At 70.3% G+C, this 55,587-nt stretch carries 55 protein-coding genes and 3 pseudogenes (1 of these 58 only partly in view); 29 read left to right on the top strand and 29 right to left on the bottom strand.

Translation table 11 applies throughout. The annotated features are described in order from the left end of the window. Positions 1 to 58 precede the first annotated feature (58 nt). The 3 genes from OG214_RS05835 to OG214_RS05825 form a co-directional block, all read right to left on the bottom strand. A complete protein-coding gene (locus tag OG214_RS05835; RefSeq protein WP_405984019.1) occupies positions 59 to 310 on the bottom strand; it encodes a CDGSH iron-sulfur domain-containing protein in 252 nt (83 codons plus the stop codon). Continuing rightward, positions 294 to 977, bottom strand: coding sequence for a HemK2/MTQ2 family protein methyltransferase (locus tag OG214_RS05830; RefSeq protein WP_363082676.1), 684 nt, complete (start codon positions 975 to 977; stop codon positions 294 to 296). Before OG214_RS05830 ends, OG214_RS05835 begins: the two co-directional genes overlap by 17 nt. 309 nt (positions 978 to 1,286) lie before the next feature. Beyond that, on the bottom strand, positions 1,287 to 2,243 hold the full coding sequence (locus OG214_RS05825; RefSeq protein WP_405984018.1) for an NADP-dependent oxidoreductase: 957 nt from the start codon (positions 2,241 to 2,243) through the stop codon (positions 1,287 to 1,289). Between the two features lie 60 nt (positions 2,244 to 2,303). On the opposite strand from OG214_RS05825, the gene OG214_RS05820 reads away from it, so the two are divergent. From OG214_RS05820 to OG214_RS05805, 4 genes are all read left to right on the top strand, one after another. After that, positions 2,304 to 2,915, top strand: a complete 612-nt coding sequence (locus OG214_RS05820; RefSeq protein ID WP_363082678.1) for a helix-turn-helix domain-containing protein — start codon at positions 2,304 to 2,306, stop codon at positions 2,913 to 2,915. A 162-nt stretch (positions 2,916 to 3,077) separates the two neighbouring features. Further along, a complete protein-coding gene (locus OG214_RS05815) occupies positions 3,078 to 3,509 on the top strand; it encodes a PPOX class F420-dependent oxidoreductase (protein WP_405984017.1) in 432 nt (143 codons plus the stop codon). A gap of 366 nt (positions 3,510 to 3,875) precedes the next feature. Then, positions 3,876 to 5,963: a SpoIIE family protein phosphatase gene (locus OG214_RS05810; protein WP_405984016.1), complete on the top strand. Its 2,088-nt coding sequence runs from the start codon at positions 3,876 to 3,878 to the stop codon at positions 5,961 to 5,963. A gap of 86 nt (positions 5,964 to 6,049) precedes the next feature. Next, on the top strand, positions 6,050 to 6,790 hold the full coding sequence (locus tag OG214_RS05805; protein ID WP_405984015.1) for a Clp protease N-terminal domain-containing protein: 741 nt from the start codon (positions 6,050 to 6,052) through the stop codon (positions 6,788 to 6,790). Between the two features lie 67 nt (positions 6,791 to 6,857). Here OG214_RS05805 and OG214_RS05800 read toward each other — a convergent pair whose 3' ends face one another. Then, a complete protein-coding gene (locus OG214_RS05800; RefSeq protein WP_405984014.1) occupies positions 6,858 to 7,514 on the bottom strand; it encodes a TetR/AcrR family transcriptional regulator in 657 nt (218 codons plus the stop codon). 216 nt (positions 7,515 to 7,730) lie between these two features. Between OG214_RS05800 and OG214_RS05795 the strand changes: the two genes are divergently transcribed. Next, complete coding sequence (locus OG214_RS05795; protein WP_405984013.1) at positions 7,731 to 8,762, top strand: hypothetical protein; 1,032 nt, start codon at positions 7,731 to 7,733, stop codon at positions 8,760 to 8,762. Positions 8,763 to 8,960: 198 nt separating this feature from the next. Then, complete coding sequence (locus OG214_RS05790) at positions 8,961 to 10,451, top strand: substrate-binding domain-containing protein (RefSeq protein ID WP_405984012.1); 1,491 nt, start codon at positions 8,961 to 8,963, stop codon at positions 10,449 to 10,451. Positions 10,452 to 10,522: 71 nt separating this feature from the next. Here OG214_RS05790 and OG214_RS05785 read toward each other — a convergent pair whose 3' ends face one another. Next, positions 10,523 to 11,206, bottom strand: a complete 684-nt coding sequence (locus tag OG214_RS05785; RefSeq protein WP_363082688.1) for a response regulator transcription factor — start codon at positions 11,204 to 11,206, stop codon at positions 10,523 to 10,525. Positions 11,207 to 11,576: 370 nt separating this feature from the next. On the opposite strand from OG214_RS05785, the gene OG214_RS05780 reads away from it, so the two are divergent. After that, positions 11,577 to 12,026, top strand: coding sequence for a cupin domain-containing protein (locus OG214_RS05780; RefSeq protein ID WP_405984011.1), 450 nt, complete (start codon positions 11,577 to 11,579; stop codon positions 12,024 to 12,026). 50 nt (positions 12,027 to 12,076) lie between these two features. Then, on the top strand, positions 12,077 to 13,213 hold the full coding sequence (locus OG214_RS05775) for a branched-chain amino acid ABC transporter substrate-binding protein (RefSeq protein ID WP_405984010.1): 1,137 nt from the start codon (positions 12,077 to 12,079) through the stop codon (positions 13,211 to 13,213). Positions 13,214 to 13,302: 89 nt separating this feature from the next. On the opposite strand, the gene OG214_RS05770 is transcribed toward OG214_RS05775, so the two are convergent. Further along, complete coding sequence (locus OG214_RS05770; protein ID WP_405984009.1) at positions 13,303 to 13,920, bottom strand: TetR/AcrR family transcriptional regulator; 618 nt, start codon at positions 13,918 to 13,920, stop codon at positions 13,303 to 13,305. Positions 13,921 to 14,086: 166 nt separating this feature from the next. Between OG214_RS05770 and OG214_RS05765 the strand changes: the two genes are divergently transcribed. Beyond that, a complete protein-coding gene (locus tag OG214_RS05765; protein ID WP_405987435.1) occupies positions 14,087 to 14,734 on the top strand; it encodes a TetR/AcrR family transcriptional regulator in 648 nt (215 codons plus the stop codon). A 237-nt stretch (positions 14,735 to 14,971) separates the two neighbouring features. Continuing rightward, positions 14,972 to 15,391: pseudogene (locus OG214_RS05760) on the top strand (S1 family peptidase); the annotation flags it as partial. A gap of 84 nt (positions 15,392 to 15,475) precedes the next feature. On the opposite strand, the gene OG214_RS05755 reads toward OG214_RS05760, so the two are convergent. Beyond that, the gene (locus OG214_RS05755; RefSeq protein ID WP_405984008.1) at positions 15,476 to 16,390 is read right to left on the bottom strand and encodes a LysR family transcriptional regulator; all 915 of its coding nucleotides are present in this window, start codon (positions 16,388 to 16,390) and stop codon (positions 15,476 to 15,478) included. Between the two features lie 102 nt (positions 16,391 to 16,492). Between OG214_RS05755 and OG214_RS05750 the strand changes: the two genes are divergently transcribed. Further along, a complete protein-coding gene (locus OG214_RS05750) occupies positions 16,493 to 17,518 on the top strand; it encodes a zinc-binding dehydrogenase (RefSeq protein ID WP_405984007.1) in 1,026 nt (341 codons plus the stop codon). A gap of 316 nt (positions 17,519 to 17,834) precedes the next feature. Further along, complete coding sequence (rph, locus tag OG214_RS05745) at positions 17,835 to 20,495, top strand: rifamycin-inactivating phosphotransferase (RefSeq protein WP_405984006.1); 2,661 nt, start codon at positions 17,835 to 17,837, stop codon at positions 20,493 to 20,495. Between the two features lie 211 nt (positions 20,496 to 20,706). Here rph and OG214_RS05740 read toward each other — a convergent pair whose 3' ends face one another. From OG214_RS05740 to OG214_RS05720, 5 genes are all read right to left on the bottom strand, one after another. Continuing rightward, positions 20,707 to 22,047, bottom strand: coding sequence for a hypothetical protein (locus OG214_RS05740; RefSeq protein ID WP_405984005.1), 1,341 nt, complete (start codon positions 22,045 to 22,047; stop codon positions 20,707 to 20,709). Between the two features lie 139 nt (positions 22,048 to 22,186). After that, positions 22,187 to 22,816 (bottom strand): hypothetical protein, encoded by a 630-nt coding sequence (locus tag OG214_RS05735; protein ID WP_405984004.1) that lies wholly within the window; start codon positions 22,814 to 22,816, stop codon positions 22,187 to 22,189. A gap of 74 nt (positions 22,817 to 22,890) precedes the next feature. After that, complete coding sequence (locus OG214_RS05730) at positions 22,891 to 23,052, bottom strand: hypothetical protein (RefSeq protein ID WP_405984003.1); 162 nt, start codon at positions 23,050 to 23,052, stop codon at positions 22,891 to 22,893. A gap of 27 nt (positions 23,053 to 23,079) precedes the next feature. Continuing rightward, entirely contained in the window at positions 23,080 to 23,688 is a 609-nt protein-coding gene (locus OG214_RS05725) for an amidohydrolase family protein (protein WP_405984002.1), read from the bottom strand. A gap of 163 nt (positions 23,689 to 23,851) precedes the next feature. Beyond that, complete coding sequence (locus tag OG214_RS05720; RefSeq protein ID WP_382857290.1) at positions 23,852 to 24,757, bottom strand: AraC family transcriptional regulator N-terminal domain-containing protein; 906 nt, start codon at positions 24,755 to 24,757, stop codon at positions 23,852 to 23,854. A 194-nt stretch (positions 24,758 to 24,951) separates the two neighbouring features. Between OG214_RS05720 and OG214_RS05715 the strand changes: the two genes are divergently transcribed. The 3 genes from OG214_RS05715 to OG214_RS05705 all read left to right on the top strand — a co-directional run bounded on the left by OG214_RS05715 (position 24,952) and on the right by OG214_RS05705 (position 27,220). Next, on the top strand, positions 24,952 to 25,269 hold the full coding sequence (locus OG214_RS05715; protein ID WP_363085160.1) for an antibiotic biosynthesis monooxygenase: 318 nt from the start codon (positions 24,952 to 24,954) through the stop codon (positions 25,267 to 25,269). 101 nt (positions 25,270 to 25,370) lie between these two features. Continuing rightward, positions 25,371 to 26,387 carry an alpha/beta hydrolase gene (locus OG214_RS05710; protein WP_405984001.1) on the top strand — a complete coding sequence of 339 codons (1,017 nt, stop codon included), beginning with the start codon at positions 25,371 to 25,373 and terminating at the stop codon, positions 26,385 to 26,387. A gap of 140 nt (positions 26,388 to 26,527) precedes the next feature. Then, entirely contained in the window at positions 26,528 to 27,220 is a 693-nt protein-coding gene (locus tag OG214_RS05705) for an endonuclease/exonuclease/phosphatase family protein (protein WP_405984000.1), read from the top strand. Between the two features lie 27 nt (positions 27,221 to 27,247). On the opposite strand, the gene OG214_RS05700 is transcribed toward OG214_RS05705, so the two are convergent. Beyond that, on the bottom strand, positions 27,248 to 28,162 hold the full coding sequence (locus OG214_RS05700) for an alpha/beta hydrolase (RefSeq protein ID WP_405983999.1): 915 nt from the start codon (positions 28,160 to 28,162) through the stop codon (positions 27,248 to 27,250). A gap of 114 nt (positions 28,163 to 28,276) precedes the next feature. On the opposite strand from OG214_RS05700, the gene OG214_RS05695 reads away from it, so the two are divergent. Continuing rightward, positions 28,277 to 28,693: a MarR family winged helix-turn-helix transcriptional regulator gene (locus OG214_RS05695; RefSeq protein ID WP_405987434.1), complete on the top strand. Its 417-nt coding sequence runs from the start codon at positions 28,277 to 28,279 to the stop codon at positions 28,691 to 28,693. Between the two features lie 80 nt (positions 28,694 to 28,773). On the opposite strand, the pseudogene OG214_RS05690 reads toward OG214_RS05695, so the two are convergent. Next, positions 28,774 to 28,953, bottom strand: a pseudogene (locus tag OG214_RS05690) (IS630 family transposase); the annotation flags it as partial. Between the two features lie 200 nt (positions 28,954 to 29,153). On the opposite strand from OG214_RS05690, the gene OG214_RS05685 reads away from it, so the two are divergent. Both OG214_RS05685 and OG214_RS05680 read left to right on the top strand, forming a co-directional pair. Further along, positions 29,154 to 31,670, top strand: coding sequence for an MMPL family transporter (locus OG214_RS05685; RefSeq protein WP_405983998.1), 2,517 nt, complete (start codon positions 29,154 to 29,156; stop codon positions 31,668 to 31,670). 349 nt (positions 31,671 to 32,019) lie between these two features. Beyond that, the gene (locus tag OG214_RS05680) at positions 32,020 to 32,526 is read left to right on the top strand and encodes a DUF3558 family protein (RefSeq protein WP_405983997.1); all 507 of its coding nucleotides are present in this window, start codon (positions 32,020 to 32,022) and stop codon (positions 32,524 to 32,526) included. 192 nt (positions 32,527 to 32,718) lie between these two features. On the opposite strand, the gene OG214_RS05675 is transcribed toward OG214_RS05680, so the two are convergent. After that, positions 32,719 to 33,186 (bottom strand): hypothetical protein, encoded by a 468-nt coding sequence (locus OG214_RS05675; protein WP_405983996.1) that lies wholly within the window; start codon positions 33,184 to 33,186, stop codon positions 32,719 to 32,721. A gap of 301 nt (positions 33,187 to 33,487) precedes the next feature. After that, positions 33,488 to 34,348, bottom strand: a complete 861-nt coding sequence (locus tag OG214_RS05670) for an enoyl-CoA hydratase/isomerase family protein (RefSeq protein WP_405983995.1) — start codon at positions 34,346 to 34,348, stop codon at positions 33,488 to 33,490. A gap of 154 nt (positions 34,349 to 34,502) precedes the next feature. On the opposite strand from OG214_RS05670, the gene OG214_RS05665 reads away from it, so the two are divergent. The 3 genes from OG214_RS05665 to OG214_RS05655 all read left to right on the top strand — a co-directional run bounded on the left by OG214_RS05665 (position 34,503) and on the right by OG214_RS05655 (position 37,335). Beyond that, on the top strand, positions 34,503 to 35,120 hold the full coding sequence (locus OG214_RS05665; protein WP_405983994.1) for a TetR/AcrR family transcriptional regulator: 618 nt from the start codon (positions 34,503 to 34,505) through the stop codon (positions 35,118 to 35,120). Positions 35,121 to 35,244: 124 nt separating this feature from the next. After that, positions 35,245 to 35,769 carry an ATP-binding protein gene (locus tag OG214_RS05660; protein ID WP_405983993.1) on the top strand — a complete coding sequence of 175 codons (525 nt, stop codon included), beginning with the start codon at positions 35,245 to 35,247 and terminating at the stop codon, positions 35,767 to 35,769. A 144-nt stretch (positions 35,770 to 35,913) separates the two neighbouring features. Continuing rightward, positions 35,914 to 37,335, top strand: coding sequence for a HEAT repeat domain-containing protein (locus tag OG214_RS05655; RefSeq protein WP_405983992.1), 1,422 nt, complete (start codon positions 35,914 to 35,916; stop codon positions 37,333 to 37,335). Between the two features lie 129 nt (positions 37,336 to 37,464). Here OG214_RS05655 and OG214_RS05650 read toward each other — a convergent pair whose 3' ends face one another. Continuing rightward, complete coding sequence (locus tag OG214_RS05650; protein WP_405983991.1) at positions 37,465 to 38,859, bottom strand: MFS transporter; 1,395 nt, start codon at positions 38,857 to 38,859, stop codon at positions 37,465 to 37,467. 148 nt (positions 38,860 to 39,007) lie between these two features. Here OG214_RS05650 and OG214_RS05645 point away from each other — a divergent pair, with 148 nt between their 5' ends. Further along, positions 39,008 to 39,199 carry a hypothetical protein gene (locus tag OG214_RS05645; protein WP_363083153.1) on the top strand — a complete coding sequence of 64 codons (192 nt, stop codon included), beginning with the start codon at positions 39,008 to 39,010 and terminating at the stop codon, positions 39,197 to 39,199. A 97-nt stretch (positions 39,200 to 39,296) separates the two neighbouring features. Further along, complete coding sequence (locus OG214_RS05640) at positions 39,297 to 40,868, top strand: aKG-HExxH-type peptide beta-hydroxylase (protein WP_405983990.1); 1,572 nt, start codon at positions 39,297 to 39,299, stop codon at positions 40,866 to 40,868. A 119-nt stretch (positions 40,869 to 40,987) separates the two neighbouring features. Here OG214_RS05640 and OG214_RS05635 read toward each other — a convergent pair whose 3' ends face one another. The 3 genes from OG214_RS05635 to OG214_RS05625 form a co-directional block, all read right to left on the bottom strand. Beyond that, the gene (locus OG214_RS05635; protein WP_405983989.1) at positions 40,988 to 41,734 is read right to left on the bottom strand and encodes a LuxR C-terminal-related transcriptional regulator; all 747 of its coding nucleotides are present in this window, start codon (positions 41,732 to 41,734) and stop codon (positions 40,988 to 40,990) included. 66 nt (positions 41,735 to 41,800) lie between these two features. Continuing rightward, on the bottom strand, positions 41,801 to 42,169 hold the full coding sequence (locus tag OG214_RS05630) for a hypothetical protein (protein WP_405987716.1): 369 nt from the start codon (positions 42,167 to 42,169) through the stop codon (positions 41,801 to 41,803). Beyond that, entirely contained in the window at positions 42,081 to 42,413 is a 333-nt protein-coding gene (locus tag OG214_RS05625; protein ID WP_405983988.1) for an HGxxPAAW family protein, read from the bottom strand. The genes OG214_RS05630 and OG214_RS05625 overlap by 89 nt, the downstream gene beginning before the upstream one ends. A 78-nt stretch (positions 42,414 to 42,491) precedes the next feature. Here OG214_RS05625 and OG214_RS05620 point away from each other — a divergent pair, with 78 nt between their 5' ends. After that, positions 42,492 to 42,959, top strand: a complete 468-nt coding sequence (locus OG214_RS05620; RefSeq protein WP_405983987.1) for a MarR family winged helix-turn-helix transcriptional regulator — start codon at positions 42,492 to 42,494, stop codon at positions 42,957 to 42,959. Positions 42,960 to 43,209: 250 nt separating this feature from the next. Here the strand turns inward: OG214_RS05620 and OG214_RS05615 are convergent, their stop codons facing one another. The 3 genes and pseudogenes from OG214_RS05615 to OG214_RS05605 all read right to left on the bottom strand — a co-directional run bounded on the left by OG214_RS05615 (position 43,210) and on the right by OG214_RS05605 (position 45,074). Beyond that, the gene (locus OG214_RS05615; protein WP_405983986.1) at positions 43,210 to 43,716 is read right to left on the bottom strand and encodes a DUF6624 domain-containing protein; all 507 of its coding nucleotides are present in this window, start codon (positions 43,714 to 43,716) and stop codon (positions 43,210 to 43,212) included. 70 nt (positions 43,717 to 43,786) lie between these two features. Beyond that, a pseudogene (locus OG214_RS05610) lies at positions 43,787 to 44,107 on the bottom strand (hypothetical protein); the annotation flags it as partial. 265 nt (positions 44,108 to 44,372) lie between these two features. Next, positions 44,373 to 45,074: a TetR/AcrR family transcriptional regulator gene (locus OG214_RS05605; protein WP_405983985.1), complete on the bottom strand. Its 702-nt coding sequence runs from the start codon at positions 45,072 to 45,074 to the stop codon at positions 44,373 to 44,375. 87 nt (positions 45,075 to 45,161) lie between these two features. On the opposite strand from OG214_RS05605, the gene OG214_RS05600 reads away from it, so the two are divergent. Continuing rightward, a complete protein-coding gene (locus OG214_RS05600) occupies positions 45,162 to 46,064 on the top strand; it encodes an aldo/keto reductase (protein ID WP_405983984.1) in 903 nt (300 codons plus the stop codon). A 93-nt stretch (positions 46,065 to 46,157) separates the two neighbouring features. Here the strand turns inward: OG214_RS05600 and OG214_RS05595 are convergent, their stop codons facing one another. From OG214_RS05595 to OG214_RS05580, 4 genes are all read right to left on the bottom strand, one after another. Further along, positions 46,158 to 46,340, bottom strand: coding sequence for a hypothetical protein (locus OG214_RS05595; protein ID WP_405983983.1), 183 nt, complete (start codon positions 46,338 to 46,340; stop codon positions 46,158 to 46,160). 40 nt (positions 46,341 to 46,380) lie between these two features. Next, positions 46,381 to 46,641, bottom strand: a complete 261-nt coding sequence (locus OG214_RS05590) for a hypothetical protein (RefSeq protein ID WP_405983982.1) — start codon at positions 46,639 to 46,641, stop codon at positions 46,381 to 46,383. Positions 46,642 to 46,835: 194 nt separating this feature from the next. Beyond that, positions 46,836 to 47,759, bottom strand: coding sequence for an NADP-dependent oxidoreductase (locus OG214_RS05585; RefSeq protein ID WP_405983981.1), 924 nt, complete (start codon positions 47,757 to 47,759; stop codon positions 46,836 to 46,838). A 3-nt stretch (positions 47,760 to 47,762) separates the two neighbouring features. Continuing rightward, entirely contained in the window at positions 47,763 to 48,251 is a 489-nt protein-coding gene (locus OG214_RS05580) for a nuclear transport factor 2 family protein (RefSeq protein WP_405983980.1), read from the bottom strand. 161 nt (positions 48,252 to 48,412) lie between these two features. Between OG214_RS05580 and OG214_RS05575 the strand changes: the two genes are divergently transcribed. Then, the gene (locus tag OG214_RS05575; protein ID WP_405983979.1) at positions 48,413 to 49,243 is read left to right on the top strand and encodes a LysR family transcriptional regulator; all 831 of its coding nucleotides are present in this window, start codon (positions 48,413 to 48,415) and stop codon (positions 49,241 to 49,243) included. Positions 49,244 to 49,363: 120 nt separating this feature from the next. Here the strand turns inward: OG214_RS05575 and OG214_RS05570 are convergent, their stop codons facing one another. Beyond that, positions 49,364 to 50,509 (bottom strand): magnesium and cobalt transport protein CorA, encoded by a 1,146-nt coding sequence (locus OG214_RS05570; protein WP_405983978.1) that lies wholly within the window; start codon positions 50,507 to 50,509, stop codon positions 49,364 to 49,366. Between the two features lie 620 nt (positions 50,510 to 51,129). Between OG214_RS05570 and OG214_RS05565 the strand changes: the two genes are divergently transcribed. The 3 genes from OG214_RS05565 to OG214_RS05555 all read left to right on the top strand — a co-directional run bounded on the left by OG214_RS05565 (position 51,130) and on the right by OG214_RS05555 (position 54,590). Continuing rightward, positions 51,130 to 52,284 carry a site-2 protease family protein gene (locus tag OG214_RS05565; protein ID WP_405983977.1) on the top strand — a complete coding sequence of 385 codons (1,155 nt, stop codon included), beginning with the start codon at positions 51,130 to 51,132 and terminating at the stop codon, positions 52,282 to 52,284. 219 nt (positions 52,285 to 52,503) lie between these two features. Next, entirely contained in the window at positions 52,504 to 52,965 is a 462-nt protein-coding gene (locus OG214_RS05560; RefSeq protein ID WP_363085453.1) for an SRPBCC family protein, read from the top strand. Then, positions 52,962 to 54,590 carry an NAD(P)/FAD-dependent oxidoreductase gene (locus OG214_RS05555; RefSeq protein ID WP_363085454.1) on the top strand — a complete coding sequence of 543 codons (1,629 nt, stop codon included), beginning with the start codon at positions 52,962 to 52,964 and terminating at the stop codon, positions 54,588 to 54,590. Before OG214_RS05560 ends, OG214_RS05555 begins: the two co-directional genes overlap by 4 nt. A gap of 108 nt (positions 54,591 to 54,698) precedes the next feature. On the opposite strand, the gene OG214_RS05550 is transcribed toward OG214_RS05555, so the two are convergent. Beyond that, positions 54,699 to 55,587, bottom strand: the 3' portion of a protein-coding gene (locus OG214_RS05550) for a PucR family transcriptional regulator (protein WP_405983976.1). 392 nt of this gene lie beyond the right edge of the window; only the last 889 of its 1,281 coding nucleotides appear in the window; its start codon lies beyond the right edge, outside the window; the stop codon is at positions 54,699 to 54,701.

Genomic DNA, 55,587 nt, shown 5'->3' with positions numbered 1-55,587 from the left:
GCGGTCACCACCGGATCCCCTTCCCGCTGTCTGTCCGTGCCGCGCCCGGTCCCGCGCGTCATGCCGTGTCCGGTCCCGCGCGCGGCGGCCGACCGTCGTCGTTCCGCACCACTCGCGCGCGCAGCCGATGGCTGGTGTCACACCACGGATAGGTGCCACTGCGGCGGCATGTGCAGATCGCGACGGTGAATCGTTCCGATGACACGACGGTGCCGTCCTCCAGGACCACGTCCACCGGGCCTTCCATCAGCAGGGGGCCGGGGCCGTCGGCGCTCACGGTGACCCGGCGGTGCTCAGGGTTTCTCGGCACGGATGACCACCAGCTCTTCCTCGTTCTCGTAGGGACCCAGCAGGCCGCGCTGACGCAGCCAGGCCAGTCGCCCCCGTATGACCGGGCCGAAGGGGACGTACGTACGGTCGCTCACCGTGGCGCGCAGCCCGGCTCCGAAGAGGCGCAGCAGGGTCTGTGCGGGATCGCAGAGCCGGGAGTGGACCATGAGCAGCACACCGCGTGACCGGAGCAGACCGGGAGCGGTGTCGCAGATGCGGTCCACGAGCGCACGGCCGTCCTGGCCGGCGTCCCACGCCCGTGCCGCTCCACCGCACGGCGGAAGCCGCCCGGGTGCCGGCACATAGGGCGGGTTGCTGATCACGACGTCGAAGGAACGGCCCGGCAGCGAGGCCGCGAGGTCACTGCGTCGCACCGTCACGTGCTGATGCGCGAGCAAGGCGTTCAGGCGTGTGGTCAGCACCGCGCGTCTGCCGATGTCGACAGCCGTCACACGCGCTCCCATGCGCGCGGCGTAGACGGCCAGCGCGCCACTGCCGGTACCGACGTCGAGCAGTTCCATCCCCGGACGCACCCCCTCCCGGCGCACCGCGCAGGCCAGCAGAAGACTGTCCGACTGCGGCGCGTAGACACCCGGGAGGGTGAGAACCTTGCCGAGCGCCGACTGCGTGGGGGACAAACCCGTCATAGGCACCTCCGGCCTTCGGCGGCGATCGCGCCGCTCCGGAACGTGTCGGCTCCTTCCTTCAGGCTCCGCCTCATGGGACCGGGGCACCACTTCGCCGGTGACGGCAGGTGAGGGCCGGCTGCCCGGCCGCGACGCGCGCCTGCTCGGGGCCCTGCGACAGTCACGGCGGGAGCGGTCACTCGGAGCGAGTGCGGGCAGCGCCGAGGCCCCGGCCCGCCGAGCGGCACCGGGACCGCGAGGAAACGCCCGTGACCGGTCGTCATGACCGGCTCCGGGCGCCGGTCCTCATGACCAGCCGCAGGCTTCCGATCAGCTGACCAGCACGATCTTTCCGCGGGCGTGGCGGCTTTCGCTCAGTTCGTGCGCCGCCACGGCCTCGGTGAGCGGGAACGCCGCCGCGACCGGCACCCGCAGCCGGCCCTCGTCGGCGAGCGTGACCGCGATCGCGAGGCCGTGCAACGCCAGCGGGTCGGCGGAGGCTCCCATGGCCGTGCCGTTGCCGGTGTCGTCGGCCGGCACTCCGTGCGACATGTGTACGCCGTGGGCCGCCGCGGTGACATCGGCGATCGTCACCACGCGCGCGGTGTCACCGGCGATGGCGACGAGGTCCGGCAGCGCACCTCCGGCGCAGTCGAACACCGCGTCCACTCCGTCCGGTGCCAGCGCGCGGATCCGTTCGACGAGCCCCGTCCCGTATGTCGTCGGCACCGCGCCGAGGGAGCGCAGGAAGTCGTGGTTGCGCTCGCTCGCCGTACCGATGACGGTGGCACCGCGGGCGACCGCGAGCTGGACGGCGACCGTGCCCACCCCGCCGGCCGCTCCCTGTACGAGCACGGTGTGTCCGGCGCCGACCGCGAGCCGGTCGAGGACCCGGGTGGCCGTCTCGGCGCTGCCCGCGGCGCCGCCCGCCTCCTCCCAGCTCCACGCGGCCGGTTTGGGCGCCCAGGCGGCCAGCACCGCGAAGTCGGCGTTGGCACCGCGCGCGGCCGAGTCGGTCATGCCGAACACCTCGTCGCCGATGTTCACGCCCGTGACGCCGTCGCCGACCTCGTCCACCACGCCCGCGGCGTCGAATCCGGTCCGGTACGGGAACGTCAGGGGCACCACGTCACGCATCTCCCCGGAACGGATGCGTATCTCCCCGGGGGAGATCCCGGAGGCCCTTACGGTGACGCGGATCTCGCCCGGTCCCGCGTGCGGCGCCGCCACCTCGGCGACATGCACAACACTGGGCGGGCCGTACTCACTGAACTGAATCGCTCTCATGCCCGGACCGTAACGGAGCACCCCGTCCGTTTGACTAAAGTGAGAGAGGTGACGGCCCAAGTGATAACGAAGCTCCGCTCGGACGCCCGCGACAATCGCGAGCGCATCCTCGTGGTCGCTCGCGCGGCCTTCGCCGCAGAGGGTCTCGACGTGCCGATCCGGGAGATCGCCCGGCGCGCCGAGGTCGGTGTCGCGACCGTCTACCGGCACTTCCAGACCAAGGAAGCGCTGCTGACCGAGGCCTTCGCCGAGCAACTGGCCTCGTGCTCGGCGATCGTGGAGGAGGGCCTGGCGGCGGACGACCCGTGGAGCGGGTTCCGCCTGGTGATCGAGCGGCTCATGGAGGTGCACGCCCTCGACCGGGGCTTCGCCCGCGCCTTCACCTCGCAGCTTCCCCAGGCGGTCGACTTCGCCGCGGACCGCGACCGCACACTGCGTCTGCTGCTCGAACTGGTGCGGCGCGCGAAGGAGGCGGGTCCCTTGCGGGGGGATTTCGTGCTGGAGGACATCAGCCTGGCGCTGATGGCGAACGAAGGCATCCGCGCCGAGTCACCCGAGATGCGGGTGGCGGCGTCGCGCCGCTTCGCGGCCCTGATGATCCAGTCGTTCCAGGCGAACCCCGTCCCGGCGCCGCTCCCTCCCGCCGTCCGGCTGCCTCTCTCCAGACGGTAGGGATACGGATACGGCGCGAAGCGTCGTCACCTCCGCCGTCGGTCTCACTCCCTCGTATCCGAAGACCCCGGATTTCCGAAGGCCCCGGATGACAGATCAGACCCCGGATCACAGATCCGAAGACCCGGAATAGGCGGCATCCGGTTACGGGTTGGGGTCGTCATGGCAGACACTCTTTTCGACCCGCACGCGCTGCTCGCGCGGAGTCGACTCGGCGTGCTCGCGACGATCAAGTCCGACGGCCGTCCCCAGCTCTCTCCCGTCACGCCGGCATACGACCGGACCGCCGGCGTCATCCGGGTGTCGACGACCGAAGGGACCGCCAAGATCGCCAACCTGCGCAGGGACCCACGAGCCGCGCTGGAGGTGACCGGCCCGGACGGCCGGGCATGGGCCACCGCCGAGGGCACGGTCACACTCACCGGGCCGGGAACCGACCCGCACGGTCCCGAGGTCGAGGCACTGGTGGACTACTACCGCGCCGCCGCCGGCGAGCACCCGGACTGGGACGAGTACCGGTCGGCCATGGTGTCCGACCGAAGAGTGCTGATCACGCTGACGGTCGACAACGTGTACGGCACCAAGCTCGGTTGACGGACGGAAGGAAGGGCGGAGGAACAGGCAGGAGACGTCGTCGGCCGCCGCTGACCAGGTCCTGTCCGGGCGTCCAGATGTCACTGCTCCGTTCGAGGGCTATCGTCCACATATGTGCGATGTTCGATGTGGCCGGACCGCTGTCCCCCTGGGGGAACCGGACGGTGGCCCGCGGCGCCGCGCGTCGGCCCGCACATGGTCGGAATCGCGGTCGAAGTCACGATCGGAACCGCGGTCGGCACCGAGGGTGCCGGGGGCCCGGCGCGACCGTACGGCCGCCGGACAGCGCATCCGCCGACGACGGCGCTCCCTTCCTTCCGTCCCTTGCGTGTCACCCGGTGTGGCGTAGGCGTGGGGGAGTACGGAATGCGCACCGCGGCAGAGGTGGATCACGTCCTGGCGGAGTTGGTACGGGCCACCGGCGCGCACATCGGTGCCGTGTATCTGCTGGTGCCGGAGGACGAGGTACTGCGCATGGTCGCGGTGACCGGTGTGTCCCGGAAGGTGGCCGCGCCATGGTCCCGGGTGGCACTGGCCGCGCCGGTCCCGGTGGCCGAGGTGGCGCGCGAGCGCCGACCGGTGTGGGTGGCCGGCCATTCGGAGCTGGCCCGCCGCTTTCCGCGTACGGCTCTCGCGTTGCCCTACCAGGTGGCCATGAGCGTCGTGCCCCTGACGTCCGGGACCACCTGCTGGGGCGCCGTGCTCCAGCTGTGGCCCGGTACGCACGCTCCCGGGCTCTCCAGCCGGGAAGCGCGGGCGATCGACGAGGGCCGCCGCCGAATCAGCCGCCTTCTGCGGCTGGCCGCGGATGAGGGGCGTCCGATGCGGCCCACGGAGCTGCGCACCGTGGATCCACCGCCCACCCGGCACGAACAGCCCGGAGCCGAGCTGACGGAGCGCTTCCCGGAAGGTACGTGCGCCCTGGACCTCGACGGCCACATCACGTTCCTCAACGGCAAGGCCGCCGAATTGCTGGGTGACGACGACCTGCTGGGGGCCCGGCCCTGGGAAGCCCTGCCCTGGCTGAACGACCCGATCTACGAGAATTCCTATCTGGCGGCGCTGTTCAGCCGTCTCCCCACGTCCTTCGTCGCCCTGCGGCCCTCCGACCACTGGCTGGCCTTCACCCTCTACCCCGACGCCACCGGCATCAGCGTACGTATCACGCCCACCGAGGCACCCACGGAGGACCGCGAGCCCTTCCTGACCCCGCCGCCCACGGCGCAGGCCCGGCCGGGCGCCCTCTTCCATCTGCTTCATCTGTCCTCGGCCCTCACCGAGGCCGTCGGGGTCAAGGACGTGGCCGAGGCGGTCAGCAACCAGATCATGCCCGTCATCAACGTCCAGGGCCTGGCGGTGCTCACCGCCGACGAGGGAAGACTCCAGGTCATCGGCTCCCGTGGCTTTCCGCAGCGGGTCGCGGACAGCTTCGACGGCCTTCCTCTGACCGCGAAGGCCGCCAGCGTGCGGGCCATCGAGACCGGGGTTCCCGCGTTCCACGCGAACGCCGAGGAACTCCGCCGTACCTATCCGCACATCGAGCTGTACACGGATATGGCCGCTTTCGCCTATCTGCCGCTGTTCGCGTCCGGACGTACGATCGGCTGCTGCGTCCTGGGCTACGACCAGCCGCACCCCTTCTCGCCGGACGAGCGCGCCGGTCTCACCTCGCTGGCGGGAGTGATCGCGCAGGCGCTGGAGCGGGCCCGTCTCTACGACACCGAGAACCAGGTCGCGCGGGGCCTCCAGGCCGCTCTGCTGCCGCACGACCTGCCGCGTATCCCCGGTCTGGAGGTCGCCGCCCGCTATCTCCCCGCGACCCGCGGCATGGACATAGGCGGCGACTTCTACGACCTCATCCGCCTCGACGACACCTCGGCCGCCGCCGTCATCGGTGACGTACAGGGCCACAATGTGAATGCCGCCGCGCTCATGGGGCAGGTCCGCACCGCCGTCCATACCCACGCCACCGCGGGCGCCCCTCCGGACGAGGTACTCGCGCGCACCAACCGCCTGCTGATCGACCTGAGTTCCAGTCTCTTCACGAGCTGTCTCTACGTCCACCTCGACCTGCTGCACCACCGGGCACGTCTCGCGGCCGCCGGCCATCTGCCCCCCGTGCTGTGCCATCCCGGCGGCCGTACGGAGATTCTGGACGTACCGACCGGGCTGCTCCTCGGTATCGAGCCGGAGGCCGAGTACCGGACCGCCGATGTCCCGCTGCCCCCCGGCGCCGTGCTCGCCCTCTACACCGACGGTCTCGTCGAAGTGCCCGGCACCGATCTGGACACGACCATCGCCGAACTCGCCGCCCGGCTGGCGGAAGCGGCCCCGGGCCCGCTGGACGCGCTGGCGAAGTCTCTTGTCCGGCACGCCGGACAGACCCGGCAGTCCTCCCGGGGCGGCGACGACATCGCCCTCCTGCTCATGAGGCTGGACGAGCGCGACGATTGACGGCGGCGGGTGCGGTGCCGAGGGCGGCTCGATCAGCGTGTCAACCTCGGGTTGACGGTGCCTGCGCGTCAACCTAAGGTTGACACATGACGAATCCTGTCCGCATGACGCATCCGGTCCGGCTCGACGATCTGATCGAGGCCATCAAGAAAGTCCACTCCGACGCTCTTGAGCAACTGTCCGACGCGGTCATCGCCGCAGACCACCTCGGCGATGTCGCCGACCATCTGATCGGTCACTTCGTCGATCAGGCCCGGCGCTCGGGCGCCTCCTGGACGGACATCGGCAGGAGTATGGGGGTCACCAGGCAGGCGGCCCAGAAGCGTTTCGTCGCGAAGAATCCCGGTGAACCCTCGGATCTCGACCCGAACCAGGGATTCGGCCGGTTCACCGAGCGGGCCAGGAACGTCGTGATGGCGGCGCAGAACGAGGCCCGCGCGGCGGGCAACGACGAGATCCGCCCCGAGCATCTGGTGCTGGGGCTTCTGACGGAGCCGGACGCGCTCGGCGCGGGGGCGATCGTCGCACAGGGCGTGCCGCTGGAAACCGTCCGCCGGACCGTCACCGCGGCACTGCCGTCCGCGGCCGGTCAACTGCCCGAACTCATTCCGTACGACGCCGGGGCGCGGAAGGCGCTGGAACTCACCTTCCGGGAGGCGCTGAGGCTGGGCCACAACTACATCGGGACCGAGCACATCCTGCTCGCACTGCTGGAGTTCGAGGACGGCGCGGGGCTGCTCACGGGGCTCGGTGTCGACAAGGCGACCGCCGAGGCGAACATCGCCGAGGCCGTGGCCGCCGCTGTCGCCGCGAGCGAGCGGAAGTAACCCGGATCCGCCCTGTCGGCCCGACAGCTTGGTCAGCGGTCAGCGGTCAGCGGTCAGCGATCAGCGGTCAGCGGTGAGCGGTCGGCTCGGTGTCGGGCCGGCCGCGTCCGCGGATCAGCGGCAGGTATACCTCGTCGACGATGTCGACGAGGACGTCATCGGGCGCGGCGGGAACGCCCCGGACCACGTATTCATTGCGCAGAAGCACGACGGCCACCGTGGCGACCCGGGGGTCGAGGCATTCGGGTGGGGCCTCCCCGCGGGCCACGGCGCGGCCCAGGATGGTCAGCCACATTCCGCTTCCCGCATCGCCGGAGCGCTCGCGCAGCCGCGCCAGCAGCTCGGGGTCGTCACCGACGCCCGACAGCAGACCGCGGAGGATCTCGCCGTACGGTGAGTTCCAGGTGCGATTGGCGCGGCGCAGCAGTTCCAGCGCGTCGCCCCGCAGTTCTCCGGTGTCGGGGAGCTGTACATCGGTGGTGGTCAGTTCCCGGTACGCGGCGATACCGAGCGCGGCGCGATGCGGCCAGCGGCGGTAGATCGCGTTCTTGTTGGTGCCGGCGCGCTTGGCGACCTTGTCCATGGTGAGTCCGGGATAGCCGGACTCGACGAGTTCGTCGGCCGCGGCCCGGAGGATCGCGCGTTCCAGCTCGGCTCCGCGCCGCCTCGTCGGAGCGGAGCGTGGCCGCTCGGCCGGGCTGTCGGCCATGTGATCTCCCGTCATGAGTACCGACCGTACCGGGCGGGCGCTGTGACGTGCGAACCCTGCTCGCTCCATAGGGTACGTTGAGTACCTTATTCTGGGTTGATCCTTCCGGTGTCGGCCCGCGCGCTGAAGCACGACCGGCACCGACCAGTACCGACCGGCAGCGATCAGCACTGAACTGCACCTACAGCGCCGAACGGCACCGGGACTCGGCGACGCGAAAGGGCACGGCACATGCGAGGTAACGGCATCACGTACGACACCGGCTTCGTCAACGCGGGAGTGAGCACCCGCGAACCCTTCGACCCTGAGACCGTGAAGCGCGAAATGCGCGTGATCCGCGACGACTTGCACTGCACCGCGGTGCGTGTCACCGGAGGCGATGCCGGCAGGCTGGAGATCGCCGCCGGCCATGCCGCCGACGCGGGACTGGAGGTGTGGTTCTCCCCGTTCACCTGCGACCTCACGGTCGACGAACAGCTGGCCTTCCTCGCCGACTGCGCCGAGCGAGCCGAGCGACTGCGCGGGCGGGGCGCCGAGATCGTGTTCCTGACCGGTTCCGAACTGAGCCTGTTCACCGTCGGCTTCCTGCCCGGCGATACGTTCCTGGACAGAGCCGCCGTGCTCACCGCGCCCGGTCGTCCGCGTGAGCTGATGGCCGAACTCCCCACCCGCATCAACGACTTCCTGGACACGGCCGTCCGTACGGTCCGCGAGCGGTTCGGAGGAAGCGTCAGCTACGCCTCGCTGCCGTTCGAGGGTGTCGACTGGACTCCCTTCGATGTCATATCGACCGATGCCGGCTATCGCTCGGCCGGGATGGCCGACCGGTTCCGCGACGGCATCCGTGCCTTCGTCGCGCAGGGGAAAGCCCAGGGAAAGCCCGTCGCGATCACCGAGTTCGGCTGCACCAGCCACCGCGGCTCGGCCGGCAAGGGAGGCCGCGGCGACGGGATCGTCGAATGGGGTGACGACGGCAGACCGGTCCGTCTGGACGGGGACTACATCCGCGACGAGGAGGAGCAGGCCACGTATCTGTGCGAGGTGCTGGACGTCTTCGAGGCCGAGGGCGTCGACACCGCGTTCGTGAACACCTTCGCCCGCTACGACCTGCCGCACCGCGGCGGCACCCCTCGCGAGGACTTCGACATGGCCAGCTACGGCGTGGTCAAAGTCCTCGAAGACCGACCCGGTACCACCTATCCGGACATGCCGTGGGAGCCCAAGGCCGCGTTCGCCGCTCTGGCGGACCACTACCGCGGCTGACCGGCACCGGCCCCGGCACCGGTCCCGGGCTCCTCCTCGCCCGCCCGTGCGGGACAGCGCGCCGCGTGGGCGAGTCGGCGTCTTCGGCTTTTGATGGCGTCCCGTTGGCGCGTTGTTCGGATTCCCTTTGTGCGTCGATCTCGCGCGTCCTCAACAATGCGTCCTCACACGCGAGTTGGCCAGTCCGGGGGGGAAGCCATGAGCTCTGTCACGCAGGCATCGGGGATACTGAGCGATCTCAACTCGATGATCGACAGCCGTGAGGCGCTCACGACGCTGACGTGTGCGTTGATCACCGGCGCGATAGGCCTGTTGGTCACCGCGGTCCGGCGACGCCGCCAGATCGGCTGGAGCGTCCTGTTCGACGAGCCGATCAACCGGGGCCCGGCACCCCCGAACGACCTCAACATGTGGGAGATCCACTCGCAGGGCAGGGAGATCGAGGACGGCAGTCTCGTCGTACTCGACGTACTGAACTCCGGCGGCCAGGACATCGACGAAAGCCATGTCGCCGTCCCGCTGCGCTTCACCTTTCCCGGGCGGGAAGTGGTGCACTTCAAAGTGCGTGACTCCGACGACCTGCACAATCTCATCGAGCGCAGCACCGACACACTGCCGCCCGACGACGCCTCACGGATCGTGCTGCCCGCCCTGCCGCTCAACCGGCAGGACGGCTTCAAACTCCTGATCCTCCTCGTCGGTTCCGGCAGCGGCGTCAGATCGGGCGGGATCATACGCGGCGGCCGGATCGTCCAGAAGGCCAAGCGCTCCCGCCTGTACCAGGTCACCGCGGCGGGGACCGTCATGGCCCTTCTGATCGGTATCTCCGGCGGAGTCTGGCTGGCCAACCGCGCGCTCAGCCCGGAGGCCACCTGCACGCACGGAAGCCTCAGCATCAAGGGGTCCACCGCTTTCGCACCGGTCGCCACCCAGGTCAAGAACGCCTACGAGCAGAGCTGCCCGAACGCGACGATCAGGGTCGTGGCCAACGGCAGCGGAAACGGCCTCGCCGATCTGCGTCTGAGCAAGGACACCTCGACGATCGCCATGTCCGACGGGCGGCCTTCGGACCAGACCGACGAAGAGGGCCTGAACCGGCGCGCGGCCGGCGTGGTCGTGTTCGCCGTGGTGGCCAACCACGCACTGGAGGACAGTCATCCTCGTCTGTTCGAGGACGGGCTGACCACGGCGGACCTGAGGACGATCTTCGGTGGTCGGGACCCCGCGTACCTGCCGGTCGGCCGCTCCGGTGACTCCGGGACCCGCGCGGCTTTTGAAAGCGCCTTTCTGGACGACAGTTCCCCGGCGTCGAAGGATCTGCCGGAATGCGGCAGCACGGGCGTGACGACCGCGTGCAACGCGAAGACCACGATGGACCTGCTCGAATACGTCAACAGCACGGCGAACGCGATCGGTTACGCGGAAGCCGACGCCCTGCCCTTCTTCCCCAACGTCGGGACCATACCGGTCAACACATACGAGCCGATCCGCGAAGACGCTCTGAGCGGTAACTATCCGTTCGTCGCGACCGAGTATCTGTATACCGCGGGAGAACCGGCGGGGCTCACCGCCAACTATCTGGACTTCTTGACCAGCGACCCCATGACGGCCCAGCTCCGAGGCCACGGCTTCATCGGCTGCTCCGACGTGGGCGGCACGAAACTCGCCGGCGAGTGTACTGACGGCTGATCCCGCCTCCGCCCCGCCCCCGCTCCCGCCCCCGACCCCTGGATTTCAACGAATTCTGTGGGCGAGGGGGATCACACCTCGAATCGGTATCCCATGCCCGGCACGGTGATGAGACTCCGGGGGTGTGAGGGATCCGCTTCGAGTTTGCGCCTCAAGTGCGCCATGTAGACACGGAGATAGTTGCTCCGTGTCCGACAGGCCGGACCCCAGACCTCCTGGAGCAGCTGACGCCGGCTGACGAGCCGTCCCCGGTTGCGGATCAGGACTTCCAGCAGATGCCATTCGGTCGGTGTGAAGCGGATGTCGTTCCCGTCGCGCCGGGCCTTCTTCGCGAGCAGATCGAGTGTGAATCCATTGGCGGTGACGACCGCGGTGCCGTCGGAGCGCGAGCCGGGATCCGCCCGCCGGGTCGCTGCCCGCAGCCGGGCGAGGAGTTCCTCCATGCCGAAGGGCTTCGTGATGTAGTCGTCCGCGCCCGCGTCGAGCGCGGCCACCTTCTCGTCGGACGTGCTACGGGCCGAGACCACCAGGACCGGGGCCTGGGACCAGGTGCGCAGCCCTCTCATCATCGCGATGCCCGGCATGTCGGGCAGTCCGAGGTCCAGCAGGACCGCGTCGGGCGGGTGCGCGGCGGCGAGTCGCAGCGCGGTCTTCCCGTCCGGCGCGACTGCCACGTCGTATCCCCGTGCCCTGAGATTGATCTCAAGAGCCCGTGCGAGCTGTGGTTCGTCCTCCACCACCAGCACCCGGGGCAGCCGTGTCCCGCCTTCCTCGGATGCTGCTCGAATTTCCCCGGGTGCGAGGGAGTTGTCCGATTCCGGGGCCGGGGCGGGAGCCGGTGGTACGGGGGCCCGCCCCGGACGCCGAGCTGCTGCCCCCTGCGGTAACACGGTCACTTGGCTGTGAGTTCCTTACAGAGGTGCGACGGGGACGGACGTCCCGAGGAAACCCCCTCGTCCGGGGTTCCCGTCTCCCGTTGACGGCGCTCTTACGGCCGCCGCCCCGAACTTGACGTTTTCCTTACGCGGCCGGCGTCACTCGGCTCGGAGCCGCCGCCGGTCCCGGACATGGCCAACTTCGCGGGACCGGGTACGGCGAAGCGGAGTACGCGCCAGGATGTTCGGCATGGCGGAAATATCTGAGCTGGTCGAGTCCCTCGGTCTTCAACCGCACATCGAGGGCGGGTGGTTCCGGGAGACATGGAGGACTCCGGTCGAAGCGGTCCCCGACGGATACGGCGGGGCGAGGGCGTTCGCGACGGGTATCTACTACCTTCTGCATCCCGGCGAGGCGTCACGGTGGCACCGGGTGCGCTCGGACGAAGTGTGGCTGTGGCACCGCGGCGGCCCGCTGCGGATCCGGCTGGGTGGGACGGGCGAGGCTCCGAGCGAGGAGGACGCCGTCGACGCGGTGGTGGGCAGTGGGATAGAGCGGGGAGAGCGGCCGCAGTTCCTCGTGCCCGGTGGAAGCTGGCAGTCGGCCGAACCCGCGGGGGACGAGCCGGTGCTCGTGACGTGCGTGGTCGCCCCGGGCTTCGAGTACAAGGACTACGAGGACATCCCCCGCCCGGAGTGAGGGCGGCTGCCGCGGCCCGATGCGCTCGTCTGCCCGTCCCGGGAGGCGCGATGGCCTCGTGTCAGGGCCGGGGGCCGGTCTCGTCACCGGCCTCCCGGAAACGGCCGCGCTATGTCATCGGTCTCCACGGGGATCTCTCCGGCGGACGGGGCGCGGAGGGTACGGCGCAGGAGCGCGGCGCCCGGCTGGCGGTGGACGAGTTCAACGCCCGTGCGGACAGGAGGTTCGACCTGGCCCTGAAGGTGCGGGACGACCGCGGCGACGCCGGGAGCGCACGCGAGGTGGCCGCCGCGTTCGCCGCGGATCCCGCGGTGTACGCGGTCATCGGCCCGACCGGTGACGCCGAGGCCCGCTCGGCCGCGCCCGTCTACGTGAAGGCCCTGCTCCCGGTGGTGGCCCTCTCGCCCGGGACCGATGCCTTCACCACCGCAACCAACCGGGTTCTCTTCCAGCTCAGGCCCAACGACAACATCCTTTGGGCACCGCTGGTGCGCTATCTCACCGACGTACGCTCGGCGCGCAGAACCGCGGTCATCGATGACAGGGCGAGCCCCAGGGCCAGCTGGATGACGGCGAAGAACGTCGCCGCCACTCCACCGTCGCGGGGCTCGGTCAGCACCCATGTCGTCCCCGCGGATTCGGAGGACTTCGCGGCCGTCGCCACCGCGGTTCTCGCGAAGCGGGCCCAGGCCGTGGTGTACGGCGGCACCTCACCCCACCGCGCGGCGATGTGCGCCAGGGCCCTGCGGCGTGCGGGCTTCACGGGCACATGCGCGGCCACCCAGCCGGTGCTCGAAGAGACCTTCCTCACCGAGGCGGGCGCCGCGTCCGAAGGATGGGTGATCAGCGCGACGTACGTCGACCCGGCCGAACTGCCGCGCGCGGAGCGCTTCGTGGCCGCGTATCTGAAACGCTTCGGTGTCCGTCAGGCCGGGCGGTACGCCCTGGAGGCGTACGACGCCCTGTTCTTCCTCGCCCAGGGACTCGGCGGATCCGGGGAACAGCCGGCCGAAAGAGGAGCCCTGGTCCGCGAACTGCGGTCGAGCACCTACCGAGGAATCGCGAAGACGGTGGAATTCCCGCCCCCGTCGAACGAGTTCGTCTCCGATCGAGGGCTCTTCCTGTATCGCGTGGACAGCGGCAGCCCGCACTTCCTGGGCCAGTACGCGCAAGCGGTCAAGGGCTGAACCCCGGCCGAGCCGCCAGGACGCGGCGGCGGAACCACGCCCGCGGCGATCCCCGAGCGACGCCCGGCTCCGGACCGGGTCGGGCGGGGTCAGGTGGGGTCGCCGGCGGGACGCCCGGCGGTGAGAGCGGGCAGCAGGACAGCGTTGATGATGTCCTCGCTGAGCTCAGGGGTGGGACGTTCGCCGGTGAAAAGATTCTGGAGGATCAGAGGGCCGAACAGCGTTTGGCCGACGAGGCCGAGGGCCGGATTGTCCGGGCTGATCTCGCCTCTCTCCACGGAACGCCGCAACACATGGCGCAGCGCGTGCATCTCCGGTTCGATGATGATCTCGCGGAGGGCCCGCATCAGTAAGCCGTCCTGCATGACCGCGTTCCAGATGCCGATGAAGGAACGCATCACCGGATCGTGCCGGAACACACCACGGGACAGCTCTCGCAGGTCACCCCGCAGACTGCCGGTGTCGATCTCCACGAAAGTGCGGCGCGGGGCGGCCTTGAGCGCGGTGATGACCAGCCGCTGCTTGTTCTCCCACTGCCGGTAGAGCGTGGCCGTGCTGCACTTGGTCCGCTTCGCCACGTCGGCCATCGTCATGCGGTCGTACCCGAGCTCCGCCAGGAGTTCCAGCGTGACCTCCAGCAGCTCGCGCTCGCGCTCGGGCGAGAGACGGCTGCGGCGGGAGGGCGGCTGCGCGGGTGGAGTGGGCATGGGGGCTTCCGAAGAGGGGACGGGACGTCGGTGGACACGCTCAGCGGCCCGTCCCGAGATCGATGCGCGGCTCCGAATTAAGTCAGTCGCTTGCTTTACTTCGGCAAGGACAGTTAACTGATCGAATGCTCAAGGTCTGCTTCGAGGAGGATGCGCGGTGGTGACGGTGACGGGCAGGGCTGTACGGGCGGAGCGGGGGGATGCGACGCGTGAGCTGATCCTTGTGACGGCGGAGCGGTTGTTCGCGGAGCATGGGGTGTTCGCTGTTTCCAACCGTCAAGTGAGTGAGGCGGCGGGGCAGGGGAACAACGCGGCGGTGGGGTATCACTTCGGTACGAAGACGGATCTTGTGCGGGCGATCGCGCGGAGGCGTTCGGAGCCGATAGAGCGGTTGCGGCTGGGGATGGTGAACGAGGTCGCCGGTTCCAGGGATGTGCGGGACTGGGTGGCATGTCTGGTGCGGCCGGTGACGGAGCATCTGGCCGCTCTGGGCAGTCCTACCTGGTACGCGCGGTTCGGCGCACAGGTGATGACCGATCCCGCCCTGCGCGAGATCATGATCCAGGAATCGCTGAGCGCGTCCTCGCTGCACGAGATCCGTCATGGGTTCGACCGGTGTCTCCCGGAACTGCCGCCGGAAGTGCGCGCTGAACGCACCGATATGGCACGTCAGTTGATGGTGCACATGTGCGCGGAGCGGGAGCGTGCGCTCGCGCTGGGCGCCGCCACCCCGAGGCCGAGCTGGCGCGGCGCGGCGACGGGTCTGATCGACGCGCTGGTGGGGCTGTGGCTGGCACCCGTCTCACACCCCTGACACCACTGAGGTCCCTCACACCCCTGGCGTCTCTGATGAGGGCGTAACTCACAGACGGGGAAGTACTGATGATGAAGGCAGAGGAGCACGGACGATGAGGGCGACGATGGACGAGGCAACGGTGCGGCCGTCGCGTGTGGTGGTGCGTGAGGCGGCGGATGTGTGTCCGGGTGGGGCGATGGGGCTGGGTGAGGGCCTGTGAGCGTGCCGGGTGGTGTGCCGAACCCGCCGGACCCGCTCGGTCAAGTCGTGGGCGATTCCTTCCCCGGCAACGATTTCGCGATCGTCAGATACAGCACCACTCCGACAGACACCCAGGGTGTCGTCAACCTCCACAACGGCACCGTCCAGGACATCACCGGGGCCGCCAATCCGACGGTCGGCCTGGCCGCCTGCGCGAGTGGCAGCACAACCGGTGTGCACTGCGGACAGGTCAACGGACTGAACTACACGGTGAGTCTCCCCAACGGATCGCTCACCGGACTCATCCGCACCAATATCTGCTCCGAGCCCGGGGACAGCGGCGGACCGCTGTACGCGGGAAGCACGGGACTCGGCCTGAACTCCGTCGGGAGCGGTAACTGCACCAGCGGCGGGACCACCTTCTTCCAGCCGCTCGTCGAGGCACTCAACACTTACGGCGCCACGGTCTACTGACCGTGCGCGCATGCCTCCGGCCCGTTGCCCGCCACGCAACGGGCCGGAGGCCGGAGGCCCGTAACACCCGGAGCCCCCCCCTTTTTATCCGGCCCGGCCGTGTCTCGCCGGCTTCATGTGCGGGGACCGCGTCGGCCGGAGATCGCGCAGTTCGCGGATGAGGGCTCGGACCGCGATGGTGCGGGCCTGCTCCGGAGTGGTTACGTAACCCACCGTGCGGGTCGGGCGTTCCGGTCCGAGGTCGGTGATCTGGAGTGTGGACGGCGCCCCCGTCAGGGAGAGTTCGGGCATGATCGCCATGCCCAGACCGCTGCTCACCATCGACAGCACCGCTCCGTCGTCCTCAGCCTCGACCGTCGCGCGCGGGATCCACTCCTGTCCGGCCCACCAGTCCTTGGTGTACGACGTGCAGTTTTCGGCCCAGTCCACCAGCGGCAACGACCGCGGGTCCGGGTGCCCCGCGGGATGGACCAGTGCGTACGGCTCCTCGGTCAGTACGGACCGGATCAGCCCGGGTGGCATCGGCGCGGGCGTGCCGATCGTGGCGATGCCCAGGTCCGCGCGGCCCGCCGCCACCTCACCGGCCGCCCCCGGCCCCACCTCCCGTACGATCCGCACCGTCGGATCGATACCGGGATGACGTGTCCTCAGCCGCTCCAGCACCGGTGGCAGCAGATACAGCGCGGCGCTGCGGAAGGCCGCGATCCGCAGTGGACCAGACACCGTCGCGTTCTCCGCGCCGCGTGCCTCCGCGGCCATGACGTCCAGCATCCGCAGGATCCGCCGCGCGTGTGCCACGGCTCTGACACCGGCCGCCGTGGGGCGCGCACCCTGTCTGCCCCGTACGAAGAGCACCGCCCCGATCTTGCTCTCGCTGCTCCGGACCGAGTGCGAGACCGCGGACTGGGTGAGTCCGAGCGCCGTCGCCGCCGCGGAGAAGCCGCGCTCGCGCTCGACCGCCACCAGAACGCGCAGTTCGTGCGGGGCCAGGTCGGCCATCGGGGCGCTCACCTCGTTCTATGAGGACGATTCATGGACCGTGCCGGTTCCATGAGCGCAACCCCCTGCCCGGCCCCCGCATTCCTTCGTACGGTCGCCGCCATGACCACGACCGCTGTCACCGTGCACCAGACCGCCCGGCCCCACGGCTTCCCGACCACCGGCCAGTTCGCCTTCGTCGAGGCCCCGGTCCCCTCACCGGCCCCCGGCACCGCCCTGGTCGAGAACCTGTATCTCTCCGTGGACCCGTACCACCGCGAAATGATGGACGGCGGCTTCGAGCTGAACAGCCCCCTGGAGGGCCGGTCCGTCGGACGTGTGCTCGCGTCCCGGGACCCGGGCCTGACCGAGGGCGATCTGGTCTTCCACCGCGGGGGCTGGCGCACCCACGCGCTCGTCACATCCGGAGTGGCGGGGACACGGAAGCTACGGGCGTACGAGGGCGTCCCGCTCGTCGCGCATCTCGGCATCCTCGGCGGCACCGGCCTCACGGCCTATGCCGCGCTGACCCGCACCCTGTGTCTGGAGGCCGGCGAGGACCTGTTCGTCTCGACCGCGGCGGGCGGTGTCGGTACGGCCGCCGGCCGTATCGCGCGTCTGCTCGGTGCCCGTCGGATCGTCGGCAGTACGGGTTCGGCGGCCAAGGCGGAGCACCTCACCCGGCACGTCGGATTTGACGCGGCCTTCGACTACCACGAAGGCCCGGTGGGGGAGTCGCTCGCCCGGCTCGCGCCCGACGGGATCGACGCGTACCTGGACAACGTCGGTGGGACTCATCTGGAGGGCGCGATCACCGCGCTGCGCGACCGCGGCCGGATCGCCCGGGTCGGCACGGTGGGCCAGTACAACGCCACGGAACCGCCTGCCGGACCGCGTAACCTCTCCGAGATGGTGGAGAAGAGTCTGCGGATGGAGGGCATGCATGTCCGGGATTACCTCGACGTACAGGGCGAGTTGGAGGACTTCCTGGTCCCGCATCTGATCAGCGGCCGGATCGGCGTCGATGTGACGGTCACCGAGGGTTTCGGCGAGACCGTGCGTGCCTTTCTCGGCATGCTGCGGGGCGAGAACGTGGGCAAGGCGATCGTCCAGGTCGCCGAGGACAACACCGCTCGCTGGAATGCGTAGCTCGACGGGCGTGGAAGCGCGCGCCATCCGCTGCCCCACCCCACCCCACCCCGGGCCGGCGCATCGGCGCAGTCGCGCGAGTGAGCGGTGCGGGCCACCTGAGGAGGAATCGCGAGGAGATCTCTCTCCCCGCCACTCTCAAGGTATAGCGCGCAGGGGGGCTTGCGGCAAGACCCGGGTGGTGGCGCAAAATCGTCGGCCGAGGCCACAACCTGCGGAAATGAGGGCACGACGTGCGTGTGTTGTCGGCGTATGGGGGACGCGGTGACGTCGTACCAGTGGTGGGACGGAGCACGGCTGCCTCGGAGGTGTCGCGGTGATCGAGCGGTACGTGTCGGATCTTCAAGAGGTTGACGAGACGCGGGCCGCGGTCGTCGGCGGCAAGGGCGCGCACCTGGGCGGGCTGTCGCGGATCGAGGGCATCCGCGTGCCGGGCGGCTTCTGCGTGACGACGGACGCCTTCCGGCGGATCATGGCGGAAGTGCCGTCGATCGAGGACCGGCTCGATCAGTTGTCGCGCGTGAACCCGGACGACCGGGAGGCGATCCGCACGCTCAGCGCGCGGATCCGCCGGGCCATCGAAGGGATCGCCGTCCCGGGCGAGCTCGCGGCGGCGATCACCCGCGCGCTCGCCCGGTTCGGCGAGCAGGCCGCCTACGCCGTCCGATCCAGTGCGACGGCGGAGGACCTGCCGACGGCCTCCTTCGCCGGCCAGCAGGACACGTACCTGAACGTCGTGGGGCCGGAGGCGATCCTCCAGCACGTCAGCCGGTGCTGGGCCTCGCTGTTCACCGAGCGGGCCGTGACCTACCGCCGGCGGAACGGCATCGACCACCGTACGGTCCACATGGCCGTGGTCGTGCAGCAGATGGTCTTCCCGCACGCGGCGGGCGTCCTGTTCACGGCCGACCCCGTCACGGGCAACCGGAAGGTCGCCACCGTGGACGCCGGCTTCGGCCTCGGCGAGGCCCTGGTCTCCGGCCTGGTGAACCCGGATGTCTTCAAGGTGCGAGACGGCGAAGTCGTCGCCAGGGCGATCGCCGCCAAACAGCGCGCCGTTCACGCGCTGCCGGCCGGGGGTACGCGGGAAGTGGCGATCGACGCGCGGCGGCAGGAGCAGCCGGCGCTGACGGATGCGCAGGTCGTGCGGCTGGTGCGGCTCGGGCGGCGGATCGAAGCGCACTTCGGCCGCCCGCAGGACATTGAATGGTGCCTGGTCGACGATGACTTCCGGATCGTTCAGAGCCGGCCGATCACGACGCTGTTCCCCATCCCCATCCCCATCCCCATTCCCGAGACCGGTGACCAGGAGAATCACGTCTACGTCTCCGTTGGTCACGGGCAGATGATGACCGACCCCATGAAGCCCCTGGGGATCTCCGTGTGGCAGCTGACGGCCATGGCGCCGATGCGTGAGGCGGGCGGGAGACTGTTCGTCGACGTCACCCGGCGCCTGGCCTCGCCCGCGAGCCGCGCCGGCCTCCTGGACGCCCTGGGGAGAGGCGATCCGCTGATCAGGGACGCTCTGGAGACCGTCCTCGACCGCGACGATTTCGTCCCGTCGCTCCCGGACGCGGGTCCCGGCAGGCCGCCGGCCGGCGGTGCATCGGCCGGCGGTGCATCAGCCAGCGGCGCGTCGGCCGGCGGCGCGTCCGCCCCGATCGAGACCGATCCGGCCATCGTCACCGAGCTGATCGAGCGCAGCCAGGTATCCATCGCCGCCCTGGAGCGCGACATCCGGACGAAGACCGGACCGGCGCTGTTCGACTTCCTGTTGGAGGCTTTCGAGGAGCATAAGCGAGTCCTCGGTGATCCGCTGAATATTCAGGTGATCATGGCGGGGATGGAGGCCACGTGGTGGCTCAACGACAAGCTGCACGAGTGGCTGGGCGAGAAGAACGCGGCTGACACGCTCACACTGTCCGTCCCCGACAACGTCACGTCGGAGATGGGACTGGCGCTGCTCGACGTCGCGGACGTGATCCGCCCGCAGCCGGAAGTGGTGGCGTTCCTGCGGGGCGTCGAGAACGAGGGCTTCCTGGACGAGCTGCCGAAGCTCGCGGGCGGGACCGAAGCACGCGACGCCATAGAGGCCTACCTCGACCGGTACGGTATGCGCTGCGTCGGCGAGATCGATATCACGCGGCCACGTTGGCGCGAGCGCCCCAGCACACTCGTGCCCGTGATCCTCGACAACGTCAGGAACTTCGGGCCGGGCGCCGCCGGGCGGCGCTTCGAGCAAGGGCGGCAGAAGGCGCGGCAGAAGGAACAGGACGTGCTGTCACGCCTGCGGGCCCTGCCGGACGGGGAGCGGAAAGCCGACGAGGCCAAGCGGATGATCGACCGGGTCAGAACCTTCATCGGGTACCGGGAGTACCCGAAGTACGGCATCGTCAGCCGCTACTTCGTCTACAAGCGGGCCCTGCTGGAGGAGGCCGAGCGCCTCGTACGGACCGACATGCTTTCTGAGAAGGAGGACATCTTCTACCTCACGTTCCAGGAGCTCCACGACGTCGTGCGCTCGAACCACGTGGATGACCAGCTCATCCAGCAGCGCAAGGACGCGTTCCGGTCGTACCACGCGCTCACACCGCCCCGGGTGCTCACATCGGACGGTGAGGCCGTCACCGGGGCATACCGGCGCGACGACGTGCCGGCCGGCGCCCTGATCGGCCTGCCGGTCTCCACCGGGACCGTCGAGGGAAGGGCCCGCGTCATCCTGGACATGGCGGAGGCCGATCTCGAAGCCGGTGACATCCTGGTCACGACCTTCACGGACCCCAGCTGGTCCCCGCTGTTCGTCGGAGCCGCGGGCCTGGTGACGGAGGTGGGCGGCCTGATGACCCATGGCGCGGTGATCGCCCGTGAGTACGGCTTGCCGGCCGTCGTGGGCGTGGAGCAGGCCACCCGGCTGATCCGGGACGGCCAGCGGATCCGCGTACACGGAACCGACGGGTACGTCGAGATCCTGCCGTGACCGACCACACCGAGAAGCCCCGTCCGCAGCGTCCGCCCACCCGCAACGCGCACACGCGGACACGACCCGAGGTGCCCCCTCCACCAGACGCCCCGGGCTGATCCACGAAGACCGGCGGCCGGACAGGACCTCACCGGGGCCTGGAGCGGCCAGTGACGACCACGGTCAGCGAACGCGCTGCCGAGCGGTGGGCTTGGCACCGGTGAGTGGGTTACCGGTCCTGCGCGAGGTCGACGAGCTGGTGCATCACGGCTGGTGGCAGCGCGGGATTGGCCGCGGCGGCGAACGCGCTGTCCGGCAGGGTGAGCCGCCGCAGCAGCTCACCGGCGGGGAGCCTGGGGTCCCGTACCGCCCAGTCTCCGACGTCCGGGTCGTCGGCCAGTCGCAGCGGCAGCTCCGGGCCGGCTTCCGGGTCGTCCAGCGCGGCGTGCCGCAGCCGGGGATTGGGATCGTTTGCGAACCGGGCGAGACCGGGCCGGGCGAAGTTCCGGTGGTGGCGCAGGACCGACCAGTTCCGGTCCTGTGCCGTGGCGTACACCTCCACCAGCAGCTCATGTGGCGTGTCCTGGCGGTCGGTGCAGAGGTTGCGCCGCACTCCCGGGTCCTCGTCCGCGGCCAGCCGCGCCAGCACGTCGGCCGGCAGATGCGGCTGCGTGGCCAGCGCCCGCCGCAGCCCGACGTGTGCCGACGCGGCGATCCGCCGTGCCGTCCCGGGATCCGCCGCCCGCTCCTGGATCCAGCTCGGCTGGGGACACCAGTCCGGCACCAGGTACGGGACCGAGGCGCGCTGCTCCTCGGTCAGGTCCTCCCGCATCGACAGGGCGAGCCGGACCTCGTTCTCAGGGTCCTCGGCGAGGCGCAGTGCCAGCGCGAGCGGGACCTCCGGATCACCGGCGGCCTCCTGCCGGACGTATGTGTTCGCATGGACCACCCGCGCCTCGGCCGTCAGTGCCTCCGGCTCCTCCTTCGTCCGGAAGAGTTCGGCGATCTTCTCGCGCACCTGCGGGGAGGGATCGTCGAGCAGCCGCTCCCGTACCGGCTCCGGGAGCCGCTCCCACAGCTTCCGGGTCAGCATTCCGGCCCGGACACCAGGGTCCTCGTCCTCAACGAGCCGGTGCTGAACGGCAACGGGTAACCCCGGAGCACTGGTGACCGCCCGCCGGACCTTCGGGTCCGTATCCCCGGCCAGCGCCGCCAGCGCCTCCGGGGGGCTCGGCCGTCTGAACTCGGAGAGCAGGACCGCGTACACGAACCGGACCCGGGGCTCCACGTCGTAGGCGAGCCGCGCCAGCACATCGACATCCGCGGTCGGATTCTCCGCGACGCCCACCCGGTGCCGCATCCGCGACGACGCCACCGCGATGGCAGTCGCTTCCTCGTCGAGCGGGCGCAAGGTGAGCCACAACCGGTGCACCGGCAGCTCCTCCAACTCCAGCAGCCGCTCAAGCACCGTTCCAGGCAAGGCCGGATTGCACGTCAGCCCCCGCAGCCACTCCCGCACCACGGTCTCATCCGCGCCGGCCCGCTCAAGCGCCTCATCCACCCCACGCATCCGGCCATCCCCACCCGCTGGCGCCGCACCTGACGACTCGTCTGCCGTCCGGTCTCCGCGTCAGAGCGTAGGCCGCGGGTGTTCTCGTGAACACCGGAACACCGGCCTCGCCCCGATTCGGGTGTTGTCGGTCACCGCACTAGCTGTCCGAAAGGTCTGATATGGGACGGGTGAACAGGTGTGCTTGCCGTATCCCCGCCTTGCGTAGTTCGTCTGCCACGATGCGCAGCGCGGTCCGGGCCATGTGCGGGAACATCCCGCCCTTGCAGTCCATCCACACGCGGGGGACCGTGTCGTCGACGGCGACGAAGTTGGGGCTGTAGAGGTCGGTGTCGGTCATGACATCCTCGGCCTCCTCCGGCGGGACTTCGCGGCCGTCCTCGAACACGCATGTAAGACGGCGTCTCGCGGCGGTGAGCGCCGTGACCGCACGGGCAGGGTCGCTCGACTCGACGGCGATCTCCCAGTGCTGTTGAAACATCTCGCCGTCATCGCCGCCGAGGATACGCAGCGCGCCCGGGTCCACCGTGATGCCGCCCGGTTCGCTCTCCGAGACCACGGCCCGGCTCATCCAGAACGCGCTCTGGAGGGTTTCCAGGCATGCCTCGGCCACGCGCCAGAGCATCTGCGGGCCGGAACCGCGAACCGCCTCCTCGAACAAGTCGCGCGCCCGTTCCCGGTCCCCCGACTCCAGGGCCTGGCAACCGAGTTCGAACGCGGTCTCGGCAGAGTGATCGGCGGAGGACAGGAGGGACTCAGTGGTATCCATGGGCCCATACGTATCACCCAGCTCTGACACACGGTCACTGAGCTGCCGAATCACCGGCAGCCGCGGGCTCGCCGTCATGGGCGGCCTGCCACGTCTGCCGCGAACGCGGACACCCGGGCCAGAGCCGAGTTCCAGTTGACGGTGGTCTCGTTGAGCGACCAGGCTTCGAGGTTGTCGACATAGCAGAGCTTCGGTGCGCCACCAGCGCGTTCCTCCCGGCCCGCCGGTCGGCTCATCGCTGCTGTGCTCGGTCAGGCCCCCGCTCATGACGTACCGCCCTCGCCGGAATCCGACGCCCAGGCAGGCGCGTTGGCCACCGCTGCCTGCGCCATCCGCCGCAGCAGCCCCTCCGGCTTCTCCGGCAGCCGGCCGCCGCGCGCCTCGATACGGGGCTCCAGCCGCTCCCAGGCACCTTCGGCTTCCCGCACCGCCCGCGCGGACCGCTCTCCCGTGAGGTGTCCGCGCTCCTTGACGATCGTGCCGCCGACCAGGACCGTGTCGATGTCCGAGGCCCGCGAATGGAGCACGATCGTCGCCATCGGGTCGAGTACCGGCCGCTGGTGCACCCCGTCGGTGCGCAGCAGCACGAGGTCGGCGGCCTTGCCCGGCTCCAGCGACCCCGTGACCGACCCGAGTCCCAGCACCTCGGCGCCGCCGAGCGTCGCGTGGTGGAGCATGTCACGCGGGCTCAGATGCGGATCGCCGAGCGCGCCGGTGCCGTACGGCGAGTCCAGCGCCGCCTGGTGGCGGTGGGCGTTCTCGGCGTGCAGGGCCACCCGCATCCAGGAGAACGGGTCGGCGGCGTGGTTGGCCTGGATGTCGGTACCGAGACCGGAGGGGCCCCACTTCGCCACCGGCGAGAACACGGACACCGTCGTCCGGTCCGCCGTACGCGCCTGGGCGGCGGGCCTGACCGCAGACGACCGGTAGGCCGGGGCAGGACCCGCCCCAGGGCCGGGGCACGGTTCTCCTCCGCATCGGGGCACGCCCGGTCGAAGTCCCGTTACGTCAAGGCCCGGTTGAAGCCCCGTCACATCAGGGAAGTACGCCTGCGGCGGCGGGCACGGTGTGGCGCAGGGCGGTGGCGTCCTGGCTGGGCGGTGCGCCGAACTGGCGGCGGTATTCCCGGCTGAACTGCGACAGGCTGTCGTAGCCGACGCGATGACCGACCCCGGTGACATCGTTGGGGTGGGTGGCCAGCAGCAGCCGGGCCTGCTGGAGCCGGATCTGCTTCTGGAACTGGATAGGGCTCATCGCGGTCACCGCCTGGAAGTTGCGGTAGAAGGCGGAAACGCTCATGCCGGTCAGCCGCGCCACCTCCTCGACCTTGAACGGCTGCGCGTAGTGGTCGCGGATCCACCGGACCGCCCGTGCGACATGGCTGAGACTGCTGTCGGCGAGACCGAGCTGGCGCACGATGCCGCCCTGCTCACCGGTGATCAGCCGCCACAGGATCTCGCGTTTGACGAGCGGCGCGAGCACCGTCCGGTCCCGGGGCTCATCGAGCAGGCGCAGCAGCCGGACCACGGCGTCGAGCAGCGCGTCCGGCGCGTCGCTGACGGCGATGCCCGACACCGCGCTCCCGCCGGCGCGGGGGGCTTCTCCCGGCCCGGCCTGCAAGAGCAGTTCGGCGACGGCGGACGGTTCCAGCGTGAGCCCGAACCCTATGGCCGGGTACTCCGGACTGGCCTCGGTGAACTGGCCGGTGACCGGCAGGTCGACCGAGGCGACGAGGTACTGCCCGGCGCCGTACTCGAACACACGGTTGCCCAGCGCGAGGCGCTTCGCGCCCTGCGCGATGACCGCCAGCACCGTGCCGGACATCGAGGGCGCCGGCGGATCGGACCGCTCGACCTTCGAGATGAGTACGCCGTCGATGGCGGTGGTCCAGTCGGGTCGCGCGTGCCGGGTCAGCAGGGTACGGAGCTCGTCGAGATGCATGCCTCAATTGCAGCACACCGCCGGACACCCGCTCTCGAACCGGAGAGGATCGTGCAAGCGCCAGCGAGCATCGTTCTACCGTTTCCGCAGGTCACGCCGGTTGAATGGAGTCACCGGAATCCAGGAGCAAGCTACTGGGCTCCCGCTCCAGGACCGCATGTCCACAATCCGCTCTCCCGCAGAAGAAGGTAGTCATGACCAGCAACTACGGATTCAACGCCACCCTGACCGCCAAGCCCGGAATGGGTGATCAGCTGGTCGAACTGCTGCTGACCGGCCTGAACGAGGGCAGCCCCGGCGCGAGCGAACACTGCGTCGTCTACCTGGTCTCCCGTTCCGCGTCGGACCCCGATGTCGTCCATGTCACCGAAGGCTGGACCAGCGAGGAGGACCACCACCGGATCTTCGCCGGCGAGGCCGCCCAGGCCATCGTGGCGCGGATCGGCGGACTGCTGGCCAAGGAGTCCGCGTACACCGACTACGTACCGGTCCGCGGCAAGGCCGCTTTCTGAGCCTCGGCAGCCCGGCGGCCCGGCGGCCCGGCGGCCCACCGGCCGACCGGTCCTTCCCTGATCACTTCACACCCGGCACAACCCGACGAAAGGTGTCCACCGTGACTCCGATACGACCCGACCTGGACCCCGAACTGCGCGCGCTGCTCGCCGACATGCCCCTCCGGTCCGACCTCGACGCCGAGGCGCTCGCACAGATCCGCCCCTTCTCATCGATGCCGGTCGAGCCGCTTCTCGAGGGTCGCGCGGTCGAGCGGCGCGAGGTCACCGTCCCCGCCGCGGACGGCGCGCGGATTCCGCTGTCGATCTTCAGCCCCGCCGGAACCGACAGCTCCACCGGGGCGCCGTGCGTCTACTGGATGCATGGCGGCGGGATGGTCATGGGGGACCGCTTCTCGCAGATCGACATCCCGCTTGAGTGGCTCGACCTGTTCGGCGCGGTCGTCATCTCCGTCGACTACCGGCTGGCGCCGGAGGCCACCGGCACGACCCTGGTCGACGACTGCTACCAGGGTCTGCTCTGGATCTCCGAACACGCCGACGAACTGGGCATAGACCCCGCCCGCATCGTCGTCGCGGGCGCCAGCGCCGGCGGCGGTCTCGCCGCCGGGGTCACCCTGATGGCACGCGACCGCGGCACCCCGGCGATCGCCGCCCAGGTCCTGATCTGCCCCATGCTCGACCACCGCAACATCACCACCTCCAGCCATCAGTACTCCGGCACGCCCGGGGTCTGGACCCGCGAGATGAACGAGTTCGGCTGGCGATCGGTCCTCGGCGGCATCGAGGACGAGCGGGTGCCCGGCGAGGACGAGCGGGTGCCCGGCTATATCTCACCCGCGGTGGCCGACGATCTCTCGGGTCTGCCGACCACCTATGTCGACGCCGGCTCGGCGGAGGTCTTCCGCGACGAGGACGTCGACTACGCCACCAGGATCTGGGCGGCGGGCGGCCAGGCGGAACTGCACATCTGGGCGGGGGGCTTCCACGGATTCGACGCGCTGTACCCGCGGGCCGCGGTCTCCGCCGGGGCGCGCCGGACACGTAACGACTGGCTCACCCGAGTCCTGACCCCGGCTCCCACGGGCGGGGCCGGGAAGGACACACTCTCCGCGTAGGGCGGGAGCGCCGTGGCCCGTGAGGTGTCGGCGATGTCGGTGGTGTCGATGGTGGTCGCGGTCGCTGCCGGCGCCCCTGTCGGCGGTGCCGGCTTCCTCCGAGCGACCTGACCGTGTTTCCGGAACAGACAGGCCCAACGGTGATCGGCCGGAACTCACCGGACTGGGACGAGCCGCACCATTCGGAGTCCTTGGAGGACGGCGGTGTGGCGATCGTCAGCAGACACAGGATCACCTGCAAGGCGGAGGCCGAGTTTCCCGAGGGCCACGGGTGGGACCATCAGTCGGCCAAGGGCTTCGCGTACGCCCGGATCGTGGTGGGCGGTGCGAACGTCCATGTGTTCGGCACGCATCCGCAGGCCGACACCGCCCAAGGTGAGGGCCTCTACCCCTGCGGCGGGTCCGCCGTCGGCTACAAGACCGCACGGCAGATCCGCCTGGGGCAGTTGCGGCAGATGAACGCGTACATCGCGGCCAAGGAGAGGAGCGGCATGGTGCCGGGCGGCGACATGGTCGTCGTGGCCGGGGACATCAACGTCGACCGACACGGGGACGAGTACCGGGACATGCTCGGCGCGCTGTCGCTGACCGTGCCTGACGCCTCGCTGGGGTGGCCGTACTCGTACGACACCCACAACAACACCGTCGGCAAGATCCGTGACGGTACTGGTACGCCCCGCGCGGTTGCCCGCGTTCTCGCCCGTCTCGGTGACACCGAAGACGACGCCGTCGCACAGGTCGGTGCGGAACGTGCCCGGGTCGGCGATCTGTTCGTCGCCGATGTTGGAACGGAAGGTCGTGCACCGGGTGGGGCCGGGCGTCTGGTGCCGTGACTGTATAGGTTCACCGAGTTGGTTGATTTACAGGTTGTTCAGATAAAAGTTGCTGAGCCGCTCGACGGCGGCGTCGACGTACTCGGGCTCGTCGTACATCTCGTAGTGGCCGGCGCCGTCGATCACCATGAGGTCGACCGGGTTGGGTGCCAGCTTCCACAACCGCATGCCGGACTCGTAGGAGCCGGTGTTGCCGATGCGTCCGGCGAGGACGACCTGCAGCGGCTGCGTCATGAGCTGGTCGACCAGGTGATACGCGTCGTAGCCCAGCAGCAGCGAGTCCCCGCGCGCGAGACGGCGGTTCGTGGAGTGTGCGTGGCCGCCCCGCTCGGTGCGGTAATAGGTGACTGCCTGGGTCGTGTCGATATCGGTCAGCCCGACCGCTGTGGCTTCTTCCAAGGTGTCGGGCAGCCAGTTCACGCGGGTCAGCTCGCCGGAGTGGGTCTCCTCGATGCGCGCGTCAGCCATGGTGTCGAGTGCGGCCGCCGCGCCATCCGGCTGGAAGCTGCGGAACGACGTGCCCATGTTGCCCGGGACGACCGTGCCGACCGCCTTGATGCGATGGTCCGTGCGGGCGGTGTGCACTGCGTAACCTCCGCCGGCGCAGATGCCAAGGACGCCGATGCGTTCCGGGGCGATGCCGGGGATCGTGCTGAGCGCGTCGATCGCGTAGGAGATGTCTTCGCCACGGCGGTAGGGGTCTTCGAGGTCGCGGGGCTCTCCGCCGCTACGACCCTGATGGGCGGGGTCGAACACGAGCGCCGCGACGCCGCAGGCGGCGAGGCGGGATGCGTAGTTCGCGCCGATCTGCTCCTTCACGCTGCTGCCGGGCGTGGAGAGCACCACGGCGCGCAGCGGCGCCGCATCGTCGATGTTGTCGGGCAGGTAGAGGTCGGCCGCGAGATCGATCGGTCCGCGCGGGATCATGATGTGCTGAAGCATCTGCTGGCACCTTCACGTAGATGTTTGTTCCATAACTGTCCAGTACGAAACACCATGCGGTACAGTTCGGAACTAATTCAGAACTGTACCACCTGGACGGATGGAGGGGCTTGCGTGGCGGTTGACGGGGCGCAGCTGTGGACGCTGAACCAGCGTCTGCTGAGCGTCGTAATGGATGCCTGCAGCGCTGAACTGGCCGAGCTCGGGCTGGAGACGAAGGAGTTCTTCGTGCTGGCAGAGGTGGCCGCGTCGCCGTACCCTGCCGGACTCGCTGCGGCGCTGATGATCCCTAAAGCGAGCGTGACGGTTTACGTCCGCAACCTCGTCGCAAAGGGGTTCATGCGGCGCGAGATCGACGACGAGGACCTGCGGCGGCATCGGCTCATCCTGACTGCCGAGGGCGAGACGGCGCGGGACCGCGCGCTCTCAGCGCTCGCGGCGGAGTTCGACCGCAGGCTGGCGAGGATTACCCCGCAGGACCGCACCGAGCTGCAGCGCATCCTTCTGGAGATGCTCAAGACGCCAAAATGAGGCCGTGATGACAGGCGGTTGGCCTTCCCGGTGAATGCCTCGCCCGCCGGCGCCCGCCCCGGCGGATGCCCTTCTCCCTTACCGCGGCGGGCGAGCAGACCACGTAACGCCTCGCGGCCGACGCGGATCACCCGGCCGTGCACTTTGCGCAGGTGGGCGACCAGCTTGCGCAGCGACCAGCGGGTGAACGGTCGGCCGAGCTTGACCGGGCGGGTGGTGGCCGTCGCGATGACGAAGTCCTCGTCTTCAGTGCCGAGTTGGAAGTCCGACCCCGCCTGCATCTCATGGATCTGGAGGTCGCACTGGATGACGGTGCGGGTGCCGGTCCTGGGCGGACGGTGTCTCCGTGGAAGTGCTCGGAACCGTCAAGGAATCGTCAGGGTGAGGGGGGTGGTGTCGTCAAGCCGCACAGCTTTCATGAGGGCTTCGCTGATGCCTCTGACCGAAATGGGCTGTGATCATGGCTGTGCTGCTTCATCGATGGGGGGTGTTCGCGGTACGCCGCTGCCGTACGGTCCTGACCGTATGGCTGCTCGTCGTCACCGCGATCGCCGCGCTCGGGGTTGCCTTCGCGGGGAGTTTCGATTCCAGGTCGGACATCCCGGGGTCGGCCGCGCAGAGCGCCTTGGAGAGGATGGACCACCATTTCGGTTCCTCCGTCCGGCAGAGCGCCGAGATCGTGTTCGAGGCGCCCGAGGGCAGCTCGTTCAAGGATCTGGGGAACGCCGCCGCGCTGAAGCGGACGCTGTCCGCCGCGGCCACCGTTCCCGGTGTCACCTCGGTCAGTGACCCGATGCGCGGCCGGACGGTGACACCGGACGCGAGGACCGCTGTCGCCCAGGTCGAGTTCTCCGTGTCCAAGGACGAGGACGTCCCCGCCGACGATCTGAACGCGCTCAAGGACACGGCCGCCGGCAGCCGCGCCGCGGGTATCGAGGTGCTCTTCGGCGGCGACGCCTACAAGGAGTCGAGTCCTCCGGTCGGGCCGATGGAAGGGGTCGGAGTGCTTGTCGCGCTCGCGGTCCTGGTGATCACCTTCGGCTCCATGCTGTCCGCGGGCATGCCCCTGCTCACCGCCCTGATCGCGGTCGTGGCGAGCATGACCGGGCTGATGGGTCTGTCCTCGGTCCTGAGCGTCTCGGACAAGGCACCGACGCTCGCGATCATGCTGGGCCTCGCGGTCGGCATCGACTACGCCCTGTTCATCGTCTCGCGCCACCGTTCGGAACTGGCACAGGGCCGCAGTGTGAAGGACGCGGCCGCCCGCGCGACCGCTACGGCCGGCAGCGCCGTGGCGTTCGCCGGACTGACCGTGATCATCGCACTGGCCGGGCTGACGGTGGCCGGGGTTCCGGTGCTCACTTCGATGGGCCTGAGCGCAGCGGCGGCGGTCGCCGTCGCGGTCGTGATGTCGCTGGGGCTGCTGCCCGCTCTGCTGGCGCTCGCCGGGGAGAGACTGCGTCCGAAGCCCGGCTCGCGTGCCGAGGCGCGTATGCGGGATGCCGCGGATCCCATGGGCAAGCCGTCGATGGGGGCGCGCTGGGTCGCGGGTGCGGTGCGCCGTCCGTGGCGGGTGGTCATCACTGTCACCCTGGCCCTTGCCGCGCTCGCTCTTCCCGCCACGCGGCTTCAGCTCGCCCTGAGCGACGACGGGAGTGAACCGGCGTCGGCCGCCGTGCGGCAGACCTACGACAAGATCGGTGACGCCTTCGGCCCCGGCGCCAACGGTCCCCTCATGGTGCTGGTGACCAACGCGCCGTCGGGCACGCTGAAGACCACCGGCCAGGAGGTCGCCCAGGATCTCGCCGGGGTCCAGGGCATCGCGCGGGTCAGCCCCGTCGACTACTCCGGCGACGGAGCCGCCGCGCGCGTACAGGTCATCCCGGACACCGGACCCCGTGACCCGGCGACCGCCGAACTCGTCACCGTGCTGCGGGACCGTGTCGCGCTCCTCGCGGCGCGGAACGGCGCTGATATCGCGGTCACCGGCCAGACCGCCGTCAGCCCGGCCAGCGCGATGATCACGGTCAGTCCGGCGAACGCCACGGCGCTGCCGGCCGTAGCGGTCGCGCGGGCGGTCGCACTGCTCATCCTCAGGATCGGCCTGCGGTCGCTGCGGCGGATGGCCGACACGGCCGATGACATCGCCTCCGGTGCCCGCGATGAACGTCTGCCCGTCCACGGAGCGCACACGGAGACCGACCGGCTCGCCGTCGCCGTCAACAACGCCTTCGATGCCCAGGCCCGCGCCGAGACCCAGATCCGTGACTTCGCCGCCGACGCCTCGCACGAACTGCGTACACCACTGGCCACGATCTCCGGCTGGCTCGACCTCTACAACCAGGGCGGCCTCAGCGCCCCCGCCGATCTCGACAGGGCCCTGGAACGGGTCGACGGCGAGGTCGGCAGAATGCGTCTGCTGGTCGAGGAGCTCTCGCTGCTCGCCCGGCTCGACGCCGGACGCCCCCTGAACTCCCGGCCGGTCGACCTGAGGCGGCCGGCGAGCGCCGTCGTCCAGGATGCCCAGGTCGTGGCACCGGACCGAGTCATCGACCTGAACGCACCCGTGCCCGCCTCCGTGCACGGTGACCAGCCCCGGCTTCAGCAGGTCCTGAACAACCTTCTCGGCAACGCGATCCAGCACACCCCGTCCGGCACCACGATCGGCGTCACTGTCGAACCGACGGCGACCCACGTGCGGATCCGGGTGACCGACCACGGCCCGGGTATCCCCGCCGGAGACCTCGCGCGTGTCTTCGACCGGTTCTGGCGGGCCGACGCCGGCCGCGGCCGCGCTCACGGTGGTTCCGGACTCGGCCTCGCCATCGTCCAGGCCATCGTCCGCGCCCACCACGGAACCGTGCACGTCTCCTCCGCCCCCGGAACAGGAACCACCGTCACCGTCACCCTCCCCACTCAGGGCGGGCGGGACGAACCGCCGACGCCACCCACCACGGACCGACCCGACGCGCCCTGACGCACGGCCCGACGCGCCCTGACGCACGGGTGGACCGGACAGGGCTCGGGCGGCCCTGGGGGAGAGGGACGGAGTTCCCTTTGACCTGTGTGGCACCGGGCCCCGCCAACTGGGGCGCGGTGGCGGTCCGGTGACAGTTCCCGCACGTAACTGGCACGCGCTGCCGCAACCCGCGCCCCGGAGGGCACCGTCCTTGAGGTTGTCCGGGTCGCGGCGCCGAGTCGCGGGTCCGGAGCCGACCGCGTCGCTGATCGGTCCGAGCGATCGGCACCGACCCCTCTCCGCCTCCTTCGCACCGTGCCCGCCTCACCACCTGATGTCACATAACAGACTTGTTGGAGGACCCATCGTGAAGCGTTCATCTCTGGCCGTGGCCTGTCTGGTGTTCTTGCTGGTGCCGACGCTGGCCGCCTGCGGCTCGGACACAGACACGGACACCGCCACGCGGGCTCCCGGCGACAGCTCTCCCGCTGCCTCGGCGCCCGAAGAACCGGATGGCGCGGCGCCGGCCGAGAAGAAGGTCGACGCGTGCACACTGTTCAGACCCGCCGAGGTCACACCGGTCATCGGCCGGAACGACGGTGGCCGGCCCGATGCCGGGGTGGGGGAGAGCGTGTGTCGGTGGGAGAACCCCGAGACCTACCACTCGATCACCCTGAGCATCGGATCGCCCGGCACGGCCGTTCCGGACCAGTCGGCTTCCGGCTCCGACGGAATAACCTTCGGCTCCGGCAATTTGGCCGAGTTCGTCGTGGGCGACCGTGCCTGCACGCTTCAGGTCGTGACCAGCGTGACGGACGAATCCGACCGTCCGACCGCGGAAAAGCTCATCGGCCTCGTCCGCACACGTCTCTGAGGGGACGCGGCAGGGAACGGCTCGTACGGATACCTCGTACGGATACCTCGTACGGATACCTCGTGCGGATACCTCGTGCGGATACGGAGACATCCGTACGGGCCGTCCCCGGCCGCGCTCACCGCGGGCATCAGCCGAACGGGACGCGGCTCACGGCTGGTTGCCTAAGCGGTGGCGCGGAAAGGGGTGCGGTCATGGTCGGCGGTTCGGGCGTTCGTCCCAGCGGTGAGTCATCCATGCTCGTCGGATCAGGCTGCGCACGGTGATGATCGTGTCGGTGAGGTCGAAGAATGCGTTGACGACGGGGGCGCGCCGCTCGTAGCAGCGGGCGAGCCGGTGGAAGGCGTTCTGCCATGCATGGGTGCGTTCGCCGTGCCGGCGCCGACTGGCGATCTGCTTGGGTCGGGCGAAGACGTCCGGTCGTATCCATTCGTCGCGGCGGCTGCGGATCGTGGTGGCGGAGCACGTCGTGTCGGCGATCGCCTCGTACGAACAGCCGAAGCGCAGCGGTTGGGGCATCTTGTCGGAGGTGATCCGGTCGCTGACGCGTCGGCGGTGGCAGCCAAGTGGATGGTCCGGGTGGTATTCCGGCCGCTCGGGCGGCAGGACCGCGAATTGGTCCCGGAGCGGCTCGGTCAGCCATGACGGAAGCGCAGGCACAGGACTCCTCGGTGATCACGGGGCGTCGGCAACTCCATGATCAACGGGACCTGTGCCCACTCGGCTACCTACCTCTACCTACCTCCCCGACCGCGCCTATCCGCGCGGCCGAACAGCGTTGTCAGGCTTACGGCTACTTGCTCCTCCACTCCTCCCCTGCCCGCCGTTTCCGGCGCTTCAGCCGGTCGTGTTCCCGACAAGCCCCGCGAACCACGACCTGACCACTCGGCAACGAGCGTGCCGGCAATGGCTGAGGAACTCCCACGGAGCCTCTGCGCACGGATGGCGAGAGCCTGGGCACTCAGATGCTGTTGGCGATGCGCTCGTGGTCCCGTTCGCCCTCGCGGGTCTGGATACCGGCCGCGAGCAGCTTGTGGGCGAGCTCGGTGACCTCATCGCCGAACGCCGCGAACAGGCCCTCGTTCTCAATGGCGTACGCCGCGTGAGGAATGGGCGGTGCGACCGCGTCGACCGCGGCCTTGGTGACGGAGAGCACCTCCGGCCGCAGGCCGGCGATCCGTCGGGCAAGAGTGTCGACGAACGCGTCGAGTTCCGCGGCGGGCAGCGCACGGTTGATCAGGCCATACCGTTCCGCGAGCTCCGCGCCCACGAGTTCGGCGCCGAGGATGAGCTCCAGCGCTCGGGCCCTGCCCGCCAGGCGCGTCATGTTCACCGTGCCGCCGCCCCCTGGGAGGATCCCCATCAAAGACTCCGGCTGCCCCTGCCCCGACTTGCCTATCGCCGCGAATCGCATGTCCAGGTACATGAGGAACTCATTGCCCGCGCCGCGCGCGAAGCCCGCCAGCTTGCCGATGGTGACCTGCGGCAGCGAGCGGACCTCCTCGCTCATCGCCTGGAGGATGTTCAGGCCCTCGGGGACGGCCGAGTCCGGTGCGGCCGCGATCGCGGCGCGAGTGGCTGTAGGCAGCGCGTCAGGGTCGGTGAGGTAGGCCATGTCACCGTGCGCGACGAAGAACTCCGGGTCAGCACTCTCGAAGACGATGACGCGGACGTCGGCGTCGTCGCGCACGCGCGCGACGAATGCCCGGAGTGACGGCAGGAGGACCGCGTCCATCAGATTGAGCGGCGGGTGATCGATTGTCACCGTCGCGACCCCGTCCGAGACGTCGATCGTCAGGGCGGGAAGGTCTTCGTAGCTCATGAGGTGGCTCCATTTCGCGGTAAGGGACGGCCCGTGAACGGGCCGCTTGCTGGGGACAGCGTCGCGAATCTCAGCATCGCGGCTGACACCGAGTGTCAGGTTAGAAACCCATACCCGAAGAAGCAAACGAGTGTGTCGGAGTACACTCGTCCCCATGAGCGCAGCGCCAGTCGGTACCCGTGAGATCAGCCGCCACGCGGTGCGAGCAGAGCTGGCCCGCGTCGCGTTCAACCGGTTCTGCCTCACCGGCTTCAACCAGGTCACCTTCGCCGACCTCTCCGAAGCCGCCGGGGTGTCGCGGAGCACCTTCCTGCGCTACTTCGGCACCAAGGAAGACGTGGTCCTGTTCGTCTTCGACCCTGTCGGTGACGTCATCGCCGACGCCCTCGATGCCGGCGGGGCCGACCAGGACGACTGGGACAGGCTGCGCAACGCCCTGGAGTCAGCCGTGACGTTCCTCGTGCGCGACGTCCAGGAACTCGTGACGATCCTCGGCCTCATCGATGAGACCCCAGCCCTCTGCGCACGGCTCCGGGAGAAGCAGGCCGAATGGCGGCCAGGGATCGTTGCCCGACTCCAGGAGACAGCTTCCTCGGCCGACGGGCCGGCGGTTATCGCCAACGTTCGCGTCGCGGCGGCGCTCGAATGCTTGTGGATCGTCCTCGGACAGTGGAGTGCGAGCGGCGGCCAAGAAGACCTCGGCACACTGCTGGACGGTGCGTTCGCCGCCTTCTCGATCCCGGCATCCCGGCAGTCGGACGCTCCGTTGTAAAGGGCCGAGGCGGCGGCTTCCTCGGAGGTGCCGAAGCGGCCGAAAGGAGTGGTCGATCCGGCGGCGGTGACCGCGTCGGCGGAGTCCGGTCCCGGCCGCGCCGGATCCACTAGCGTCGAGTCCCATGATCGTATGGCTCAACGGCACCCACGGCGCAGGCAAGACGACGACCAGTGCACTCGTGCAGCAGTTGATCCCGGAATCACGGGTGTTCGACGCCGAGAAGGTCGGCGAGACACTCATGGACATCACGCCGGGGCTGCCCGCGACGGACAACTTCCAGCACTGGCCGCCGTGGCGGTCACTCGTCGTCGAGACCGCCCGCCGCGTACTCGACTACACCGGCGGCATTCTGGTGATGCCCATGACTGTCCTGGTCGAGCAGTACTGGCGCGAGATCAGCTCGGGCCTTGCCCAGCATGCCATTGCGGTCCGGCACTTCGTCCTCCATGCCGACCAGGACACCCTCCGCGGGCGCATCGCGGGCGATACCGTTCTCGGCCCCAACTCCCCGTTCCGTCTCCGATACCTTGAGCCCTACGCCGAGGCGGCCCGTACGTGGCTGCACCGCGAGGCAGAGGTCGTCGACACCACGTACCTCACGCCCGCCCAGGCCGCCCTGCGGATCGCGGAGGCCGTCAGGAGTTGAGGTCCCGCCCACCAAGCGAGAACAGGCGCAGGTGGGCAGGGTTTCGACCGGTTGCCTCCAGCGATTCAGGAGCCGTATTTCGCGCGCCCTGCCTGCACCCGGCACCCTGCGATCACCCGGTACGGCTTCTGGGGAGGGGCGGGAATGCGTATCGACACCGGGGACGGGACAGTGGCAGCGGTGCGGCTCGCGGAAGGCGCGCCGCTTCGGAGCACGCTCGACGGCGCCGACCCCGGCGACTGGCTCGCGCTGGACGCGGGAGTGCGTGAGGCGGTCCGGTACCACTCGCGGTTCCTGCCGGAGTGGGAGCACTCCGCCCCGCTGCCCGGCGACCTGACGCAGCTCGGCGAGTCTCGGCTCGCACTCGCCCTCTGCCACCGCGACGGGCGGATCCGTCAGGAGGCGGTGTGCCGGTCGTCCCGATACCCCGGTCTGCTGCCGCTGATCGTGATCCGCTGCGCCGATTGGGCCGGCCCGGTGCGCGAGTGCGCCCGGCTGCTGCTGCGCGAGGTCCTGGACGTGGATTCCGCCGTCGACCTCGCACCGCTGATCCTGCGCGTCGGCCGCCGGGACAGAGGTGCCTTCGGCGTCGAGGTGCTGGGGGATGTTCTGCGCCGGGCATCCCACGCGCGGCTCGCAGCTCTCTTCACCGCGCCCGACCGCACCGTACGGCGGTTCGTGTACCGGCTGGCCGTCGACAGCCGGCTGCTCCGCCCCGCCGAGCTGGCCCGCGTGGCCGCCCAGGACGAGGACACCTTGGTCCAGGACCTGTGTGCCACGGCGGCGCTCACGGATCTGCGCGACGAGGAGGCGTACGAGGATGTGCTGCGGCCACTGCTGACCGCGCGCAGCCCCCGTACCCGTTCGGCAGGCGTCACCGCGCTGCGGCGGGCGGGGCGGGCGGAGCAGGCGGAGTCGTTTCTCAGCGACCGGTCCGCGCTGGTGCGCGCGTGCGCCCGGTATGTCGTACGACAGCTTGGAGGTGACCCGGTGGGCTGGTACCGGCAGCGGTGCACGGCACCGGACGACCCCGAGTTGCCGCCCGGTGCGGTCATCGGGCTGGCCGAGTGCGGGCACCGTGCGGATGCCGGGCTGCTGTGGCCGTTGCTCACGCACCCGGCGGCCGGGGTGCGGGCGCGGGCGGTGGCGGGGCTGCGGGTATTGGACCGCGCGGACGCGGAGCGGTTGCGGCCACTCCTCGACGACCCCGCCGCCGGTGTCGTGCGCGAGACGGCCGTTGCCCTGCTGCCGTCGGCAAAGGAACTGCCCGCCGACTGGCTACTCGAACGCACCAGGCCCGAACGGCCGCGGCACCTCCGGCTCGCCGCGTTCCGGCTGCTCGACGCGCGCGACGGGGTCGTGGCGCTGCGGGCGGCGGTCGGACTGTTGGAGGACCCCGATATGAAGCTGCGCACCTGGGCAGGGCAGTCCGTGCAGCGCTGGCATCCGTCGGCGGATATGCGGGGCCGCGACGCGGAGGTGGGGGAACTGCTCAACCGGAGCCGGCACCTCTTCAGCGACTACGTGCTGCGGCGGCGCAGGCGGGAGGCCGGGCTGGACGGCTGAGTCCGTCTGGAGACGCACAGGCGGTACGGTCCTCAGCGGGGGCCGGCACCGGCACCGGCACCTCCACCGACCCACGCATCGGCACCGACACCTGCACCCGCACCGGCCGTGGCCCGCTGACGCGCGGCTCTACCGGCCGCCGCCTCCCGCGCGTTGCCCGGCCATGCCTCCCGCCACACACACGGTCGCCAGACCGGCAGTCGCCAGACCGGCAAGCGCCATCGCCATACCCACGTCGGTGAACTCGGCGACCGTCCCGAACACCGCCGGTCCCACCCCTTGCACGGACATCAGCCCGGCGGAGAGCAGCCCGAACGCCTGGCCGCGGCGGGCCTCCGGGACCGCTTCGAGGAAAGGGCGCTGGAGTCCGAGTGCGTAGGCGAATCCGGTTCCGGTGACGAGGAGGAGGACGGCGCAGACGACCCACGGCGGGTTCAGCGCGAAGCCGGCCAGCGGCAGGCCGAGGACCACCACCAGCGCGGGGACCAGGCGTTCCCGTGTCGCGGGCCGGACGAACCGCCCGACGGCCAGGTCACCGGCGAGCATTCCGACCGGCAGGCAGGCGAGCAGCAGTCCGGTCGAACCGTCCGGCATGCGGTTGTCGCTCACGAACGGGACGATCAGGCTCTCGGCACCGGTGACGAGCATGGGCGGCAGCCACTGGGCGAGCAGCAGCGCCCGGACCCTCCGGTCGGCGAGCAGTTTGGTGCTGCCGTACCAACTGTGGCGCAGTATCGACCCCATGCCGCGTCGCTGTCCTTGCCGCGGCGCCCGCTCTGGTTCCGCCTGCTCCGTTGCCGCCTGCTCGGGTGCGAGTGCGGGTGCGGGTGTGGGTGTGGGCTCGGGTGTGGGCTCGGGTACGGGCTCGGGTACGGGCAGGTTGGGTGCGGGCAGGTCGGGCAGCCGTACGCGGATGGCGACCGCGGCGATCAGATAGGCGCCCGCGCTCCACAGCAGCGTGCTCCGCGGACCCAGGAAAGCGACCGCGGCGCCCCCGACCGCCAGGCCCAGCAGTTGGGCCGCGGACGCGCAGATATTGGACAGCGAGCGTCCCAGGACATACGCGTCACCCGTGAGCGTCTCGGCGACGAGCCGGTTGGTCACACCACTGAAGACGGGGGTCAGCCCGGCGACGGCGGCGAGGAGGACCAGGATGGCCGCCACCGGCAGATGTGCCACCCCCATCACGGCGGCCGTCAGACACTGGAGACCGTGCCCCGCGATCACAAGGCGGCGCGGGCGTGCCCGGTCGGCGAGCGAGCCGAGCAGGAAGGAGCCGACGAGTTGCGGCAGAAAGCCGATACCGAACGTCAGGGCGCTCAGCAGGGGTGAACCGGTCGTCGCGAAGACCAGCACCGAGAGGGTCATGATGCGCAGCGCGTCGGCCGCGATCGTCAGGGTCCGGGTGGCCAGCAGCAGCCGGAATCGCCGGTCGGCCAGCACGTCCCCGTAAGTGGCACGCTCTTCCCGGGCGGGGACGGAGGCCGCGTCGGAGGCTGCGTCGGAAGCCGAGTCGGAGGTCACGGGAGGAGTGTGCTGGACGGGCCGTGACCCGGTTCCGCCGTTACGCCTGGAGCGTAAGCCCGCTGTTGTGACCGGCGGGCCGCGGGACAACATTCGGGACAACGGTCCCATCAGTGCGGGACACGGGGTGCCGGAGAATGATGCGCCCGTGGCGAAGCCTGCCCGGGACCGCTTCGCGCACCAACGACCGAAGGGACTGGACATGCTGGTAGACCACATTGAGATCCCCGAACTGGCTCCGGACGCTTACCTCGACGACGAGGCGTCGGAGGTCGCCACCGACGCGCCGGAGGAGCGCGCCTGGCTCCCCTCCTACCAGGCGGCCCTGACGACCGTCTGACGTACGGCGCTTCCGGTCCGGCACCGGGCCGCAGAAGGGCCCGGTGCCGGTGTTCCACGTCCAGGTTCGCTGTCTGACCCCGAAGGACGGTCCGTCGTTGTCCGCATTGTCTTCCGCCGGCGCGTCCGCCACCGACGTGGTGGCCCAGGCCGACACGCTGCTCTGCGCCGACCGGCAGTTCGGCGACTCCGCCGCCATCGGCGAGCGCAACCTCGCCCGGTTCCGGCTGGGCCTGACCATGCTGGCGCGGCATGACGGCGAAGGGGAGAAGGCGCTGCGGGCGGTGGCCGCGGCGGCCGACGAACACCTTCGTCCGCTGCTGTACGACCCGGTGCTGCGCAACTGCTTCGAGGTGGACCTCGTACGACTGGAGAGCGGCCGGCTCGGGCGCAGTTCGTTCGCCCATATGAGCGGTTACGCGGCCGGCGCCACGGCGGCCGGCGCCACGGCGGGCGCACCGTCCTCCACGGGAACGGGCCCCTGCGAAGCGCTCACCCGTCCGCACCGGCCTGCCTGGCCCGGTCTCGGGGACGCCTGGATAATGACCGAACCGGCACCGCGTGACAGTGCGCAGGAGACGCTGGCCGGGCGCCTCATGGAGCTGTACCGGGACGCGCTCGGCGACATCCGGGCGGCGGGACCGGTCGATCCGACGGACGATGTCCGTGCCGTCCTGAGGGAGGGCGCGGAACTCCTAGCGACGCTGCTGCCGTCCGCGGGGGCGGGTGTACTCGGGCACGTCACCATGGTCGGGTTCACCCACAGGGAGAGCGAGGAGGGTCCCCTCCAGTCCATGTCCGGCGGCGATCCGCTCCCTTCCACGGTGCTGCTGGCGCCCGAACGCTGCACTTCCCCGTGGCTCGCCGCGGAGAGCTTGCTCCACGAGGGAGCCCACCTCAAACTCTTCGACGCGCTCCGGACTGGCGCCCTGGTCGCGAACCCCAACGAGCGTGTCCCGATTCCGTGGCGGATCGGCAGGTGGACGCTCATCCGCGTGTTCGTGGCCCTGCACTTCTATGTGCATCTGCTGGTCTTCCGGGCCGCCGCGGCCACCGCGGGCGAAGCGGTCCGTGAGAGGTTCGGGCCGCCCCCTTCGGCCGAGGAACTGGACGAGCCCAGCCCCGGCACCCCCGCCGCCCGGAGCGGGGAATACCGGACCAGCGCGGAACGGGCCCGCTATCTCGCGGAGTGCGTGCTGTCCCTGCCGGACCACGCGCTGACCGAGAACGGGCACCGGTTCGCCCGCTGGCTCCTCACCGTGCTCCGCCTGGTGGACGACGACGCGCCTCAGCCCCCTGACCGGACGACGGCGCGGACGACGGCGCGGATTCCGACGCGGACCACGGCGCTGACCCGTCGCGCCGACCCGTCGCCGGTGCCGGGGGTTCCCACGGAGGGTGCTCTCCAGCAGGCCAGGCCGGTGGACGCTTGCGCCCTGCCCGGCCTGGGGCAACTCGTCGTCAGTACCGCGGGGTCGGCCCGGATGCACTGGCTGAACGCGCGCTCGTGGACGGTCTACTCCCTTTGCGACGGGCGCGACTTCGGCTCGGTGTGCACGGCGTACGCCCGCGCGGCCGGTCTCCCGGCCGGCTCGGAGGAGACCGGGCGACAGGTGGGCGAGAGTCTGCGCCGGCTCCTGGACGCCGGTCTCGTCACCCACAGCGGATAGCGCTCCAGCGGACAACGCTCCCGCTCAGGAACGCTCCCGCTCAGGAACACTCCCGCTCCGGTCGGACCGTCGCAGGTCGCCGGTACGGGTACGGGCCTCGCCGCTGCTCCGGCCACGGGCTACGCCCCGGCGAGGCCCGTACTCGTACCCGTACCCCGACCCATACCCGTCCCCGCGTCCGTACCCGTGCCGGGGCCGGTGGCTTCCAGGCCGGCCAGCCGTGCGGAGACGATCGCCTCCAGCCGACTGGAGACATGGATCTTCGGCAGGATGGCCGAGACGTAATTACGCACGGTCTTCTCCGATATGAACAGTTCCTGGGCGATGCGACGGTTCCCGTAGCCGAGCGAGACCAGCCGCAGAACCTCCCGCTCCCGGTTCGTGAGCGCGGGGAACGGGAGCCTCCCACGGGATTCCGCCAGGCGCACCAGGAGGGCGGAGAGTTCACCACCGGTCCGCGGGCCCAGCATGACGTATCCGCGGTGCACGGCCCGCACCGTACGCAGCAGATCCACCGTCTCCGTGTTCTTGAGCAGATAGCCCGTGGCCCCCGCCATCAGTGTGGTCAGCAGCAGGCCGTCGTCGTCGTGCTCGGGGGACACCGCGGCGACCAGCCGGGCCGCCGGATGCTGCCGGCGCAGCCGTTCGAGCAGTCCGACCCCGGCGCGACCGGGCAGATCGAGGTCGACGATGACCACGTCGGGCTTCGCCTCCCGGACCGCCCGCTCGCCCAGGTGCGGGTCCCGTGTCCCCGTGGCGACGGTGATCCCGCCGCTTTCGAGCGCGGAGCGTAAGCCGTCCAGAACCAGGGGGATGCTCTCTATCACCACCACACGGATACCGCTGTCCCGTAACGCGTCGGCCATTGACCCCATCCTCGCACTCGGGCCGGTGCGAGGCATGACGCAGCGCCCTTCCTCGCACCATCTTGATCAAGATTCCCGTGAAAGCGTAAACGCCTGCCGGACGGGCCAGTTGGTACCAGGCGACCGGGGCCCGTCGGGCACCCCCGGGCCTGCTGTGAAAGTCACCGCCGTGCGCGTTCCCACGGACGGTTCGGCGGGCTTGCCGATCACGATCACGATCGCGTTCGTGCCGTGGACATACCCGTGGACCAGGTAGTGGTCGAGGGACTTGGCGGCCCCCAGCAGCGACGGATCGTTGAGTGCGGCATCGGAACACAACACGGACAGCGTCGCGGCCGGGTCGGCGTCAGGCCGGGCCGGACGCGGGTCCTTGTCCGTACCCACTGCCGCGCCGTCCTGCCAGTCGGCATCCGCGGCAGTTCGTGTGTCCCTCACGCGCGGAGTGGTCCCGCACTGTGAGTCCCCGCTGTTCGGGGCTTCGCGGGTTGGGCGGCTTGCCCCAACCCGCGAGATGCAGGCCCCATGTGATCAGCACCGCCGCCACCAGGGCTATTAGTCCCAACCAGATTCCCGGGCGCCAGCCGATGACGCCGACACCGATGGCCAGGGTCCCGACCGTGGCGACGGCGGACCCGGCCCATCCCGCGATGGTGTGCCCCTCGTCGTGGTGTCCACTCACGTACCTGCCTCCCAACACCCTTGGCCCTTATGATGACTTAGCAAGTGAGGAATTTATCTTACGTACTAAGGAATATCAATGGAGGGCAAGCACCGCCCCACCGCCTCCGCCGCGGATGCGATCGGCGCGCTGGACGATCTCGTCGCGACGAACCTCGTCGGCCGTCAGGAGTTCGCCCGGAATCTGGGGCTGAGTGTCAAGGACCTCGTCTGCTTCGCGCATGTCCTGGAGGCCGACGGCGCCCCGGTCACCGCCGGCGACCTGGCCGGGCGCGCACACGTCACGACGGGCGCGGTGACCGGCATCCTCAACCGCCTGGAGCGCGGAGGCTTCGTGGTCCGCAACGCGGACCCCGCCGACCGGCGCCGGGTGCGTGTCACCGCGGTCCCAGCCGCCGCCGAGCGGGTGCGGGTCGTCTACGGGCCGTACTACACGTTGCTCGCCGAGCTCTGCGCGGACTACTCGCCGGACGAGATCGCCGTACTCACCGACTGGCTCACGCGCGCCGGGGCGCTGGCGCGCACATACCTGGAGGAGTCGTGTTAAGGCGTAGGGGCGGTGGCGGTGCCGCGTGAGGCTTCGTCCGGAGCCGACGTGAGTGGCGCAGGCCGCAGGGGGGCTGCCCGCGGTCGGTCACCGGCGCACACCGGGTCTGGGGCGCGAGGGGTCGCCACTCTCGCCGGGCCGAGCGTCACCAGGTACACGTTGCTGGAGCTGGCTAGGGCCTGTCCGGCGGATCATTGCGCGGCGGGTGAGCCGGGGCAGTGATCCACCGGACACGGCTGGGAACGGGGCGTCAGGCCATGGGGAACTTGGCGACGTACTCGTCGAAGGACTCGATGCCGACCTCCGCACGGAGTTCATCCACGCGCTCGGGCTCTTCGCAGGGCCATGGAACCGGTGCCCCGTCCTTCACGCCGGCGATCTGGGTGCCGTAGACCTGCTTACGGCCCTCATTGACCAGCGTGCGGTCGTGCAGAAAGGCCAGCTCGCGCGGGCTGGCCGAGCCTGCCGCCACCGCCTGCCGCATCAACTGGAGGGCACGACGCTGCACGTTGAGCTGCCGGTCGGCGTGCTGAGCGATCAGCCATGCCGCGCGTGCGGCCTCCTCGCCGACCCGTTCCGCTGTCGGCCAGCCGTACTCATCCATGATCTCGCCGAGCCGGTCACCGTGCCGTGCGGTCAGCTGCCGCCAGGCCAGCTGCTCGGCGGGGTCATCGCTGTTCGCGCGGACTGCGGACCGGTGATCGGCCGCAGCCATGTCCGTGAGTTCCACCGCCAGCGCGGCAATGTCGTGCGCCACTCTCAACTCCCAGGTCGGATCCGTGCTTTGTGTCCGCCGCAAGACTAGAGGCGCAAATCCGGCGTAAAGATCATTCCGGAGAACGGTGACAGGCACCTACCCGCGCGGGGATAATGGATCTACCCCCGAAGCCAGAGAGCCGGATGGCTGCGACGGTCACGGTGCCCTGAAAGACATAGGCGCGCTTGTCGAACCTCGTGGCCACGGCACGGAAGTTCTTGAGGGCGTTGATCGTCCGCTCAACTTCGTTCCTGCGCTTGTAGATCGACTTGTCGAAGCCGACGGGCCGGCCTCCATCGCTACCGCGGCGCTTTCGGCTGGCCCGCTGGTTTGCGGGTTCAGGGATGGTGTGTTTGATCTGCCGCCTGCGCGGGTGGCGGCGGTTACGGCTCCGGGCGGACGACGTCACTGTGAAGACACGGCCTGGCGGGCGGGCAGCGGTTGTCCGCAACGAGGCTGCGCACGATCTTCTGGCCCAAGCCCTGACCGGTCGCCATCGAAGGAGGCGTGCTTGACAAGCTGACCGCGCCTCCCTGGTCAGGGAGTTGGCGCGTTCGGCGCGCTTCGCGGTCCCGCACTGAGCGATCAGTGCGAGGGCGAGAGCGGTCTGTCCAGCGAATCGAGGACGCGCCGGACAGGCCGTGTGACCGTTCGGGTCAGCGGGCGAGCTGGTGGAGCCAGTCGCGGAGGAGGGCGGTTTCGGTCGGGCGGAGGGGGAGGGCGGTCCCGTCCTCGGTGGTGAGGGCGGCATCGAGGGCGAGGGCCCGGGAGGCGAGGCCCGGGTCCGCGGCCGGAGGCGGGTCGGTGGTGAGGGACACGACGAGGGTGTCGCGCATTCTCGTGGAGATCTCCGGGTCGCGGTCCTCGGCGGGGACGCCGATCAGCGACAGGGTGACGCCGGTGACGGCTGCCAGCAGGAGGCGGGCGGCGAGGGCGGGCGGGACCCGGAGACGGCCGGCGGCGGCGGCGCGGTCGAGGAACCTCAGCAGGAGATCGTTGGCCTCGTCGGCGGCGGGCGGACGGCGGCCGGGGCGATCGGTGCCGTACATCAGCAGGTAGAACGCGGGGTGGCGCAGGCCGAAGTCGACATGGATGTCCCAGCCGCGGCGCATGTCGTCGACCGGGTCGTCGGTGTGCGCCAGAGTGTGCTTCTCGGCCAGGTAGATGTCGAAGGCGTGGATGGCCAGGGCCGAGAGGAGGCCGTCCTTGTCGCCGAAGAGCTGGTAGAGGGAGGCGGCGCGGATACCGGCCGCCGCGGCGACCGACCTGGTGGAGACCGCCTGGGCGCCCTCGCGTTCGAGAATGCCGGCCGCCACCTCAAGGATCTGCCGCCTGGTACGGGTCTTCGCGTCGTCCACGGTTGCGATGCTACGGCATTTCGCGTATCACTGAGACAGGCAGTGCTACGCATATCAGCGTGGCAGTGATACATCGAGGAGAAGCCAGTGAATCGTGTCGGATACGGCGCCATGCAGCTCGCCGGGCCGAACGTATGGGGGCCGCCGAGCGACCCCGAGTCGGCGCGACGGGTACTGCGCCAGGCGGTCGAGCTGGGAGTCACGTTCTTCGACACCGCGAACGCGTACGGGCCGCGTACGGTGAACCGGCTGATCGGGGAGGCACTGCGGCCGTTCCCCGAGGGGGTGACCGTCGGCAACAAGGTCGGCGCCGGGCGCGGTCCGGACGGCTCGTGGATCATCACCGACCACCCGGACACGGTCCGCCGGCAGGTTCACGAGGCCCTGGCCGACCTGGGTACGGAGACGAGCGAGCTGACGTACCTGCGGCTCGGCGGCGACGGTCCGGCACCGCGGAGCGACGTGCCGCTGGAGGATTCACTCGGCGTGCTCGTCGAGCTGCGCGACCAGGGTCTCATCCGCCGCATCGGTCTGTCCGGCGCGTCGCCGCGGATGCTGGCCCGCGCGCAGAAGATGACGCCGATCGCGGCCGTGCAGAACCGTTTCAACCTGCTCGACCGCAGCGGCGTCCAGGTCCTCGCCGACTGCGAGGCGCAGGACATCATGTTCGTCCCCTACTTCCCGCTGGCCTCCGGGCAGCTCGCCGGCTACGACGAGCTGACAGGCCCCGCGCGGCGCCTCGGCGCGACGCCGGCCCAGGTCGCGCTGGCCTGGCTGCTGCGCCGTTCCCCCGCCATGGTCGTCATCCCCGGCACGACGAACCCCGATCACCTGCGCGCCAACATCGCCGCGTCCGAGGTCGCCGAGAACCTGACCGACGCGGAGGTGGCCCGCCTCACCGGCCTCGTCGACGAGTCGAAGGCCGTCATCGACCAGCCGCACCAGTCCACGCTCGACGCGCTCAGTTCCCTTGCGGAGAGCCACGGCTGAGCAACGGCTCAACGGGCGGCGGCCATCTCGCCGGGTTGTTCCGACGCCCGCCTCGACGGTCGGGCTTCGACGGATGCGGTTGCCGACCGACGGTCACCCTCCACGAAGCCAGGCGAAGGACCTGCCGCAGCAGGGCCACGGCCACAGCAGGGCCACGGCCTCGATCTCACGGATCCGCGCGGGGGCGTCTGTGGTCCAGGCGGCCCGGCGCGGAGTCAGGGCGTCCTGGCGGAAGACCTGTGCGAGCCGCTCCCGCTTGGTCTTCGAGCGCGGCACCGTCCAGGTGCCAACGCGCGGACCGTACCGCTCGGCGAATTCAGCGACATCGATCTGTCCGGCCGGCCGGGCGAGGGCCGCGACGGGCCAGACTCTCCCGGGCGGCCGGGACGCTCTCCCCGGCCGGCTCCAGGCGGTTCAGGTTACGGACCGCGCTGACGCCCTTGGCGTTCTTGGCGGAGATGTCCACCCTGCCCCGCGGAGTGAAGCGCTCGGACAGGGATGTGCCGTCCCGGTGATCGGTGTCGCGCACGTACCGCACCAGGATCTGCTGGACGTCGGCACTCGCGGAGATCGGCATGTGAGTCCGTCCGAAGGACAGCGACCACGTGCCGCGGTCGGGTTACCGGGTGCTGATCGACTACGCGCCTGGGGCACCCCGGACGCGCGGCGCCCCGCGGCGCGGTTGTCGGAGCGTCGAAGGGGGAGCCGAAGAGGAGGTGTGCCGAAGCGGGGGAGAGCGAGGTGCGATCGGGGCGGGGCCGGGGCGGTGGCTCAGCCGATCTTGAGGATGACCTTGCCGGTGATGTTCCCGGCGGCGAAGGCGCGCTGTGCCTCGGCGGCCTTCTCCAGGGGGAAGACCGCCCCGACGCGTACGGTGAGCAGGCCGGCCTCGGCCAGCGCGGTGACCGCGGTGAGGTCGGCGTGTTCCATGCGGGCGAAGACGTCCGTGGAGCCGGGGACGCCGGGATCGGCGATGGACGCGAGCCTGGCCCCCGGTCGTGCGGCCGCCGCCGACGCGGCGAGGGTGCCACGGCCGATCGTGTCGAACATGGCGTCCACACCGTTCGGGACCAGACCGAGCACCTGGCCGGTCAGGCCCTCGCCGTACGCGACGGTTTCGGCGCCGATCGTACGTAGGTAGTCGTGATCGTCGGGTGAGCCGGCACCGATGACACGAGCGCCTTGGGCCTTCGCGATCTGCACGGCAACGGATCCCACGCCGCCGGCGGCCCCGTGCACGAGGACGTTCTCGCCCGGTTGCACCGCGAGTGCGTGTCTCACGCCCTGGTAGGCGGTCAGCCCAGCCAGTGGCAGACCCGCAGCTTCGCTGAAGGACATGGTGCTCGGCTTGTGCGCGACGGTGCGCACGTCCGCGGAGACCAATTCGGCGAAGCCGCCGTGCGCTCGCTGCACATCACCGCGGATGTACGCGATCACCTCGTCGCCCGGCGCGAACTCCGCCGCTCCGGGCCCGGAGCGCTCCACCACACCGGCGATGTCCCAGCCGGGCACCACCGGGAAGAACGTTTCCACCGCCTTGTCCAGAGCTCCGGCTTGGATGGCTGCGTCCGCGCGGTTCAGCCCGGCGGCCTTGACCCGGATCAGCACCGAGTCCACGTGGGTCTTCGGCTCGGGCAGTTCGGTGACTTCCAGGACTTCCGGTCCGCCGTAGCGGCGGTACACAACGGCCTTCATGTCTCAGGCCCCCGGGATCGCGATGGGCATGTCCATCAGCACGCGGTGCTTGACGATCTTCCACTCGCCGTCCACCCGGCGCAGATCAGTGTCGTAATACCCGGACTCGATCGGCCGGACGGTGCCCTGGGCACCGGAGACCCCGGCCGGCCAGCCCTCGGCCGGGTGCGCGGAGGCCCGCACGCTGTAGACGATGAACTGGGCGTTCAGGTGGGCGTGGTCGCCGTCGACGTCGATGATGTGGTCCTGTGTGGTGTGGTGACTGGAGCCGCCCTCCGGGTGCGCGGACATGAAGTTCGTGACCGCGTATTCCACGCCCGCCCCGCCGATCAGGGGCTCACCGAACGGCTCGTAGCTGTCGGGGCCGGTCCTGGTGTAGATCTGCACGACTGCGTCGTCGGTGAACAAGCCACCCTGTGTCTTGCCGTCGCGCCGGTCCGTCGCACGGACGTAGCGGGCCAGGACTTCCTGGACCTCGCGCTCGTCGCTCATGAGAGTGGTTTCCTTTCGTCGTCGCATCTGGAACCGCAGCGGTTTCCCGGTGTAGCGCCCTCCCGCGGGGAACGAACCCCTCAGCAGCCGCTGTCTCCATCCGACCAGGGTGCTGCTCGGGGAGCCATGACTGTTTCCGTCCATGGCGATACCCTGAGGGTATGGATCGACTGGAGACCCGAGAGCTCGTCTACTTTGTCGCGGTGGCTGAGGAACTGCACTTCAGCCGGGCGGCGGAGCGGTTGGGCATCGCTCAGCCGCCGCTGTCCCGGGCGGTTTCCCGGCTGGAGCGCCGTATGGGGGCGCGTCTCCTGGAGCGTACGAGCCGCCATGTGGAACTCACGGCCGCGGGCTCTGTCTTCCTCGACGAGTGCCGCCGCCTGCTCCTGGATCTGGACGCCGCGGTGCTCCGTACCCAGCGGGCGGTCCGTCCCTCACGGCTCGTCCTCGCGGTCCGCCCCGGCACCGGCTCCGGCCTGCTCGCGCAGGTCCTGCGGTCCCACGACAGTGCCGAACCCGAACTCGTCTTCACCCATGACGGGGCGGGCGCCCTGCGCGACGGAACGGCCGACGTCGCCCTGCTGTGCACGGACAGCGACGACCTCACGAGCCTGCGGACCACCGAGGTCGCGGAGGAATTCCCCGTCGCCCTCCTGCCGCGCGATCACCGTCTCGCGCGCTGTGCGGCGATGACCACCGCCGAACTCCGCCAGGAACCGGCCTATCAGGACCAGTGCCCGCCGATGGGCCTGGACGAGGTCCTCGACCGGGTCGCACTCGGCCGGCTCGTCACCGTCGTCGGCTCGTCCGTCGCCGACCGCCTGACGCGGGAGGTGATCGCCGTCCCCGTGACGGATCTGCCCACGACGACGCTGGCTCTCGGCTGGCTCCCACAGAACTCACGGCCTGAGATCGCCTCCTTCGCCCGCACCGTACAGCGCATCGCCGCCGATCGCGGCCGCACTCGGCTGCTCGGCCAGCCGGCCTCGTAAGCCCGGCGACGGGCCGCCCGCGCTTGAAGTACACGTGCTCGGGACGGTCAGCCGGCCTGTTGGCTCTGGCCTGTTGGCTTTGGGCTGTTGGCTTTGGGCTGTTGGCTCTGGAGGGGTTGCTCAGAGCCAGTCCCGCCGTTTGAAGATGACGTACAGACTGGTGCAGACGACCGCCATCAGGAGGATGGCGAAGGGGTATCCGAGTACCCAGTGCAACTCCGGCATGTGTCTGAAGTTCATGCCGTAGATGGTCCCGACCAGGGTCGGGGCGAAGAGGATCGCCGCCCAGGAGGAGATTTTTTTGATCTCCTCGTTCTGTGCGTGGCTGGCTCGGGCCAGCAGTCTCATCTCCTCGTTCTGCTGCTGGGCGACGAGGGTGGCGTTGACGGCGAGGATGTCCTGGAGCGCCAGCCGGAAGCCGTCGACGCGTTCGGTGACGTGAGTGGAGTGGTCGGCGACATCGCGCAGATAGCGGCGGAGCTCCTCGTCGATGCCGTACTTCTCGAATCCGGCGGTCAGCCCTTCCAGGATCCTCGTCAGGGGGCGGGTGGCGCGCTGGAACTCCACCACCTCCCGGGAGAGTTCGTAGATACGGCGGGACACCTGCGGGTCGCCGCTGAAGACCTCGGTCTCGATCTCGTCCACGTCGTTCTCCACACCGGCCACCACCGGCGCGTAGCCGTCGACGACCGCGTCGAGGATCGCGTACAGCACCGCTTCGGGGCCGCGCTTGAGCAGATCCGGGGTGTCCTCCATACGGCGGCGCACCGACGCCAGATCCGGAGCGGCGCCATGGCGGACGGTGATCACGAAATCGGGTCCGACGAAGAGGTGCAGCTCGCCGAAGTCGACCTCTTCGGCGTCGTCCAGATAGCGGGCGGCGCGCAGCACCACGAACAGGGTGTCCCCGTAGCGTTCCAGCTTGGGGCGCTGGTGTGCCTCCAAGGCGTCCTCGACCGCGAGGGGATGCAGATCGAACTCTTCGGCGACGGAGAGCAACTCGGCCTCGCTCGGCCGGTGCAGGCCGATCCACGCCATGCCGCCGTCCGTCTCACGGAGCTCCTGGAAGGTCTCGGCGAGCGAGTCGTACGTGTTGGTACGGCAGCCGTCGCAGTAGACGGCGGCGGCGATCACGCTGCTTCCACGGGGCGACGGTTCCCCGTCCGGCGCGGACGCGCCCGGCTTTTCGGTGGCGGGACCGGGCTCGGCGGGGCGCTTGGCCGGTTTCTTGAACGCGCGCAGGGCGCGCAGACGACGTTCGGACATGACGCAATCCTCCGCAGGCGGAAAGGAGAGGGCGCTGGGGAACGCGCGCGGGCACTCCGCGGACGCCGCCTGCGGATCCGGACAGGGCGAAGCTTGCCGGGAGAGGCACTAGAACAGCCCGGTCGGGGCGGCGTCCCACGGGGCGCGACGGGGAGGTTCACCACTCATCGTGGTCTCACCTGCCTTTCGGTACGCGAGGGACGGGGCCTCTGAGCAGGCTATACCCGCCGGACCGCGCCGGACCGCGCCGGACCGCGCCGAGGCCGTCCGGCAGCGGGGCGACGGCGGACAGCGGATGGAGGCTCGGGCGGGGTGCGCGGCAGGACGCCCGGCGCGGTGCCGGGCGGGGGTGCCGGGCGGCTGCCTGGCCCGGGTACCCGGCGCGTGCCGGACGGGACGCCGGGACGGGGCGGTGTCTGGAGTGGCGCCCTGAAGTCCGGCGTCGTTGACTGGTGGGAAAGTGCCCGTCGGCGTTCCAGGGCCCCCGGGCAGTACACGCGGCGCGACCGGAGCCGGCCGGTATCCCGTCCGGGACGTTCACAGCGCTCTCCGCCTTTCCGCCTTCCGCTCTCCGCACCAACCGACAGAGCGGTGACCACAACTGACAGAGGGAGAACGCAGTGCGGGCGACATTCTCACTGGGACGGATCGCCGGAGTCCGGATCGGGGTCCACTGGAGCGTCCTGGTCATCTTCGTACTCATCGCACTGGGCCTGGCGGAGGGGCGTTTCCCACAGGTCTATCCCGGCCACGCGGTGGGGCTGTACTGGGTGGCCGCACTGATCACCTCCCTGCTCTTCTTCGCCTCACTCCTCGCCCATGAACTCGCCCACGCCGTCGTGGCCCGGCACAACGGCGTACAGGTCGACGACATCGTCCTGTGGCTGCTCGGCGGTGTGGCACGGCTCAGGTCGGAGGCGTCGGACCCCGGAGCCGAACTCCGTATCGCCGGTGTCGGCCCGCTGGTGAGCCTCGTGCTCGGCGGTCTGTTCGCTCTGTGCACATGGCTCCTCCTTGTCGGGGACGTCCCGCGGCTGATCGTGGAGGCGGCGGCCTGGCTGGCGGCCATCAACGTCCTTCTCGCCGTGTTCAACTCCATCCCCGCCGCCCCTCTGGACGGCGGACGTCTGCTGCGGGCGCTGCTGTGGTGGCGTACGGGCGACCGGTTGCGGGCGACGGCGGGAGCCACCGCGGCCGGGCGGGTCTTCGGCTGGCTGCTGGTGGTGGCGGGGTTCGCCCTGTTCATCGCGACCCGGGCCTTCGGCGGTCTCTGGCTCGCGCTGATCGGCTGGTTCCTGATCACGGCCGCCACCGCCGAAGGCCGGCAGGCGCAGGTGAGGGGTGTCCTCTCCGGCGTTCCCGTACGACAGGCCATGACACCGGATCCCGTCACCGCGCCCGCCGGGCTGACCGTGGCGCGGTTTCTCACCGACCCCCGCTACCGCTACCGGTACTCGGCCTTCCCGGTGACGGACGCGGCCGGTGACGCGGCGGGACTGATCACCCTGGAGCGCGCCCGCCACACACCGGAGGACCAACGGGAGTCCGCGACCGTCAAGGAGGTGATGCTGCCCCTGACGGACGTCACCACCGCGGGAGCGGACGACCCGCTGGCGGATCTGCTGCCGCGTATGCGGCCCGGCGCCGAGAACCGGGTCCTGGTGCTGGACGGCCGCAGAATCCTCGGCATCGTCTCCTCCTCCGACATCAGCCGTACGGTCTCGCGGCTGATCGCCGCGAAGCACCACCGGGTGGACTGGGGTGACCGTCGATGAAGCCTCCGTGGCACCCGCTGGGCACGGACGCCCGTGCCCCGGTTGCCGCGGGTGCCGTGGTGCCGGAGCCTCGTAGTGGACCGCGCATACCGGTCGATCGGTCCTGAGCCGAAGGCCGGTCCGGCGACGGAGAGCGAGAGTCCGCGGGTCCGTCACCCCCTCACCCCCTCGTCCCGCACCCCCCTCACCCCCCTCACACCGATTCGCCAGGGAGGGCACATGGCTGTACGGCACCAGCTCGTCCGCAGCGAGCCGTCCGCGGTCTGGGCGGTTCTCGAAGATCCGTCGCGTTACGCCGACTGGGTCGTCGGCACGGCCTTTTCCGCCCCCGGGGAAGGTCCGTGGCCCGAGGTCGGCTCCTCCCTCTCCTACACGGTGCGTGTGGGCCCCAAGGAGTTTCGCGGCAGCACCGTCGTCCGGCGCTACGAACCGCCCCGCTGGCTGGAGTTGGAGGCACGCAGCGGACCCTTCGGCACGGCGCGTATCGCCTTCGACATCCGGTCCTGGGGCGACGAGACGCTGCTGATCGTCGACGAGCATCCGCTGCGCGGCTTCGCCGGCGCGGTCCACAACCTCGCGATCGACGCGCTCCTCCAGATCCGCCACCGCGACATGCTCGCGCGGCTGGCGAAAGTGGTGGAACGGGAGAGCGCGGCGGACGGGCAGGAGATCCGGCGATGACCGACGCGGTGGTGATCGGAGCCGGGCCCAACGGCCTCGTGGCAGCCAATCTGCTCGCCGACGCCGGGTGGAGCGTGGAGGTACTGGAGGCACAGGACGAGCCCGGCGGTGCCGTACGCAGTGACCGGGGAGTCCACCCGGACTATGTGAGCGATGTGTTCAGCGCCTTCTATCCGATGGCCGCCGCCTCTCCCGTACTCGCCGGGCTCGATCTCTACGGGGAAGGGCTGCGCTGGAGCCATGCCCCTCATGTGGTCGCGCACCCGCTGAGGGACGGGCGGTGCGCCGTACTCGACCGCGACCGCCGGGTGACGGCGGCCGGGCTGGAGACCTTCGCCCCCGGTGACGGCCGGGCGTGGGACGACCTCTGCCGGATCTGGGACGGTCTGCGGGAGGACCTGCTCGCTACGCTCTTCACTCCCTTCCCGCCCGTCAAAGCCTCGGTCCGGCTCGCGGCCCGGCTGCGCGCGGCGGGCGGACTGCGGCTCGTACGGAGCATGCTGCTGCCGGTACGGCGCCTCGGCGAGGAGGAGTTCGACGGCGAGGGCGGCCGGCTGCTGCTCGCGGGCAACGCGCTGCACGCCGATCTGGCCCCGGAGTCGGCGATCAGCGGCGGATTCGGCTGGCTGATGTCCATGCTCGGGCAGACCTACGGGTTTCCGGTTCCGGTCGGCGGCTCGGGAGAGCTGACGGCGGCACTGGTACGGAGGCTGAACCGGCGCGGAGTCGCCGTCCGCTGCGGCGAGCGGGTCACGGAGGTCGTCGTACGAGGAGGCAGGGCGGTGGGGGTACGTACGGCCACGGGCGGGGCCGTCGCCGTACGCAGAGCGGTCCTCGCGGACGTATCGGCGCCGGATCTGTACCGCGGACTCGTCGGCGCCGAGCATCTGCCGTCGCGTGTCATGGACGATCTGCGCCGCTTCCAGTGGGACTGGGCCACCTTCAAGGTCGACTGGGCCCTTGACGGACCCGTGCCCTGGGACGCCCGCGCGGCCGGCTCGGCCGGCACCGTCCATCTCGCCGACGGGATGGACGACCTCACCCGGTTCGCGGCCCAGCTCGCCATGGGCCGGGTCCCCGACCGGCCCTTCGCCCTTCTCGGCCAGATGACGACCGCGGACGCGACGCGCTCTCCGGCCGGTACCGAGTCGGCGTGGGCCTACACCCACGTACCGCACCATGTCCGAGGGGACGCCGGTACGGACGGTCTGACGGGCCGATGGGATCCGTTCGAACAGGAAGTCATGGCCGACCGGATCGAGGAACGGGTCGAACGGTACGCACCGGGCTTCCGCCACCGGATCCGGGCCCGCCGTATCCTCGCGCCGCCCACACTCCAGGCCGCCGACAGCAATCTGCGCGACGGAGCGGTCAACGGCGGTACGACCAGCCTCCACCAGCAGGCGGTCTTCCGGCCCCTGCCCGGCACGGGCCGTCCCGAGACACCGGTGCGCGGGCTCTATCTGGCCTCCGCGTCCGCCCACCCGGGCGGTGCGGTGCACGGCGCGCCCGGCGCCAACGCGGCCCGCGCCGCGCTCCGGGCGCACTGTTCGGGCCGGGTGCTCGCCACGGCACAGCGCGCGCTCGCGCGGCGGGGCCGGAGCGGCGAGACGGACGGCCCCTGACTCAGTGTCGGCCCCTGACTCAGTGTCGGCCCGTGACTCCGTGTCGGCGCGTGACTCGGTGTCGGCCGGTGACTCCGGTGTGGGCCCGTGACTCCGTACCGGCCCCGGTCAGGGCGTGTGCGGGGCGGGGTAGAGATCGAGGGCCAGGAGCGATCTCATGAGGCCGTCCCGGGTTCTGGGGTCCCAGCCGGTGAGTGTCGTCCAGCGGTCCAGCCGGTATACCACCGTGTTCGGGTGTACGTGCAGCGCGCGGGCGGCGGCGGTCGGGATGAACCCGTGGTCCGCGTAGGCGATCACGGCGGCGGACAGATGCGGGTACGCGTGAGCGGTACGGGCACCGGCGCCGAGGACATCGCTCAGCCTGCGGGACTGCTCCGCGAGGCTCGACTGGAGCCAGGCGACCGAGTAGCGGACGGTCCCGCCGTCCTGGCGCAGCGCGAGCGACAGCGCGCCGTCGGCGTCCTGGAAGCTGTCGGCGGCCCCGGACAGTCCGGTCCTCGGCAGTCCGACGCCGAGCGGCGGAGCCGGAGGGCCCTCCCGGCCCACCGCGCGGTCCATCGCGTGGCTCACCGCGCGGTCCGCCGTCTGGCTCACCGCGCGGTCCCCCGCGTGGCCCACCTCCCGGTCCACGGCCCGGCTCGCCGCCCGGCTCGGCGCCCTGCCCACCGCCCGGTCGAGTGAGCGCAGGATGGCGTCGTCCGGCACTCCCTGGCTCAGGACCGACAGCGCGCCGCCGTGAATGGTGGCCACCACCACGCCCGGCCCGGTGGCGGTGTGCCGGCGGAAGCGCTCCAGGCCGCCGCTCGGCAGGTCGGCGGAGCGCCCGCGGAACGCCTGGAACGCGCCGACCGGGTCGTACCCCAGGGAACGGGCGAGTGTCACCGTCGCCTCGTCGGCCGGGTCGGCGGCGGCCATGGCCTCGATCAGCCGCCGGTACCGGTCCTCCTGCGCCGACAGCTCCGAGCGGAGGACCGTCTCGTACGCGACGGCCACCGCG

Source organism: Streptomyces sp. NBC_00872 (genome assembly GCF_045161915.1).
GTDB lineage: Bacteria > Actinomycetota > Actinomycetes > Streptomycetales > Streptomycetaceae > Streptomyces.
This window is presented reverse-complemented; position numbering and strand designations above follow the sequence as displayed.

Coding starts and splice junctions, on each gene's coding strand:
- OG214_RS05830 (WP_363082676.1), bottom strand. CDS start 977: ATGACGGGTTTGTCCCCCACGCAGTCGGCGCTCGGCAAGGTTCTCACC.
- OG214_RS05825 (WP_405984018.1), bottom strand. CDS start 2,243: ATGAGAGCGATTCAGTTCAGTGAGTACGGCCCGCCCAGTGTTGTGCAT.
- OG214_RS05815 (WP_405984017.1), top strand. CDS start 3,078: ATGGCAGACACTCTTTTCGACCCGCACGCGCTGCTCGCGCGGAGTCGA.
- OG214_RS05810 (WP_405984016.1), top strand. CDS start 3,876: ATGCGCACCGCGGCAGAGGTGGATCACGTCCTGGCGGAGTTGGTACGG.
- OG214_RS05805 (WP_405984015.1), top strand. CDS start 6,050: ATGACGAATCCTGTCCGCATGACGCATCCGGTCCGGCTCGACGATCTG.
- OG214_RS05800 (WP_405984014.1), bottom strand. CDS start 7,514: ATGACGGGAGATCACATGGCCGACAGCCCGGCCGAGCGGCCACGCTCC.
- OG214_RS05795 (WP_405984013.1), top strand. CDS start 7,731: ATGCGAGGTAACGGCATCACGTACGACACCGGCTTCGTCAACGCGGGA.
- OG214_RS05790 (WP_405984012.1), top strand. CDS start 8,961: ATGAGCTCTGTCACGCAGGCATCGGGGATACTGAGCGATCTCAACTCG.
- OG214_RS05780 (WP_405984011.1), top strand. CDS start 11,577: ATGGCGGAAATATCTGAGCTGGTCGAGTCCCTCGGTCTTCAACCGCAC.
- OG214_RS05775 (WP_405984010.1), top strand. CDS start 12,077: ATGGCCTCGTGTCAGGGCCGGGGGCCGGTCTCGTCACCGGCCTCCCGG.
- OG214_RS05770 (WP_405984009.1), bottom strand. CDS start 13,920: ATGCCCACTCCACCCGCGCAGCCGCCCTCCCGCCGCAGCCGTCTCTCG.
- OG214_RS05755 (WP_405984008.1), bottom strand. CDS start 16,390: ATGGCCGACCTGGCCCCGCACGAACTGCGCGTTCTGGTGGCGGTCGAG.
- OG214_RS05750 (WP_405984007.1), top strand. CDS start 16,493: ATGACCACGACCGCTGTCACCGTGCACCAGACCGCCCGGCCCCACGGC.
- OG214_RS05740 (WP_405984005.1), bottom strand. CDS start 22,047: ATGCGTGGGGTGGATGAGGCGCTTGAGCGGGCCGGCGCGGATGAGACC.
- OG214_RS05735 (WP_405984004.1), bottom strand. CDS start 22,816: ATGGATACCACTGAGTCCCTCCTGTCCTCCGCCGATCACTCTGCCGAG.
- OG214_RS05730 (WP_405984003.1), bottom strand. CDS start 23,052: ATGAGCCGACCGGCGGGCCGGGAGGAACGCGCTGGTGGCGCACCGAAG.
- OG214_RS05720 (WP_382857290.1), bottom strand. CDS start 24,757: ATGCATCTCGACGAGCTCCGTACCCTGCTGACCCGGCACGCGCGACCC.
- OG214_RS05715 (WP_363085160.1), top strand. CDS start 24,952: ATGACCAGCAACTACGGATTCAACGCCACCCTGACCGCCAAGCCCGGA.
- OG214_RS05700 (WP_405983999.1), bottom strand. CDS start 28,162: ATGCTTCAGCACATCATGATCCCGCGCGGACCGATCGATCTCGCGGCC.
- OG214_RS05685 (WP_405983998.1), top strand. CDS start 29,154: ATGGCTGTGCTGCTTCATCGATGGGGGGTGTTCGCGGTACGCCGCTGC.
- OG214_RS05670 (WP_405983995.1), bottom strand. CDS start 34,348: ATGAGCTACGAAGACCTTCCCGCCCTGACGATCGACGTCTCGGACGGG.
- OG214_RS05665 (WP_405983994.1), top strand. CDS start 34,503: ATGAGCGCAGCGCCAGTCGGTACCCGTGAGATCAGCCGCCACGCGGTG.
- OG214_RS05660 (WP_405983993.1), top strand. CDS start 35,245: ATGATCGTATGGCTCAACGGCACCCACGGCGCAGGCAAGACGACGACC.
- OG214_RS05655 (WP_405983992.1), top strand. CDS start 35,914: ATGCGTATCGACACCGGGGACGGGACAGTGGCAGCGGTGCGGCTCGCG.
- OG214_RS05635 (WP_405983989.1), bottom strand. CDS start 41,734: ATGGCCGACGCGTTACGGGACAGCGGTATCCGTGTGGTGGTGATAGAG.
- OG214_RS05620 (WP_405983987.1), top strand. CDS start 42,492: ATGGAGGGCAAGCACCGCCCCACCGCCTCCGCCGCGGATGCGATCGGC.
- OG214_RS05590 (WP_405983982.1), bottom strand. CDS start 46,641: ATGCCGATCTCCGCGAGTGCCGACGTCCAGCAGATCCTGGTGCGGTAC.
- OG214_RS05585 (WP_405983981.1), bottom strand. CDS start 47,759: ATGAAGGCCGTTGTGTACCGCCGCTACGGCGGACCGGAAGTCCTGGAA.
- OG214_RS05580 (WP_405983980.1), bottom strand. CDS start 48,251: ATGAGCGACGAGCGCGAGGTCCAGGAAGTCCTGGCCCGCTACGTCCGT.
- OG214_RS05575 (WP_405983979.1), top strand. CDS start 48,413: ATGGATCGACTGGAGACCCGAGAGCTCGTCTACTTTGTCGCGGTGGCT.
- OG214_RS05570 (WP_405983978.1), bottom strand. CDS start 50,509: ATGTCCGAACGTCGTCTGCGCGCCCTGCGCGCGTTCAAGAAACCGGCC.
- OG214_RS05560 (WP_363085453.1), top strand. CDS start 52,504: ATGGCTGTACGGCACCAGCTCGTCCGCAGCGAGCCGTCCGCGGTCTGG.
- OG214_RS05555 (WP_363085454.1), top strand. CDS start 52,962: ATGACCGACGCGGTGGTGATCGGAGCCGGGCCCAACGGCCTCGTGGCA.